Source organism: Lentilactobacillus fungorum (assembly GCF_016860605.1).
GTDB lineage: Bacteria > Bacillota > Bacilli > Lactobacillales > Lactobacillaceae > Lentilactobacillus > Lentilactobacillus fungorum.
The window spans coordinates 1-57,671 of the sequence record NZ_BNJR01000007.1; the positions used below are offsets into that span (position 1 = coordinate 1).

Consider the following 57,671-nt stretch of genomic DNA (forward strand, 5'->3'; position numbering starts at 1 on the left):
AAGTTTATATCACCTAAAAAAGTAGCTCTGGAGATAACTTCAGAGATATTTTTTTAGGTTGAAAAACAAGTAGCTATTGCTTATATAAATGACAAATAATACAATGACGGTGTAGTGGGTGATGAATATATATCTGATTTATTAACTTTTAATAAGTAACCGGGTCACTCAATCGGGGGAATGGCGCGGTCGCTGGATAATATTCAGACACGTTTGGCTACAGATTGATGGGGAATACTTAATCTAAAGGGGGAAGATTATTTATGCAAACAGATAATGTACTAGAACGCCATCGATATCGGGTTATCACATCTATTCTGACTGTGATAACTGGACTTATCATGGCGCTATTTTTTTTGAGTTCAACTGCCTCAGCAGATGATTCAGTTGGCAGCAGTCCATTTAAATTAACCACAAACATTAATCCAAACAGCACTTATAAAGGGGGCTGGGGGATTAATTTTGATCTGACAATGGTTTCAAATACCGGCGGTCAATTGCAGCAAGGCGATCAAGTCCAAATTTCCGTGCCAAAAGATGAAGCCGGCAATCCAGCCTTTGATCTTAATTCACTGCAACCGAACTTTGTATCTTCGGGTGATATCTTTAAAGTGACAGTTGATCGGACAACGGGTAACGATCATCCGGACTTGATTCATATCACGGCAACGAGGGATGTGCCATATGATCAATTAGCTAAAGCCGGATTTTCAATTTTCATTAAGACAACAGCAAAAACAGCAGCGGGGGTTGGCAAGGTTCAGACGTATTCGCCGGTCAAAGTTGATTTTATTCCAGTCAAAGGCAATCCAACCAATCACTTAAATGAATCCATTAACATTAAACCAGAGCTTAAGGGTGGAGCCACGCCTGATGGCCTCGGTAATCAGATTTTTGGTGGTTTTGGAGGATTGGCTTTTCCCCAAGGATTCAATCCGGTTGGCAATGATCGCTTTAATGCGAATTATTGGTGCCCAACTAACCCCGACGATGAGTTTCGTACTGCAAGCGAAAGCCTAGTTTACTCGTTTACGCAGCCGGCCACGGCATCTTGGGCTCAAATCACGTTGCCAACTGATCCAAAGAGAGTCCCCAAGACGTTGACGTGGAAGCTATCAACCGATGATCCGGTGGCGCATCTTGACTATCGGTTTTTATCACCAAAATCTTTGAGTGTCTACAAGGCGAACCCTGACGGCACGTTTAGTTTGCAGCCGGCAACGTTAACCGTTTCTCCAGATGAAAAACAAGTTACTTTTACGTTAAGCGGCCTGGCTGCTGGAGTGAGTTACAACATTCCATTTTCGGTTGGCACCTTTTCATCGACCAGTCGGCTTCAGGTAACGTCGCATATTGAAGCGAGTGAGGCGGAAGTGGCTCCCAATGTCGACAATGATGGGAATAAAATTGTCGAAATGAAGTACAACCACTCCGTTGATCCCGGGTACGTCCCGGACTTTAAACCGCGGCATTTGACAATGACGTTGGCCGACGCGAGAAAGATGCTCTATGATCAGCAGCAGCTAAAAGCCGACCAGGTGCTTTTGCCAAACTTTTACTCAGATCTCAAGGACATCAACAACCAACCGACAACCGACACGGTCCATTTTGGTTCCGGGTTTGATAAGACAACCCTTGATTATGATCAGCTTAAGAATAATCAGACTTATGAAATCCCACTTTACGCTGCCAATCAATATGGCGTGAGCGCCGTGAAGACAGCAACCTTAACGATTGCCGATAGTCCGCAAACCGCATTAGCCGGACAATTTATTGACGTCGATACTGGTAAGCAAGTTCAGGCTGATTTCACTTTAAGTCGGCCGGATAACGTTGATATTGGTGATATCAGCGATGTTCAAACTTTAATGACTGATCAGAAGGTTACCATACCAGCGGGCTACCATTATGCAACGGCTAGTGAATTAAAAGACAACCAAGCCCAGTCTGAAAGCATCAAATGGGGGTCAACGCCAGCACCCATTAAGGTGTATATCAAGAAAAATGTTAACTATGGGAAGCTAAATGGTGAAGTGATTGATGCCAGTACCAGCCAACAGATGGGGACAACCCAAGACTTAGGAACGGGAAACGCAAGTCAGCCAACGGTCATCATTAAGGCAGGGGATGATTGGATTACAGCAATCGCGCCAAGCAACCAATATACAGTTGACGGTTATACAATTGGCAAAAAAAGTGCTGCCAATCCCATTCGGCCATTAGTTGATCAAGCACAAATCCCCTATCCAACCAGCGATACGACACCAGTGACTGAAACGGTTTACGTGTATGTCACTAAGAAAACACCAGTTGTCCATTATGGTTCATTGAATGCGAAGGTTGTCGATGATCAAGGAATAATTCTTGCGACCACCAATTTTGGTCAAGGATCGGACACTAAAAAAGAGCTGACCATTAACAAAGCCGACCAGTGGATTCAGACGATAGCTGCAAAAGGCTATACCGTAAGTGGCTGGACAGCTGGCCAGAAGAGTGATGCCAACCCGCTGCAAACAACTTGGCCAGCTAAGGTTGCCTACCCAACTGATGGCACTACCCGAACAATTTATGTTTATGTGTCAAAGAAAGCCACGCCAGCGCCTAACCCAACGCCTAACCCAACGCCAAATCCGACCCCTACTCCAACACCTACACCTGTGCCAACACCTAATCCGACACCGACGCCTTCTCCTACCCCAACGCCAACCGCGCCAACGACGACTACAACCGAACAGCCGGCTGAACCGGCGGGAACGGCTAAAATTGGTGAGGCAGTCTATGCTTTGAAGAAAATCTATATGTATCAGCACAATACGTTCAAGGTGAAGGAACGCAAAGCTCACTATGTTAGTAAGCCTCGCGTTTACCGACCAATGTTTGTGGTTACTGGTTACGCGCACTCTAAGAACGGTCACTTGCGTTATAAAGTTCGCGATGTTAACCACCTAACTAAGAACAAAAACAAGCGCGGCTATATCACTGCGCAGTGGGCATATATCCGCCCAGTTTATTATCATAGTCAACACCAGACGTTGACGGTGATTAATCCCCGCGGTGTAAATGCTTATAAACGGGTCAACTTGACAGGTGAGGTTAAACATTACAAGCAAGGGACAATTCTCCACGTGACAAAGTTTGTCCATCATAACCTAACGACCCGTTATGTTCTTAATAACGAAAACTATATTACCGGAAACCGCAAACTTATCAAGATGGGCCGGCACAAACAGGTTCGGTACGTGACAGTCAAGAAGACGCTTAATCGTTATCGAACGGTTAACTTAACGCGCCGCAACAAGGTCCATATTAAAAAGGGCACTAATCTGAAAGTTAGCAATTTTGATTACAGCCACGCTAACAGTGTTACCAAGCATGGTGCCTTGAGATACCATGTAAGTGGCGGTTATATCACTGGCAATTCAAAATTCGTAAAAGTTGATTACTAAATTAATATTAAAAATCATAAACCCATAATCGCCAAGATCGCCATTAACAAATATGGTGATTAATGTGCAATGCGAGTTTGTGAAAAATAATTAATAACAACTCAATGAATAGTTTAAAGACGCATCTTGAATGAGTTGACGGAGTGCGTTAATATCAATTTGTACCGGTATAACAGTGATTATAATAAGTAAGTACTGATTTGGAACTATAAGTTAAGGGGCTTGTGGTTACTTGATCGACTAACATGACCAACTTGTGAGAATCGCTGTTATTTCGGAAAATTGAATAGGGGGAGATACACAATGGGGAAGACTTTGCACAAAATTTATCATTTTGCTGCTGAGCATTTTCGGCTGCTTGCGATTGTAGCTGTTTTGCTTTGTTCGTTTGCTCAAGCGGCTGTTGTTTCACAAAGTGCCAGTGCCGATAGTCTTGATAGTCAAATAACTGGTTTGACTGCTAATGACGCACAAGAAAACGGCGCGACGGTCTCAACCACGGATTCACAAAAGTGGTATGCAGGACCGGTTCACAATTTGACTTATAATTTTAAGATTAATGACAACGTGACGGTTAAGGACGGGGATACCGCGACCGTTACGTTACCGACGGGGGCCGTTTTTAGGACACCTGAGAAGTTTGATATTAAAGCATCCAATACCCAAGAAACCGTTGGTCAATTTACGGCCGACCCAAATACAACAACCGGTCAGGTAACGTTTAGCAACGCTGCTTACTGGGCTAAATATCATACTGACCGAAATGGGACCCTTCAATTCTCGGTTACCGGGACGCGGGCATTTACACCAAGTTATGGCGTCAATGTCTACTTAGCCAAGAATGGCTGGGCTAAGAATGAATCTGTTCGGAGTAACGGGACACTATCACAAGTGACTTGGCAAATCCTGGTTAATCCAAATAATCACAAGTTAAATAACGTTAAAGTTCAAGATAAACTCGGCAATACCAGTGCTCAAAGCATTGATCCAAGTTCAATTTACGTGACGGATAATGCCACCGGTCAAAAATTGCCGGCTACTCAATATACCGTTACGCCAAGCGCTACTGGGTTTGACTTTCAATGGAATGGGTCATTGGACAAAGCCATCAATATTATGTTGACAACGAATATCTCTGATGACAATGCTTATAGTCAATTTGGCCAAGAACTTGACTTACCGAACACGGCTTCGATCAATGCTACGGATGTGACCAATTCAACTACTGGTACGCCAGTGACGACTTCAAACACAAAGACCGTTGTTTTGACAATGGGCAAGGGTTCGGCTTCTGGTAATTATGTTGATCAAAAGACCAATGTGACCGTTAAGAAGGTTTGGAAAGACGTTCCTTGTTACGTCACTACCCCAGCAACTTCAGCTAAGCTTTATGCCGATGGGGTTGATACTGGCAAGACGGTTGACTTAAACGCCGACAACGCCTATACCGCTACGTTTAGTGGGCTGGAAAAGTTTGCCAAGGACGGTCATGCGATTAAGTACACGGTTAACGAAGCGAATGTTCCCAATCGTTATAAAACTGATCCGCAAGGCAACCCGCAAATTGCTCCGGATGCAAATGGCGTTGTTACATTAACTAACGTTTATCAATGGCAAAATACTTACACGTATGTCAACGTTGTGAAGCAGTGGCAAAATGTGCCGTTCTGGAAATGCAAACCATGTATTACAGTGACGTTGTATCGTGATGGCAATCCCTATCGCCACGCAATCTTAGATAACTGCAATGGGTTTCAAACAACCTTTGCTTATCTGCCGCAATATGATGCCCAAGGCAATGAATATCACTACACGGTTGCAGAAAAGCACGTTCCATGGAACTATGAAACAACCACCCCGGGTCAGCGAACACCGGTTAACCACACGGTTACACTCGTCAATGTTTACAAACATCACAGTCTCTTTCCGTGCTGGGACTTTTGAAATAAACTAAATATAAGCTATTAGTCTGGACTCATCAGGCTGGGAAAGGCTGGAAACAAGACTGTGAGTTTTGCTTCCAGCCTTCCTTAAATTAATGAGAAGCAAGATCTAAGAATAAATTGCTGGTTAATGGGGCGAAGAATTGCTTAGATACACGGGGAATGCTGGGAGATGGTTGCTTCTAAGCGCCTGGCTTCGCTCGCTGATTAGGACAGCTACGCAAAGCAGGGATCTGCGCGTAAGCACCTCTAACAAAAATCCCAAGCCCGGGGATTTTCGCTAGAGGAGCCTTACACTCCGATCCCTAAGCGCTTTGCTTCGCTCACTGATTTAGGACAGCTACGCCAGGCAGAAAGCTCCGTGTAAGCACCTCAGCCACAAATTCCAAGCCCGGAAATTTCCGTCTGAGGAGCCTTACACTCCGCTTTCTAACCGCTTTGCTCCGCTCACTGATTTAGGACAGCTGCGCAAAGCAGAAACTTCCGCATAAAACATCTTGGCCAAAAATCCAAGCCCGGGATTTCCGACCAAGATGCCTTATGCTCCAGTTTCTAACCGCTTTGCTTCGCTCACTAGGGGGAATTACATGCATTTTTTGACACTAATGTGGGTTTTTTTGTTCATTTCACTATTTTGTACTGGCGGGTTTAGTATTTTGAACCTGTTTAATATTTTTTGTTACAAAGATATCCACCGGCGATTTTCAGAACACAAGATTCGCCAGATTACGCATTTGTACATTATGGTTCCAGCGCTAAACGAAGTTAATGAAATTGTTGGCACCGTCAACCGACTGTTAACGGCGATCAAACCGCTGCCAGTCACGACAACGTTGGTTATCATTGATGATGGCTCGAATGACGGGACTCATGAAAAATTGTTGGCTTTCGAAGATAATCCCAGCGTTCACGTGTTGACCCGAAAATTTCCAAACGCCCAAAAAGGCAAAGGCGAGGCATTAAATGACGGTCTGGCGTGGATTGTGAAGCACGCCGTTGATTTTAAAAATGTGGTGGTCGGAGTCATTGACAGTGATTCTCAGCCCAATGCGCAAATTTTAATGGATGTCTATAATGGGTTTACGCATTCGAAGTATGACCTATTGCAAACGGGGATTGCAATTAATAACATTCATAACTTCTTGACATTGATGCAGGAATTTGAATTTGGCGTCCCCAACTTATTGCAACAAGTTATCCGCATGGGCTGGGGAAGTGCGATTGCCTCTGGTAACGGCCAGTTTATGACTTTGGAAATGGCGAATACCATCAGGTGGAATAATTCACTGTTAGACGACTTGGAGTTTAGCATCAATGGCCTGTTACACGGCTTCGTTGGGGGATTTTTAGCCAATACATTTATGCCTCAAGAAGGGGTTTTAAAGTATCGGCCATTGGTCAAGCAACGGGTTCGCTGGTGCCATGGCGGCATGCAATGTTTGTTTAGATATGGTAAACAGGTCTTTTGGTCCAAGCAAATCTCACCACAATTAAAAACTGACCTGCTCGTTTTCATGATTTTACCGTTTTTCTCGATCCTGTTTACAATTAGTTCATTTATGGCAACGATCGTGCTAGTCGTTCATTTGGTGATGTGGCCACAAGGCACCATCATCGCTGCTTTCACAGTTATTTCAATTGGAACCGTGATTACGGCGTTGATGATTTTCGCTGCCGATCATCTGGGAAATGCTCAGATTAAAGCGTTGAGTATCAAACAAGTCCTGATGATGGCGATTGGCAACTTGATTTATTCCTGGTTAATGGCACCAGTGGCCTTTATTGCCTTGTTTAGGTTGGTGACGCGCAAAAATGATTGGTCCAAAACGGCCCACGATCAGTCAACGGTTTACACGTCACGGCGCAAACCGGCCCAAACTGCTATTTATGAATCATCTTATCAACACGCTTATCAGCCAAGAACGGCGAAAGATCGGGTGATGAAATGATGAAAATGAAACAGCCGGGCTTTCTCAAATTAACTTATTTTTTAGTGACCGGTGCGGCAATTTTAGCAATCATTTGGTTGATGGCGGCGACCATTACGGGATATTTTCGAATTTTTTATAAATCCTTTGCGCCCAACACCGATGGCCTGATCACTTGGACAATGCTGGCAATGATTTGCTTGATGATTCTATGGCAGCTTGCCGGGTTCTTCGCGAAACGCTTTACCGGCTGGTTGGTTGCCTTTATTGGCTTGATGTCAATTCCAAAGATTGTGCTGATATTAGTCTTTAAACTTCACCCAATCTCTGATATGTACAGCTACAATGTTTTGGCTGCTTCTAGGGCTAACGGGGATTCATGGCACTGGATGTATCACGTTGGGGTTCTAGATTTAGATAGTATCTTTCCCCATGTCTTACATATTGCGAACCTTTATAACTATTTATTTAAGATATTTGCCAACTCACCGAAAGTGATTCAGTTTTTTAACGTTGTGGTAAGTGCATTGACAGCAATTTTGGTTATGAACATTGTCAGTTATTTCTTTAATCGTCATGTTGGCATGTTTGCCGCAATGGTCTTTTTCTTCACGCCAACGTGGTATCTTTTTACAACGTTAATCGGCGCAGAACCTACTTGGGTATTTTTACTGTTTTTGAGTTTATGGCTACTTAAGCGATTGGTTAATTATCGTTCATTTTCGGATTGGCATTTCTGGGTAACGGTTGGCCTGATTGCTGTGGTTTTAGACGCTGCGCAAAGCATTCGACCGCTTTCGATGGCTTTTGGAATTGGTTATAGTTTGTTTGTCTGGTTTAGATTTAAAGAAGCTCCTTCAACCAAGACAAATGAGATGACCGGCGAACGTGAACGACGAGCGGCTTTTTGGGTGCCAAGGATTGGCATTTTGGTGGTCGCGATGGCTTTCTTTGGCTTGAACCAACTGCAGCCAAGAATTGACAGACTGTACTTTGGGGTTCCAATTGCAAAAGCAACTGTTGGTGAAGCCTATACGCTGGCAGTGGGAACCAATCCGAAGACGGGTGGCATCTACTCTGATCAAATCGCGGCCAATTTGGAGAAATATAATCATAATCAGAAATTATCAATGGCTGAGCGCTTTGACGGGTTTAATCAGGTGTTGACGACGCAATTAGCGGACAATGTTCATTATTTGACTAAGCGAAAAGCTTGGGGAAAGTTCTTATATCAAAAGACCGAAATTTTGATGAGACCGGAATATGGGCAAGTCTCATTTTACGAAAATACTCGAAAAAAGTTTAGCCAGATGGATGTCATGCCCCGATCAGTAATTACTTCCTCAACCAACATTTCGACGGGCTGGGAAGTTGCCATGATGGTTTTGGTTCTGTTAAGCCTTTTGACGCAATTAATCCCCAAAGAAGATAGTTTAAGCGCCGCCCGTGAGCAAAACGGTATTTTGATTAATGAAATCATTCTGATTGGCATGACCTTGATTTTTCTAGCTGTAGAAGTTCAAAGTCGTTACCAAATTGCTTTTTACCTGCCATGGGTAGCGTTAAGCAGTATTGGGATGCGCTATATGATGCCGTCACTTAGCTACCAACCGGAAAAAGAAGTAAGCGCCGCTGGTGATTCTGAAAAATACGATTAAATTAAAGCAAAATAAAACGGCTTCCTCAATGAACTAGCTTTCAAAACTGAGAGCTGGCTCATAATGGAAGGCGTTTTTTGATTAGCAATTAAGCTGACTACAGCACCTTTTTTTCTGTATACTTCTGTTCCAAATTATTAAAGTCATAATCCTTTAATCCCTGGATATCGGCTTTTCCATTAAAGAAGGCGGTGTAACTTCTTGCTAACATGAGGTTTAATTGACTGTTTTCCCCAAACTGAACCATAATCACCGGGATATTAGCTTCGTGAGCGGACCCAATTTCAAAAACGGTACCGGAATCAGGTTCAGTAAGGCCGTCTTCAAGTTGATAGTCCAAGATGGCAACCACGACGTCAGCTTTGTGAACTTGGCGCATATCGGATGCAAAAACAGCGTCCTGCCATTTGAAACTGCCAAAAGGCTCCTGTTCGAATTGATGTTCTTGTGGGTTGAAAATGGCGTCATTATCAATCGTTGGGTTCTGCTTTAATAACGCAATAACTTGGTCAATCCGGTCTTTTTGACCATCGCTAAAAAATGGGGAAGCTAAATAAACTTTATTTTGATAGGTTGCCATACTGAAATCACTCCTTATATTTACCATTATTGTACACGAAAGCCGAACAAAATTGTTAATAATCGTCAGAAAATTCTGAATTTACAGCTACTTTGAGTCGTAACTTGCAGGAATTGAGCGATGTTGATGCCCATTAAGCCGTTTTAGGTTAAAATGATGAAAGGATCATGCAATCACCACTCACGAAATGGTGAGCAGACGCGACACAATAAACGGGGAGGCATTCAGATGGACTCAAATCAAATCCAACCACGACTTGGCAATACGGGATTTATTATTTTCTTAGCACTGTTGAGCGCCTTTGTGCCCCTGTCAACGGATCTGTATTTGCCGGCGCTGCCAGAAATGACACACTTTTTTGCTGTCCCAGAAATTATCATGAATTTGACTTTGATCTTATTTTTTATTTTCTATAGCATTGCAACGCTTTTTTGGGGGCCATTGAGTGACCGTTACGGGCGGCGGCCAATTTTGCTGGTCGGCTTGACGATCTACCTCATTGCCAGCATTCTGTGTGGGCTTGCTGATAGTGCCACGCAGATTATTATATTTCGGATTTTACAGGCCTGTGGCGGTGGGGTGGCAACAACGGTTGCAACCGCCGTTATCAAAGATGTTTTCGTTGGCAGAAAACAAGAAACTACTTTGGCGGTTGTTCAGTCAATGGTCGTGATTTCACCGGCAGTGGCGCCAGTAATTGGTTCATTGCTATTGACGTTTATTTCTTGGCGGGGCATTTTCTTTGCTCAAGCACTGTTGGGGTTAACGGTTGTATTGGGGGCACTGATTTTTAAGGAAACCCACCAGCCGGAACACGCCACTGTCAGCCTTTTAAGGTCATTTGGGCGGCTGGGGGTTTTGTTGAAGGCGCCGGGATTTTCAGCTTTGTTGATGGTATTTTCAACAATGTCGATCATTTCGCTGGGGTTCATTTCGTCATCGTCATATATTTTTCAAAACACGTTTCACTTAAGCAGTGAACTCTTCAGTCTGTTTTTCGCTTTTAACGCGATTGGGATGCTTTTAGGGCCGCTGATCTACATTCCGCTCTCGAAATATGTCGATCGATTTGTGATTATTTATAGTTGTTTTTTGATAACCATCGTGAGCGGTATTCTAGTATTAGTCTTTGGCGTTGGCGGACCAATTTTATTTGCCATCACTGAATTTCCCGCCACCCTTGCCAGCAGCGCAATCCGGCCGCCGGGAACGTATTTGGTTTTAAAACAGCAGGAAAACGATAATGGATCAGCTTCTTCGCTATATAGTGCTGGTGGGACCATCATGGGCAGTATTGGCATGGTAGTCGTCTCGCTAGCGGAGGCTTACCCCGTCCAGGCAATTGCGCTAATCAATGTGGTCATTGGCGCTATCTGCTGGTTAGGCCTTTGGCTGTCGTTAAAGGGCTTTAAGCGTCAAATTAAAGTATGATGATTGAATCAAATCAGAGTGTGGGGGCAAAATGATAAGAAAAGTAGGCGTGTTAAGTGGCGCCTTGGCTGCAATTGGCGGCTAATATACTTGGTGAGGCTGATCTCAGCCGTCAATATAATAAAGAACCGGTTAGCAGTTGAGATGAATAAGCTGCTAACCGGTTCTTGTTGAAATTATTTTGTTTTAGCTTCGATGATTAATCATTTTTATGTTCCGCTGCTCGATCAATCGTTGAAGTTGAATGCCTAATTCCGTATGCAAAGTAGATCAGCATCCCAAATACAAACCAACCGATGGCATAGGTTTTGGCTTGAATATCCAATCCCATGAAAATTGCAAAGGACCCTAAGAAGCCAAGGCCGGGTAGAATTGGATAAAACGGCATCTTGAAGCTAGGTTCGGGGATATCTTTACCCTCACGCGGCCGCAGTGCGTAAATGCCGATTGAAACAAACATAAAAGCGATTAAAGTTCCCGCAGAAATTAGTTGAGCCAAGAAAGTAAACGGGAAAAACGCGCCTAAAATAATGCCGATAATCGTTAAGACGATGAGCGCTCGGTTGGGAAGATTATGATCTAATTTGCCCAGCCATTTAGGCAAGAGCCCATCCCGGCCAAATGAGTAGACTAACCGCGATCCTGCCAACATCATCCCAATCAAAGCAGTGAACATCCCAACGACGGCAACAGATTGGACAACGGTTGCGACGATGGCGTGGCCGCTACGACGCAACGCGTACCCAACAGGTTCAGCATTATTGGCATAATCAGAGTAGTGGAACATACCGACTAGCACCAATGCAACGGAAACAAAGAGAATCACCGCGATCACTAAAGAGCCTAGAATACCACGAGGCATGGTTTTTTGTGGATTCTTAGCTTCGGCCGAATTGGCGGCGATTGAATCAAAGCCAATGTAGGCTAAGAAAATTTCAGAGACCCCAGCGTAGATTCCTTGCCAGCCGCCAAACGCAGAACCATCCGGATTAGGGTGGTACTTAGGGATGAATGGCGAGTAGTTCGACATCTTGATGGCGGTTGCCCCAACGAAGATAAAAACCAGAATCGCAATTACTTTAAGAACCACCAATGTATTTTCGACCCGAGTTGTTTGTGAGGCACCACGGGAGAGCAAGATCGTCACAAGAATAATTGCGACGATGGCGACGACATCCATTAAGCCGCCGTTATTGCCAGTCGAGGCGTGGGCCAGGCTCTTAGGTAAATTCCAACCGATTGTTGAGATTAACCCTTGGAAATTAGCGGAAAGCCCGGACGCCACAAAGGCCACGGCAATAAAATATTCAGCCAACAGCGCCCAGCCGGCAATCCAACCCCAAAATTCACCAAAAATGACGTTAATCCAAGAATAAGCTGAGCCGGCAAATGGCATTGCGGCAGCCATTTCGGCGTAGGCAAAAGCGACTAGGCCGGCCACAATTGCCGCGGTTAAACAGGAAAGCGCAACTGCTGGACCAGCGTGTTGGGCAGCCACGACGCCGGGTAGGGTAAAGATAGAAGCCGAAACAATTGTTCCAACACCTAAAGCGAGGAAGTCCTTGGTCGTCAGGCTCCGGATCAGATGAGAATCCTTGTCTTGGTAGACAAGTGGATCTTCTTTGCGGAACATTTTTTCGGTTAAACTGCTCATTTAATACCACTCCAATTTACATAAATAAATGCTCAAAATAACTTCTAACGATAACTTCACAATATAACGGACTGAATAAATGATAACTGCAAACTGTCTAATTAGTAATTACGAAAACGATCGCGGTTTTTTCCTCGATCGAATCAGTTAATGCTTGATAATTGAGAATATGATGGGAAAGTTATTGTAGACGTTGCGAGTAGTTTACCTCAAATTTGATGAGATTGTCAACAAACACCTCTAATCGTAATTTAATCTTATTGGTTTTTGTAAGTTATTTTTTGCCGCAAACATCAGATATTAAGTTGCCGAATAAGCAATTAGTCATTATAATAAACATTGTGTATCTGCGAACGCAATTGTTCGCGAATTAAATTCCTATTTGGGGGCGACATCATGGAACTAACGATTAAAGAGTTAGCGGACGAACTATCGGTTTCTAAAACCGCAATCAGAAAACATATGGATGACAAGTTCCGGTCTACATATACGGTTAAAAAGGGTAACAAGATTCTGATTAAAGATGAAGGAATCCAAATTTTAAAGGGTCAGTTCAAGAACCAACCCAACGGTGCAAACGGAACCCAGAAATCAGAAAAAGAAACTGAAAACAAACTTTCCGTTAGCGCCACTCAGGATCAGAGTGCCTTGCTGGCTGAACAGCTGGAAGACCAACGAAAACAAATCGAAGAAAAAGACAAGCAGATTGCGGAACTCCACCAATTATTAGATCAGTCTCAACGGCTGCAATTAGACGTGCAGAATAAGCTCAAACAGTTAGAAAACAAGAGCGCAAACTCACCGCAAACCAAAACAATTGAAGAAGCACCGGCCGAAGACCAAGTTAAGGATCCAATTCCTGATAATTATCAACCGACTTCTGCGAATGGTGACCGGTATGAATCAACTGGCCGCAAAAAACACTGGTGGCAATTTGGCCGCTAAACGCCATTTTTATATATTTAATAAATTATTGCTATATTCAACGGCTGACGTTTCTTGCGTCGGCTTTTTATTTGGCGGCAAAGCCCCAATTATTTTGGCACCCAGTTAAACAAGATACTTGCCCTTCTTAATGTTTACGCTTACAATTGCGCTAGTAAGACGATTAGGACAGCTATTTGCGGCTGCAGGAAGCTCCTTGGTCAAGAATGCTTGCATTAAGGCTCCTTGGCTAATCGACCCACCCCTTGGCGGCCGTGGAGCAGCTAGCCTACTTGGCGATCCCTAACCGCTTTGCTTCACTCACTTTTAAGGAGGGCAAGATCACAATGAAGGCATATGGATATGAACAGCACGGGGCGCCAGATGTTTTTCAAGAATACGAAGTGGCCGACCCGACGCCAGCCACTAATCAATTATTAGTGCGCACGATTGCGATTGGTCTCAATAATCGTGAACGGGCTGAGCGGGCCGGAATGGGCCAGCTGGGATCACCGTTGATCCCTGGCCGTGACGTCGTTGGCGAAGTAGCTAAGGTTGGCGCCAATGCGAGTGCGTTTGCTGTGGGTGAGCTGGTCATGACTCACACCGAGCAAGGATACGCAGAGTACGTCTTAGCTGATTTGGATGCAACGGTTCAAGTTCCAGATGGCATTACGCCAACCCGGGCAGCCGGATTGATTACCCCTGGGTTAACGGCGTACAAGGCCGTTAAATATTTTGCGGATGTTAAGTCAGGTGAAACAGTGATCATCAAAGGCGCGTCGGGCGGCGTTGGCTCCTTAGCGGTCCAAATTGCTACTGATCTTGGCGCAAACGTGATTGGTATTGCTTCCAGTCATAATGAGGACTTCGTCAAATCAATTGGGGCTACTCGGTTTGTTGCTTATGATCAAAGTGATCCGGCAACTGTTTTGGCGGATCAAGGTGATGTGGTGATTAACAGTGCAATGAATGGAGCCGGCACTGATGATGACGTGCGGATGGTTAAACCGAATGGGACGATTGCCAGTGTTGCCCATAATTCGCCGATGACAACTAAGCCAATCAAGTTTGTCCACATTCACCCGACCAATGCAATGACGGATCGTGAGGCGCTTCAAGCAGTTGTCGATTTAATGCGGGACGGTAAGCTGACGGTTAATATCGGCTATACCTTACCGTTTTCTCGGGATGGCTTTGTCAAGGGCCATCAATTATTGGAGGAAAAACATGATGGTCGCGTGATCATTGTCAAATAATGATGTTAAAAAATATCGGCAGCGGACCGTTCAATTGGTCCACTGCCGATTTTAAGTTATAAGCAGGTAGGTCACGACTGAATCCAGACAGTTATTTTGGGATTGTTAATCAAAGTGCCGCCATTCTCGATCGAGCAACGCCCTGGCGACAAACAAACCAAGTGGCAAAAACATGATAATTAAGGCAGCTTTGGTTAGCCACAGAGCACCAATGCTAATTTGGTTAATACCGATGTTATAAACTGCTCGATAAATATAAAGGCCAGGCACCATAATCACAATGGACGGCACCGTCAAGGAGATTCTTGGGTAGCCGTTAAACCGGTTAACGACCGAAGCAATTAATCCAGCCAATAAAGCCGCTAAAAAAGCAGCGGCGGCTGGCGGCAACGTTGTGAGATCGACCAATTCAAGTCGTAGCGTGTTAGCGATGGCGCCGATTCCCCCGGCCACCATGGCCATGCGGGTTGTACTATTAAACATGATGGAGAAGCCGAAAACACCACAAAAGCTGGCGGGCAGCCGCAGCAGCATTAATACCAGTGGCGATAAGCCCAGCGGCAGGAAATTAGCTGGCTGAAAATGAAAAATCAATGCGATCAGCCAACCAACCAAAGCGGCGATTAAAGTAATCATGATTGCGTAAGCCAGCCGTTCCAAGCCTGAACGCATATCCAACTTGGAAAGATCCAAGATACTGGTAATGAACGGAAAGCCGGGGATGACAAACAGCATCGCCCCGATGTAGCCGGCTTCATGCTGTGCTAAAACTTGAAAGTTGGCTTCAAATATTTTAAAGGCAATCATGTAAGCCAAGCCAGCAATGGCAACGGCAATCGCAATACTGGCAAAGGTGGTGGTGCGATGTTTGCCCATTAGGCTGCGGGTAAAGTTGCCAATTCCAGCGCCAATGAAGGAACAAATCATCTCGGGAATGCCACCGCCAAGCAAAAAAATAAAGCCACAACAGGCTAAAGCGGCTGCCAGCCCTGAAATCACCGGCGAATACTGACTCGGCTTTTGCTCAATTTTGTCAATTTGATTATGAATTGTTCGGATAGTCGTCGTTGAAAAATCATTGGCAAAGTTGGCGACGAAACCTTCCATGATGTTGAGCTTATCAGTGTTAACCCCCGTATTTGGTAATGATAATACTTGCGAGTAGCTGTGACCCTCGGTAAAGCAGGTAAATTGAATAGACGTTAAGCCAATATCAGCTGAACAAGTCACGCCAAGCACGCGAGCGACGGTATTCATTGCGTCACGTACTCGCCAAGCACCAGTACCACAAGATAGCATAATGATACCGACACGCCCGACAACGGATGCTTTTTCACTTAGCGGGGCATTTTTTGCCGGCATTTTTTCTTGGCTGATAAACGTATTCCAAGGGATGGTCATATGATGGTTTTGAGATAAACGAAATTTAGCTGGTGTATCGGATTGGCTATTTGCCATGAGGTCCTCCAAGATAAGTCGAATTCTAATATTAGCAATAGTTGCATTATAGCTGTGACAGGGGGTTGCATTCAAGTTGGAAAGGGGTTACAGGGAGAAGAAAGTTAAAGCTGACTTTTTAGCATTACTTCAAAGAAGCCCACATTATAATGTTAGTACGTTATAACGCACTAACAAATGGGAGGCTTTTTAAATGGAAACCGTCAAAAAAATTATTAAAGTTGGCAACTCTAATGCGGTTGTTATTCCCGCAAATATGTTAAAGAAACTCCATCTCACGACTGGCGATGAGATTGTCATTCACGAACAAGATGATACACTCAAGATAACTAAGTCTAAGCTCCCGGAGTCATTTCAAGATGCTTTAACGGAGGCACTTGATAAGTACCATGATGCTTTAGAGGATCTGCGTAAGGGAGACGAGTAGTGAAGTTATTAAATGCTGACAAGATGATTGCAATTAACGTTGCGATTATGAGTGAGAACCGTCAAAAAACATTTATTAGGAATTTAAAGGGACTTAAATCAATCGTAGCTCTCCCTAAACAATCGGTATTTGGCCATCAGATGGATGAAACTTTAGCTGAGCAGATTGGGATGATGTTTATTAAAATCATTAACCTTCATCCCTTCGAAGATGGCAATAAGCGAACTGCCGTCATTGCCGCCCAGATCATCTCCAGACTCAATCATATGGAGCTAACGTTTACTAACCAACAAATTCGTGATCTTGCGCTGTTGGTTGCTAAAACCGATGACCCATATTTGAATTATCAGGATGTTTTTACCCAGTTTGAACGACATTTACAATTACTTGCAAAATAACCCCTGATGTCTTTTAAAGCACCAGGGGTTATTTTTTACAAACCAGTAGTTGAGTTCTTGTCAACACTAATTTAGATTAGCCAGTCTCATCTAAAAGCGATCGTTGTCTAAAAAAGTGGATGTTATTCAAAAATACCGTTACTTTCATAAGATTACTAACGTACATTCGCGACACTTACTCAATCGACACCAGTTGCACATTACTTGCGCCATCAACCTGTTTAATCGCGTTGAGCAAACTATCAACAGTGCCGCTAAAGTGGCTGAGGTCAAGTGAAATGACGATGCTGGCGACGTTGTGGATCGGAATATTTTGGTTGATTGTCAGTACGCTGGCGCTGGAGTCCGAAATAGTTCTGAGCACTTCCGATAAGATGCCCCGCTTGTTTTCCAGCATTAACGAAATCACGGCCTTGCGATCCATTAAAGTATCTTCTGGCAAAAAGACCAGATCCTTGTACTTATAATAAGTTCCTCGACTGATACCGACGATTTTAACGGCTTCGCTGACTTGGTGAACCTTACCGCTTTCCAGTAATTGGCGGGCTTGGATAACCTTGTCAAACGATTCCGGTAAAATTGAGCTATCAACGATGTAATACTTTTCCACGTTCACTTACCTCACTTGTCACGCCGGTTGCGGCTACCGTTAATTTTCGAATTTTCCAGCTTGGAAAGGCGGCTTGGGCGTTGTTAATGACTTCATTTTCGGCTGCTTCATCGGCAAGAATGGCCATCAAAGTTGAGCCGCTACCACTAATATACATCGTACCACCGACTCGTTCACAGATAGCTTTGGCAGCATCATAATCTGGAATTAATTTGGCCCGGTACGGTTCGTGCATCCGGTCGTCGCAAGCCTCGTGAATCATGTGCATATCGCCTAGTTCAAGGGCTTTGGTCATTGCCGCACAGTGAGACACTTGATGAATGGCGTCGGCGTAAGACAATGTCTTGGGCAATACTTTGCGGGCCTCGTGCGTGCTGACTTCATAATCTGGGATTAATGCGACGAAATGTAACTCTGGGTTAACATCATACTTGATCACTTGTGGTTCATGATGGTCATCCATAAAGGAAACACAGAGGCCGCCGAGGATTGCCGGGGTGACGTTATCTGGATGTCCTTCCATTTGAGTAGCTAAGCTGAGCAGTTGATCTTTTGATATGCCATCGCTAAACCAAACGCTGGCTGCTTTTAGACCAGCGACAACGCAGACTGATGAACTGCCAAGGCCGCGGGCAACCGGGATATCGCCGGTAATTGTAATTTTGACATTTGGTACCGGCTTATCAAGAAAGTTGCAGCCCTTGACAAAGGCCTGGTAAACCAAGTTGTCTTCGGTTTGAAATTCAGCTGGGCAGCCGCTGATTTCCAATTTGGTAGTACTTGGTTCAAACGTAATGGTTGAGTAGTAAGAAACTGCCAAGCCAAGACAGTCAAAGCCAACGCCAACGTTAGCACTAGTTGCTGGCACTTTGATCTTGATCATAGAATACCTCCTCGATTTTTGCCTGAACATAGTCACTCATTTGGTCTTTTTCAATAACTGACTCGTGTCTGACTGGCAGATCCCAGACTTCCCTGAGGTTATCGGGAATCTGAACGTGGGTTTTAGCTTCAAGATCCTTCATAACTTGCAAGGGATCAGCAGCCGTCTCGGGCAAGATGGCATCAGCGACGGCGTTGACAAACTTATACGGGCTGGCAGTGCTTAGTAGGATCATGGGGGTTTGACTGTCAATTTGTTGATAATCACGCATAACTTTGTAACCGGCGGCCGTATGGGGATCCATCAGATAACCAGTCTTTTGATAAACGGCTTTGATGCCCGCTTCGATCTCGTCATCGGTACTATACCCACAATAAAAGTCGGCTTGAATGCGGGCTAACACGTCCTTGGAGACTTCGTATTTACCGCTGTCTTCCAAGTCATCCATCAGTTGTTTAACGTAAGCCGAGTCTTCGCCACTCTTATAATACAAAAGCCGTTCAAAATTACTTGAAACTTGAATATCCATACTAGGGGCAACGGTCTGGAAGAACGGCCGGTTACGGTCATAAACGCCATGTTTGAAGAAATTAGCCAGTACGTTGTTTTCGTTACAAGCGACTACGAATTTATCGACTGGCAAGCCTAATAGTTTAGCATAATAACCAGCTAAAACGTCGCCGAAGTTGCCGGTTGGAACCGTAAAGTTCACTTTGTCGCCGGTTTTAATCGTACCATTATTAACGAGTTGCTTGTAAGCATCAAAGTAATAAACCACTTGCGGGATGAGCCGGCCAATATTGATTGAGTTTGCACTGGAGAGGTTGACGTCTTCGCCAATCGCGTTTTTAAGGGCTTGGTCATTAAAGATTCGCTTGACGTTGGTTTGAGCGTCATCAAAGTTGCCTTTGATCGCGGCCACTTTGGTGTTATGGCCACCAGTAGTTACCATCTGGAGTTTTTGAATTGGGCTAACACCACCATCTGGATAAAAGACAATGATTCCCATATGATGGAGATCTTTGAACCCTTCCAAGGCAGCCTTGCCGGTATCGCCGCTAGTTGCGGTTAATATCATGATTTTATGGTCGGCAACTAAAACGTGTTTCATTAATTGAGGTAATAATTGTAAGCCAACGTCTTTAAAGGCGCTGGTAGGCCCGTGAAAAAGCTCTAGGACGTGAAAGTCGTCAACGGCGACGACTGGCGTAATTTGATCGGAGTCAAAGCTGTGACGATATGCATTATCAACACTTTCGCTGATTTCTTCTGCTGAAAAGTCAGGCAATAACTTTGCCAAAACGGCCCGGGCAATGTCTGTATAACTTAACGTGATTAATTTGGCCAAGTCAACTTGAGTATCGCCGAGGTTTGGATAAACAAACAACCCCTTATCATCTGAGAAGCCTTTTTCAATGGCAGCTTTTGCCGAGATGTGAACGGAATTATCTCTGGTACTCGTATAATTTTTAGTCATTTGCGTTTACTCCTTGCATTTCTGTGATTACTATGATAATCTGTTTTCATTAGAAAAACAAGTGTTTATTATTTATGAACACGAATTTATTAGGACGGCTGCGTTAGGCAGAGACCTGGCGTCGCTCAACTTATCTGGGAGGTTTTAACTGTGAACATCGCAATTTTGGGGTTTGGTACGGTTGGTACCGGTGTTTATAAAATTATCAAGAAAGCGAATCGCCAGACCCAAAACCTCCATGTGAAGCATATTTTAATTCGAAAAAATAAAAAACCGGATTTACCGGAAATGACCGACGACATTGAAGCAATCTTAAATGATAAAGAAGTTGATATTGTTGTAGAGGTCATCGGCGGCATCGAACCGGCTCATCAGTATATTATCTCGGCTTTGAAGCACAAGAAGCATGTGATTACTGCCAATAAAGCCGTCATCGCCCAGTATATGGATGAATTTACCAAGGTTTCCCGCGAAAATGGCGTCAAGTTTTACTTTGAATCAAGTGTAGGCGGTGGTATTCCATGGATCCAAGGCTTGGAGCGGGCCTTAAGAGTTGATGACGTCAATAAGATTCAAGGGATTTTCAATGGGACGTCAAACTTTATTTTGGATCAGATGCATCGCAGCGGTGAGCCGTTTAACGACGTATTAATGCAGGCTCAGCAACTAGGCTACGCGGAAGCAGATCCTTCTGCTGACATTGACGGTTTGGACGTTGCCAACAAGTTGTGTATCAGCGTCGATATTGCCTATGACCTGTTTATCAAGCCAAACAAGGATCTGCCAATCTTTGGCATTCGCAACATCACTGAAGATGACATGGCTTACTTTGATCAGCTGGGGTTAACCGTCAAATTGATGGGAATTAGCCATCAGCGTGGCAATGAATTTGATTACGTGGTTGAACCAACACTGTACTATGGCGATACATTGGAGGCTCACACAAAGGATAATTACAATTTGATTTCTTTACACGGTCAAACCATTGGGAACTTGAAGTTTATGGGCCAAGGCGCCGGTCAACTGCCGACTGCTAATGCGGTTATTCAAGATATTTTAGATATTTTCCAAAACAAGGAACATTTAAAGCGGGAATTTAAGAGCCCCTTCAAATATCGATCGGATTTGACCAAACATGATTACATTGTTCGATCAGAAATTGATTGTTCAGAGCTCTTTAAGCGGTTTAGCCCATCGATTCGCGGCGATTACTTAGTTGTTAACGAAGTTCCAGTTGGTGAAATGCATCGGTTAATGAAACAAGTGCTTCAAAAAGATGAAACAGCGTTTATGGCAAGCTTACCAGAAAAACGGGGAGGTGCAGTAAAATGAAAGTTGCAAAATTTGGTGGGAGTTCGGTTGCTGATGCAGCCCAGTTCAAAAAAGTGCGTTCAATTGTAGAAGCCAGCGCGGATAGAAGAATCGTAGTGGTCAGCGCGGCTGGTAAGAGTAGCGAAGAGTCGATTAAGGTGACGGATTTGTTGATGGCCGTTGAAAAGTTAAGGGATGCCGGCGAGGATTATCAGCCGACCTTTAACCACATCGAACGGCGGTTTATCGGCATTCGTGATGCTTTGGGGCTCAATGTCGCTATCGAAAATGATCTGCAAAAAATCGAACGATTAATTCCAACCTGCACCTATGATTATTTGGTATCTCGTGGTGAATTTCTGACGGCAAAATTAATGGCCGACTTCTTAGGCTTTCAATTCCTTGATGCCGCCCGCTTCTTGGTGTATGACGGTCACACAGTTAATTATGGCGAATCAATTAACCGCCTGCGCGACTTTTTGTCGGCTAACTCACGGATAGTTGTCCCCGGTTTTTATGGCGTTGATGAGGCCGGTGAGATTCACGTGATGGCTCGGGGCGGTGGTGACGTTTCCGGCGCGATTATGGCAAATTTGGTTGACGCCGATTTGTATGAGAATTGGACAGACGTTTCTGGCATTAAGATGGCCGATCCGCGAATTGTTGATCATTCCCGCCGAATTAGCGAATTAACTTATGATGAGCTGCAGGAATTATCGTACATGGGCGTGAGTGTTTTTCAAGAAGAAGCAATCAAACCGGTTGCTGAACGTCAAATCCCAATTGCCATTTTGAATACGAATCATCCAGAAGAAGATGGCACGCTGGTTGAAGGAACGGTTCGCCGAGATCCCAACCAACTTGTGACCGGTGTCGCCGGTAAAAAAGACTATGTCATTATTTCAATTCAAAAATATCAGTTAAATAAGCGGTTTGACGTGATGGCAAAGGTCTTTTCTGAAATTCAGGCTTTCAATGTGCCGTTTGAATACGTTTCGTCCGGTACGGATTCGTTTAGTTTCTTGGCTAAGCGTAGTCAATTAGCTGGCAAATTAGGCGCAATTTTGGCAGCTCTTAAAAAGTGCGGGCTGGATCGGGTCAAGCTAGAAAAAGATATCGCGTTGGTTGCCGCGGTTTCCCATGAGTTGGGCAGCCGGCCAGCCAACGCGGGGAAAATTTTAGATCTCCTAAATGACAGTCAAATCAAGGTACACTTGGTCATCCAAGAAGGCAGCGATATCAAAGTCGTGTTCGGCGTGGCCAATGAAGATTATGAAAAAACCATCAAGAAGATTTATCGGGATGTTAATTTGAAGGCAAAAAAGCTTAGAATGGCGATTTAATATCGCGGCTAACCGTTTCTTCAAGCTAAACGGCTAGTCGCTCCTCCTCCAATAACCATTAAGTGAATAATTGCCACCCCCGTTTAGCGTTGAATGTCCACTCATTCAACGCTATTTTTTTGCCCTCACCTTGAAAAAAGCGGCAGTCAATGCCCTTTAACCGGGACTTAGAGCGTCTAAAAATTAGCGGCCAAAATTTCCCGTATTTTTTTGCCCCCATGATATGATGCTTTTGGAAATGGTAGACATGTAATGATGGGTATAACAAGTAAGACATTGAATTACTTGATTTGGGGAGGAGTTTGTTAATCATGAATAAATTGTCTAAAACGCGCGAAGAAAAGGTACATTACAAGATGTACAAAGCGGGGAAACATTGGTTATTCGCGGGCTTGGCAACGATCAGTTTGGGGATTGGATTAGGTTTGTCAGATGGCAATGCCAAGGCGAATACTGCCGATACGATTTCCGCTACAGAAGCAGTGACAGCCAACGGGGGTTCGGCTGCCGACCAGGGTTCAGATGCCCAAAGCCAAGCGGTAAGCTCAACCAGCACAAGTTCAACACAACCGGATAAGATGTCGGCTAGTTCGGCCGATTCCAATGTAGCGGTTAGCTCACCGGATGAGGCAAAAGAGGCGACTTCAACAGCTGTTCAGCCAGAGTCGGCTCAGTCTAAGCCGGAACCAACCGCTACTTTGTCGACGGCCGCTACAACGCAAGCCAAATCAACGGGTGCGTTGACGGCTTCTAGCCAATCGGCATCAATGACAAGTCAGGCACCAGCTCAATCTACCGCTGTGCCCTCAGCTACTGCCGATTCAAAAGCCGCTGCTACGCCTCACTCAATTAGCAGTTCTGAAAAGCAATCCCAAGCTGCTCAGTTAACAACCAGTGATGCCCCAACTGCTAAAGGGGCTGTCGCCGCCCAACCGGCAGAACAGACAACTGATACCGCGACGGCCGCTAAAGAAACCAGTCAGCCAGAAGATCAAAAAGCTGAAAAACCAACTTCAACGGCCAAGGTTGACCAGAAAACGGCAGCGCAACCCACTCAAGTCAGCGACAAAGTTAACGCGGCGATGGCTGATGAATTAGTTAATCAAAACGCGGATCAGGTTGATCAGCAGGCCGATTTGGATATGGATCAATTGGCCACAAAGGGCACGACTGCCAAAGTGTCGGCAAAGCTACAGCCGAAACTTGCCGGCACCGCCATGAATAAGATGATGTTTGCCGCTGCAGCTCCCGTGGAGATTGTAAAATCCGGCAACTGGGGGACCAGCAAGTGGGAGTTTGACTCAACCGGCACGCTGACAATCCATCAGGGCCAACTGTCTTCGGTAACTAATACGAATAATCCGTTAAAAGATTTTGCAGCAGATATTAAGAAAATCATGATTGATACCGGCACCACGGCGCCAGTTGATTCATCGTATTTATTTTCCCAACCAGATGGCAGTGGATTGCCTAACGTTACTTATATTCAAGGCGAAAATTTGATTACTAAAAACACGACTAACTTTGCCCGAATGTTTCAAAATGATCAGCGCTTAGTTTCGGTAGACGTCAGCAAATGGGACGTCCGCAAAGCTGTCATGCCAACGAGCTACCCTGATGATCAGCATCTTGGTGCCATGTACCAGATGTTTGACGGCGCTAGCAGCTTGACGTCACTGGACCTTACCGGCTGGGATACTTTTTCATTTAAAACCGCCGGTGCCTTTGGCTGGACAGCGATGCAGGAAATGTTAAGGGGAACGACCAATCTTTGGAAAATAACGGTTGGGCCTAAAACATTCTTAGCTTCAAACAAGGACTTGGCCGGCAGTAACGCGATCCCCGATGCCCCTGGGAAGTATCAACAAATCGTCGACCCGTTGACTAATTTGTTATACGGGAGTACCAATGCCCAATGGCAATTAGTTGGTACTGGGACGGACCATCATCCACAAGGGCCGATGATGACAGCGACGGCGCTTCAAGACAAAATTAATGACGGTGACTATACCCAACCAATTACTTTTGTCTGGGCGCAAACCCAACTCGAAGCGGCCACGGTTAATTTCATTCGATCATTAGATGGCGTCAAATTATCAAGCGCTTCAACCACAGGACCAGTTGGCACGCAATTAGCGTTAACTCAGCTGAATACAAGCTCTGGGGTAGAAAAAGGCAGTCGGCTCGGCAGTCCTTTTGTAACTGCTAATCTGCCAAAGGGTTATCACTTAACACCAGATATTCGAACAAGTGACAAGCAACCTACCGCGCTCACCTATGGAACGGATAAAACGATTAACGTGTACGTGGAATCTGACGTTCCTTATTACAAAGCAGTAACCGTTAATAAGTATGAAATGGACGACAATGGCCAGCCAACTAATATTACTCTGGGAGCTTTTGATATTTTTGCGTTTGCTGGGGATGTGATCACGATAAAGTACAATGATCCAAGATGGTCGACAGCCAGCTTCGGTTTTGAAGTGATCCCCCAAGCGGATGTTGTCTACACGGTTCCGGGGACTCAAACTCCTAGCAAACCGGTGCCCCTTTATTTCAAGAAGATTGATGTTTCAACGATTACGGTTAATTACGTCAACACCAAAACTGGCGAAACAATCGGTACTAGCAAGCCCATCGGCAAGCGGTATGACACAATTGACTTAACCGCTAATAGTGATCGCTTAGCTATCCCTGTTGGCTACCATTATTCAACAACGCCGACTGAATTAGGCGGGCGAACTCAACCAACCAGTTTGGATTTGGAACCGACGCTGCAAACCGCAACCGTCTACGTGTCACCAAATGAAATTAAAACGACGGATACCGGCGCCATCACGGTTCACTATTATTTGGCCGACTCCACGACTAAAGTGCAAGCAGATCGTAAGGTTGGCGGTTTTGTCGGCGAGACGGTAACAATTTCCGCCCAAGACGCCGACCAAACCGTTGCAGGGTACACCCTGGTACCAAATCAGCCAGCCAAGAGCGTCACGTTGGATGGCCAACCAAAAGAAGCTACTTTCTACTATACGGCCAATGATCAAAAAAACATCACGATTACCTATCTTGACGGCGATTCCGGCAATTCAATCGGCACCAGTCAACCTGACGGGCGCACCGGTGAAACCCTTCAATTGGGTTCTGATAGCGCTAAAGTGGTTATCCCAGCCGGCTACTACTACGCAACTGCTGGTGAGTTAACGGGTGATCAAAAGCAGCCGAGTGACCTGACTTGGACGACGACACCGCAAACGACCAACGTTTACGTGATTGGCAATCCGGTTAAAGCTGGCGATCCCAACGCCGTGACGGTGCATTATTATCTGGAAAACACAACTCAATCCGTTAAGGCCGATGACTCACTTGGCGGCAAAATTGGTGGCCAAGTAACGGTTAATCCGGCAACAATTGCCGGTTATCGTCTCGTTGATGGTCAAACGGCTAAGGCGGTGACCTTGACTGCTGAAAACGACCAGACCGTGACTTTCTTTTATCAAGCCGATGAACAAAAAACAATTACGGTGAGTTACGTTGATACCAATACGAACAAGGAAATTGGTAACAGTGTCCCAACTGGCCACACCAATGAAAAGCTTGATTTGGGTTCAACGAGTGACCAGATTAGTATCCCGGCTGGCTACCACTACGCCACGCCAGCCGAATTACAGGCCGGCCAAACCCAGCCAACGGCTTTAACTTGGACGACCGATCAGCAGGCCACCAAAGTTTACGTGGTGGGCAATGAGGTTAAACCGGGCGACCAAAATGCCGTAACAGTTCATTATTATTTAGCAAATACGACCCAGTCACTCAAGGCGGATGAATCAGTTGGTGGTGTCGTTGGCATCCCGGTCACCATCGATCCAGCAGAAATTAAGGGTTACACGGGAATTGCCGGCCAAGCGGCTAAAACCCTCACGTTGGCCGCGGCAGCGGGTCAAATCGTAACGTTCTATTACACTGCAGATGATCAAAACAACATTACCGTTAGCTACGTTGATCCAAAGACGGGTGACCAAATTGGTGACAACCAAACGCCAGCTGGCCATACCGGTGAGAAACTTGATTTAGGCAAAGGCAGTCAACAAATGACAATCCCAGCAGGGTACCACTATGCCACGCCGGAAGAATTACCTCAAGGCACTCAGCAGCCAACGGCTTTAACTTGGACGACTAATCAACAGGCCACCAAAGTCTACGTTGTCGGGAACCCTGTTAAATCAGGTGATGTCAATGCCGTGACGGTTCACTACTATTTGGATCAAACGACCACGTCATTAAAGGCGGATGACTCAGTTGGCGGCATCGTGGGCGAGTCAGTGACGGTGAGCCCAGCAGAAATCAAGGGTTATACCTTGGTAGCCGGCCAAACGGCGCAAACGGTCAAGTTGGACGCGCAAAATGGTCAAACCCGCACATTCTATTATCAAGCTGACGCGCAAACCAACATCACAGTCATTTATGTTGATCCAAATGGTAACCAACAGGTGGGCAACCCGCAAAAACCAGCCGGCCATACTGGCGAAGAACTTGATTTAGGCAAAGATAGCCAACAACTCACCATCCCAGCCGGCTACCATTACGCAACCCCAGCCGAATTACCAAGTGGCGTTGGCCAGCCAGAAAATCCTAAGTGGACCACTGCGGATCAGACCACTCAAGTTTACGTGATTGGTAATGAAGTCAAGCCAACTGATCCGAATGCGATTACGGTTCACTACTACGTTGAAAACACCACGAAGGCTTTGAAAGCCGATGACTTGTTTGGCGGCCAAATTGGCACTCCGGTAACGGTGAGCCCAGCAGAAATCAAGGGTTATACCTTAGTAGCCGGCCAAACGGCGCAAACGATCATGCTAGACGTACAAAAAGGCCAGTCAGTGAGCTTTTATTACCGGGCTGATGCCCAAAGCAATATCACCATTCACTACGTTGATACAGATACGGGCAAATCCATTGGCACTAGTAACCCAGCTGGTCACACTGATGGGAAATTAGACTTGAGTGCCGCTGGCAGCCAATTAGAGGTTCCAGCCGGCTATCACTACGCAACCCCAGCAGAACTAAAAGAATCACAAACCCAGCCAACGGCTTTAACTTGGACGACTGATCAGCAGGATACCAACGTTTATATTACTGGCAACGTCGTTGAATCAGGTGACACGAATGCCATCACGGTTCACCATTATTTGGCAAACACGACCACGCCGCTTGCAACAGACGACTCACTTGGCGGCAAGGTGGGTGGCCAAGTAACGATAAGCCCGGCAACGATCAAGGGGTATACGTTAGTTGACGGCCAAAAAGCCCAAATGGTGACTCTAAAGGCAACCGCTGGTCAAACGGTGACGTTCTACTATCAAGCTGACGTCCAAACGAATATCACGGTCACCCTTGTGGATACCAACACGAGCACGAAAGTTGGCGATGGGCAAAAACCAGCCGGCCATACTGGCGAAACCTTGGATCTCGGCACTGACAGTAAGCAAATCAACATTCCGGCGGGTTATCATTACGCAACGCCAGCCGAGTTACCAGCAGGGACTAACCAGCCCGGTGAACTCACATGGACCACAACAGATCAAGCGACAACGGTTTACGTCATTGGTAATAAAGTTGAGTCCGGCGACGTTAACGCCGTCACCGTTCACCATTATTTGGTAAATACAACGACTTCATTGAAAGCCGATGAGTCATTGGGTGGCCGAGTAGGTGGTGAAGTGACTGCCAGCCCGGCAAACATTGCAGGGTATACGGCGATTGCTGGTCAAGCAGCAAAAATATTGACCCTTGATGCCAAAACTGGCCAAACGGTCGTCTTTTACTACCAAGCAAATGACCAGAACAATATCATGGTCAGCTACGTTGATACGGCAACTGGCAAAGAAGTTACTACTAGCGTGCCAACTGGCCATACCGGCGAAAAACTGGATTTGGGCAAAGACAGCGCTCAACTGGATATGCCAGCCGGCTACCATTATGCGACGCCAGAAGAACTTCAAGGCGACCAAAAGCAGCCAGAACAGTTAACTTGGACAACTGATCAGCAGGCTGCCAAAGTCTATGTGGTTGGCGATCCGGTAAAATCTGGTGATGTTAACGCGATAACGGTTCACTATTATTTGAACGGCACAACCAAAGCCCTCAAAGCCGATGACTCAATCGGCGGCGTGGTTGGCAGTCCGGTTACGATCAGCCCAGCTGTTATTAACGGCTACACCTTAGTAAATGGCCAAACAGCCCAGACGCTGACCTTAAAAGTTCAGGACGGCCAAACAGTCACCTTCTATTACACTGCGGATAGCCAGTCTAACATCACCGTCACTTATGTTGATCCAAAGACGGGTCAGCAAATTGGCAATTTGCAAACGCCAACGGGCCATACTGGTGAAACCCTTGATTTAGGCAACGGCAGCGACAAACTGGATATGCCAGCCGGCTACCATTACGCGACGCCAGAAGAATTAAAGGATGGCAAGCAGCAACCAAGTGATTTGACTTGGACAACCGACCAACAAACGACTCAGGTTTATGTCGTTGGTAATGAGGTTCACGCCGGCGATACCAATGCAGTGACGGTTCACTATTATTTGGCTGGAACGACTAAGGCGCTCAAAGCTGATGAGTCCTTTGGCGGAATTGTGGGCGATTCAGTAACGATTAGCCCAGCAGCGATCAAAGGTTACACATTGACTGCTGGTCAAGGCGCGCAGAAATTAGTGTTAGACGCGGCGAAGGGCCAAGTCGTCACGTTCTACTACGATGCTGATGAGCAAAATAACATCACGATTCATTATGTTGACACGGACACGGGCAAGGCGATTGGGACCAGTACCCCAACTGGGCATACGGATGAACAATTGGATCTAAGTACGGATGGTGGCCAATTAGCCGTACCGGCCGGCTATCACTATGCGACGCCGACTGAATTAATAACGTCACAAAAGCAACCATCAGGTTTAACTTGGACAACCGATCGGCAAGACACGACGGTTTATATTACGGGTAACGACGTCAAGCCAGGCGACGTGAACGCCATTACCGTTCATCACTATTTGGAAAACACCACCACGGCGCTGCAAGCCGATCAATCGCTTGGTGGCAAGGTTGGCGGTGAAGTGGTGGTTAGCCCGGCAACCATTAGCGGCTACGAATTAGTTGCTGGCCAAGCTGCCAGAACAGTAACCTTGGCAGCAGAAAACGGCCAAACGGTGACGTTCTACTATCGGGCAGTGGGCCAAAATAACATTACCGTTAGTTATGTGGATGTCGCTACTGGCAGTGAAATTGGGAGCAACCAACCAGCGGGACATACCGGCGAGAAGCTGGATTTAGGTGCTGATAGCTCGCAAATTACAATTCCAGCTGGCTATCATTACGCAACCCCAACGGAGTTAAAGGCTGGTAGTCAACAACCAAGTGACCTGACTTGGACGACAGCTGAACAAACGGCCAACGTTTATGTGGTTGGCAACGACGTTCATTCCGGTGATGCTAACGCTGTAATGGTGCATTACTATGCAGAAGGCACGACTAAAGGGCTCAAAGCTGACGATTCGATTGGCGGCGTGGTTGGCAGCCCAGTGACGATTAACCCAGCAGTGATTAACGGCTACAAGCTGATTGATGGTCAGTCGGCTCAGACAGTCATCCTCGACGTGGTTAAGGGGCAAACCGTCACGTACCGTTATCAAGCAGAAGCCCAAAAGACAATTACGGTGAACTATCTGGATCCAGTGACTGGCAATCAAATTGGCGATAGTCAAACACCAAGTGGGCATACGGGCGAAAAACTCAATGTTGGCAAGGATAGCGATCAGCTTACGATACCGGCTGGTTATCACTACGCAACACCGGCAGAATTGCCCGTTGGTATTCAACAACCGGACAATCCAACTTGGACGCCAGATCAGCAAACCACTAACGTGTATGTTGTTGGCAACGATGTAAAACCAGGAGACGTCAACGCGGTCACCGTTCACTATTATTTGGCGGGGACTACCAAAGCCCTTAAGGCCGATGAGTCATTTGGCGGCAAAGTTGGTAGCCCAACAACAATTAACCCAGCAGTGATTGACGGCTACACGGTCGTTGGCGACCAGGCGGCTAAGAAGATAATCCTTGATGCTCAAACAGGCCAAGTGCTTACCTTCTACTACACCGCCAACCCGCAACATAACATCACCGTTAAATTAGTTGATTTAACGACGGGAAATGAAATTGGTGGCAGCCAAAAACCAGCTGGTCATACCGGCGAAAAATTAGATCTGGATTCTGATAGCCAACAAATTGAGATGCCAGCGGGATACCATTACGCCACCTCTAACGAATTAACGGCTGGCAAGCAACAGCCGGATGATTTAACTTGGACGACGGCTGATCAAGAAACTCAGGTGTATATCGTCGGCAATGATGTGAAACCGGCCGATGCCAATGCGGTTGTTGTTCATCATTACTTGGCAGGGACTACCCAGTCCCTGAAAGAAGATGACGTGTATGGCGGCAAGGTAGGTTCACCCGTAACCGTGAAACCGGCTAAGTTAGTGGGCTATACGCTAGTGGCCGGTCAACAAGCCCAAACAGTGACGTTACAGGATAAGGTTGGCCATCAGTTAACCTTCTATTACCAATCTGACCAACAAAACAATATCACGGTGACCTATATTGATCCTCAAACCGGCGACGTCATTGGGGATAGCCAAACGCCAGCCGGCCATACCGGCGAAAGCTTGGATCTGGGTTCTGATAGTCAACAAATTGAGATTCCAGCTGGTTATCACTACGCCACCCCAGAAGAACTGAAGGATGGCCAAAAGCAACCAGATGATTTAACTTGGAAAATGACGGCTCAAGTAACTCAGATCTACGTTGTCGGCAATCAGGTTAACCCAAACGATGCCAATGCAGTAGTCGTTCATTACTACGAAAAGGGCACTACCACTCCGGTTAAACCAGACAGTCATATCGGCGGCGTGGTTGGGCAAACCGTGACGGTTGACCCTAACAATCTGTCGGTGCCAGGATACACTTTGGTAGCAGGGCAAACACCGCAAAGCTGGCAATTAACGGCTAAGGACGGTCATGAATTCGTCTTCTATTACACGAAAAATTCAGGACCAACTGGTCAAGTAACGGCAACGACATCCCGACCAGTTAAGGATGTCGAGATCACAAGTAGTGTCCAGACTGCACCAACGCAGGAAACGGCTCAACGCAAACCGGCCACCCAACAGAAGGTGAAGAAGGGGCAGGCGGTTTATGCGGTAAAGAAGATTTATCTGTACAAGGATAAGAACTTTACGAAGAAGGGGCGGATTGCCGTTTATGCTGGCAAACACCGGACTCAGCGGCCAATGTTTGTGGTGATCGGTTATGATTATTCCAAGAACGGTAACCTGCGTTATAAGGTGCGCGATGTGAACCACTTAAGCAAGACAAATAATTTGGTGGGCTACATCACGGCACGGTGGGCATATGTTCGCCCGGTTTATTACCAAGGTCGTCATAAGACGCTAACGGTTATCAACCCACGCGGGGTCACTGCTTATAAGAATAAGGACTTGACTGGTAAAGTTAAGAATTACAAGCAAGGGACTGTGCTTCATGTGAAACAAATTGTTCACCATAACTTAACGACCCGATACGTTCTGGAGAATGGCCAGTACATTACCGGAAACCGAAAACTTGTGATGATGGGCAACCACAAACTACCTCGTTACCTTAAAGCCAAGCACACAATCAATCGTTACCAAGATGCGAACTTAAGCAAGCAAACCAATAAGCGTCTCTATAAGGGCACCAAGGTCAAAATCCAAGCTTACGATTATTCGCGGGCGAATGATGTTACCAAGACCGGTACGTTGAGATATCAAATTGCTGGCGGTTATGTAACCGGAAACTCGAAGCTTGTGAAGGCATACGACTAGGTGTGACTAACTAATTAGCCAAAAAGGCAGCGACTGCATCAATTAAGATGTGGTTGCTGCCTTTTTGCTGCAATTAAGTTAAGCATCCAGATTATCAGTCACTTGTTTAATCAACTCAGTTATCGCCATTAAAAGTGGGACTTGCAGGTCTTCGTCGCGGGTTAAGAGGTAAAAGTCGCGAATGAATGCGCTGCCCAGCGTTTCTACTTGAACGTTTTCCGGCACGTCTTTTGAAGATAATAAGGCTTGGCCGACGCCAGTTGAGACGATCCGCCGAATTAAACCGCTATTGTTCACATGGATGAGCCGAATGGGGTGGATGTCGGCTTCCCTAAAGTATTGCTCTGTGTAATAACCAATCCCGGAGCCGGCCTCGCGAGTGATCCACGTCCCAGTTGGCGTGCCAGCCTTAACCAGTTGGTCTTTGCCAATTGACAGCCGTTTAACGTGTTCAGTCACCAAGGGCTTTTCAATAATCCCCAAGTCAATTTTGTAGTCCTCTAGTAGGGTCAAGACGCCTTCAGAATTAGAAACCGTTACGTCGTAATGAACGTCAGGTTGCCTTTGATTTAATTGGTTAGCGATCCTTGCAAACAAAATTCGTGAGACAGTTTGGGAAATCCCGAAGCGTACGTGAGCTTTCTTACTGGCTTGCAGGTCGGTAATTTCGGTATTAATATCGTGCCAGTCGTCTAAGATCTTGGCACTGCGTTTGTACAAAATATCTGCCGCTGGGGTGGGGACGCTTTCCCGGCGGCTTTTGCGTTCAAATAGTTCAGTATTCAATTGGGCTTCTAATTGCTTGATCTGATTAGAAACGGTTGGCTGGGTAATGAACAGCTGCTGAGCTGCCAGCGAAAAGCTATGAGTTCGGTATACCACCATGAAAGTTTCTAAAAATTTAAACATCTAACCACCGCCTATAAATTTATTCTATAATAAATATAGATATTATCAATTTTATTTATTGTAGCATAACCAGTATAATCAGTAAAAGTAAATGAAGCAAAGCGGTTAGAAGTTAGCGGTTCAATCTCATTTTCCAAGAATCCTCGGGTTCGTTATTTTGGGCGAGATTACACGTAGACCCCGCTTGACAAAGTTGTCCGAAGGAAGAGGGAGACCATATGAGAGAATTTTTAGAAAAATTACCTTTACCGATTTGTGGTTTAATATTAGGCATTGCATCGTTAGGAAACTTATTTAAGGCAATCGGCTTTTCAACTGCCGGCAATTGCTGGGGGATTTTAGCGCTGGTGTTAATGCTGTTGGTGATTGCCAAAATCGGGGTTCATTTCAAGCGTAGTTTGATGGATCTAAACGACCCAGTGATCGCATCAGTCGCCCCCACCTTTACGATGTCTTTGATGATTATCAGCACGTTTTTAAAGGCATGGGGGTTGTCAGTAATCGCTTTGACTATTTGGACCGCTGCCGTTATTTTACAATTTGTGATTATGGGATATTTTGTTTACCGCCATTTATTACGGCCGTCGGTTCAGTTGGATCACGTATATCCGAGTTGGTTTGTCACTTTCGTTGGGATTGGTGTCATTCCAGTGACTGCTAATAACTTTATTCCGGCAATTGGGATGCCAGTTCTTTGGCTGTCACTCGGGCTATATGCCATTTTATTGCCGATCGTTTGCATTCGGCTCTTACGTCGGGAATTCATGTTTGAAGCTACCCTGCCATTATTAACGATTATGGCAGCTCCAGCCTCACTTTGTTTGACTGGCTATTTGAGCATGACCACAACGCCTTCGTGGTCATTTTCACTGGTCATGGTGTTGCTGGCCCAAAGCCTGTACTGGGGCACCTTAGCGAAGATTGTAAAATATGTGCGCTTGTCATTTTACCCAAGCTTTGGCGCCTTTACTTTCCCGCTGGTGATTTCGGCGACGGCTTTGAACCTTTTCCATCACAGCTTTAACTTGACTGGCGGCATTAGCGTGGCTGTCGGGATAATTGTTGACGTTGAAATCACGCTGGCGACGTTGATGGTCGCATTCGTTGTGATTCGCTATGGTAAGTTCTTAGTTGGCTTGGCCATGAATGCTTTTCAAAGTAAAAAAATCGTTCCCTCAGAAGATGAGACAATGAATAAATAGCAAAAAGAAGGCTCCCAATTACTTGATACCCTGAGTAATCGGGAGCCCTTTTTAGTTGTGAACTAGTGGTTAAATGCATCCAAGTAGGTTACCGTTCCAGTTACCCCCTTTAGGCCATCTGGAACCAATTCTTTCACCATGTAAGTTTCATCGGGAACCGGGAATGGTGGTTTGATCCCCGCCTTACTTGCCAGATGATAGCCAAAACGTGGATAATAATCCGGCCAGCCGAGGACACTGATGAACTTGTACCCAAGCTTAATCGCCCGGCTCTCTAATTCGTTAATAATGGCCGTGCCAATACCAGATTTCTGGAAGGCCGGCTGAACGGCTAAGGGTGCCAAACAAAGTCCAAGTGATGAAGTAGTAGGGCCAATCACGTGGATTTCACTGAGAAGACCATAGCCCACAATTTGGTTATGGTTATCGGCAACTACTTCTAATTTCTTCTGATAGGTTGGGTCCGCTCGAATCTTACCAACCAAGGCAGCTTCATTTCGGTAGCCATTAGCAGTTTTGGAAAATGTTGTTCGGAGAAGATCATCAACCGCTGAATAGTCTTCTTGACGAATAGTTCTAATTAACATCATGATTATTCCCACCTTTGCATTACAATTCTATTATTAAACATTTTCTTAGGAATTAGCAACTATTTCATTTTAAAAACGGAAACTGAAGTTTGTGAACCGGAAACTGTTTTTCTGATGATGCTTGCACAAAGGGAATCAGCCGCTGATAGCTGGTTAAAATGGATAACTTTAAGACTTGATAAAATGGCATTTTGATAAAATCTTCTAATTAAATTTTAAAAAAGTGTTGACAGAACCCTGATGGATGTTTTACACTTCATTCAACATTTAAATCCGACTAAATGATTTGCGTCAGCGGAGTCGCGTTGTAGCCCTACTAAGAGAGTACCGGTTCGGTGGGAAGGTATTAGGACTACAAAGGCAAAAGGCTGAAGCAGGTAGGTTCACTTTTCGAGGTGAAATGGTAGCACCCATTAACGTGCAGCCCCTAAGAATGATGCTTGTGGGCTTTGAGGGATTACTTAAAAGAGCAATCCGAATAAAGGTGGTACCGCGTTGAACTTAACGTCCTTTGGTTTTTATAACCAAAGGGCGTTTTTTTAGTTGGATTTAAACGTGAACGGAGCAAAGCGAACAGAAGCCGTCGACAAGTTTCTGTTTTGCGGAGCATCCCAATTAATCATAAAAAGGAGTGGTCATTATGAAGTACGGCATTATTGGCGCAGGCGCAATGGGAGTTAGGTATGGAGTGATGTTACAAGAAAATGCCGGAGTCGACGTTGACTTCGTAGAGACCTGGGAACCCAATATTAATAAGATTCGTGAACAAGGCGGTGTGTCGGTTGCCCGTGATCATCAAAATCGCCGGGTTGTGCCCATCAATATTTATCGGCCAGAAGAATACCAGGGTCACCCAGACGTTTGGATTGTCTTTAAGAAGCAAATGCAGTTAGCCGACGAATTAGACCGCGACGAATCTGCCAGGATTTTTCATGATGATCAGTATGTCTTTTCAGCTATGAACGGCATGGGGCACTTTGAAAAGATCGCCAAGTATTTCCCTAAAGACCACATTATTTGTGGAACGGCGATGATTGCAACCCGAATGGACGGACCGGCCGACGTTGACTTCATGGGGGCCGAGGGTGACGAAGTGATGCACATGGCCCGCTATACCAATGAACGGCCGGATGCCACTACCCAAGCTGTCTTTGATGACTTTACCAAAGCAAAGTTAGGACCGGTCTTTGCCGATGATTGGAAAGGCATGTGCATGTCCAAGGTGGTCTTTAACGCCGTTACCAACACACTATGTACGATGTTTGAGATGCAGATGGGCCAATTTATCGAGTACCCAGGTGTTCGTGAGATGTCGCGGCAATTATTCGATGAAGCTTACGACGCTTGTGAACGGGCCGGGATTTACTTAATTCCAACCCGCCAAGAGCAAGTTGATTCCGTTATCACCGTCAGCAAGGAATACAAATATCATTACCCATCTATGTATCAGGACTTCTCAAAGGGCCGGCCAACCGAAGTTGACTACATTAATGGCTATATTGCCAAAATTGGCCGTGAACACGATTATATTTGTCGAACCCATGAATTTGTGGTTCATGAAGTCCACATGGCAGAAATGATGCGGAAGTATCATCAACCGCAGGAGAATGTGGCTGATACCAATGCGGAGAAGGTTCGCGTTTAAGTAAAATTTGTCGTTAAGAAAGTTGAATGAGTAACCAAATAAAGAACAGATAAGGGGATGGTACCCGCATTCTTAGTTAACTTGTTTTTATACATCTACTTTCACATAAGCAACATAATCCGGGATGTGCCCGGGCACATATTAATCACCCATTGAACGACTAGCATCATCATATTGGCTTAATAGTGATTGGAACTCGTTATTTCAAGTCTATTAAACCGAAGAGCGTAGGGCTTGCATTGTTAATGTAAACCGCTGCGTTCTTTTTAGTTGTGAGCTATTCTGTTATGATTTTTATCAGTAATATAGTTATGTTAGCTGAGTTAAGTGAGGGTGACGGGTGCTTTGATGGACGACATAATTGAATTTATCATTACGTTTTTTTCTGACGACATAACCGGATTTTGGTCGAACAAAGAAAGGTCGAAATTGCTTCGGTTCACAACGCTATTACCAGTTTATTGTCTGGGGGTATTGTTTGCTTGGATAACTGCGGTACTTTTATCTGTGCGAGCATGGTGGCTACTAGCGTTTTCACTATTTTTTGCGGGGTGTTTCTTTTATTTGGCGCTTAAGTACACTTTTCGGGTGTTTAAAAAGTGAAGAGAAGGGGTTAAGAGAGTGAATAAAAAACTTTTGAGGAAGTTTATTGATCTAAATGATACTCATATTTTTTAAGAAGATCTGCAAACTTGTTAACTGTCGGGTCATTGTCGTATAGCTGTCGTGTTGCTATTTTGCAAAATGTGCTATCTTTTAGATGAATCATAAGTGCACAAGTGATTTAAATTCATTTGAAGGGAGCATTCGAAACGGCAACCAATTAAGCCAGCTGACAGACCGCTTCGAAGAAAATTAACTATGACTAAAACAAGAATTGCAAGTTTACGAAAACAGCGTGGTTGGACTCAAGAGCATTTAGCCGAGGAAAGTCAAGTTAATACGCGGACTATTCAGCGATTGGAGGCGGGAGAAGACGCCAGCTTAGAGACCTTGAATCTAATTGCTAATGCATTAAACGTTCAAATCAATGATCTATTTGAGACATTACCAGACTCAGATAAAGGTCAAGAAATTATGGCGTTTGATAAAAATAAGGCAGAGCAAACGCGCAAATGGGAAGCAACGCGAAAACTCTATCGTACCTGTATTGTCATTGGCTTTATCATTTTAATGCTACTGTTGGCAACGGCACTTTCCTCAACGGGTAATGACATGATATTAGATATTGGTGGGATTGTTTGGTTAATTATATGGCCAATTGGATTTGGCATTATTAAGCTCATTGAAGTCAATTGGTTAGAACCGCAACTTTCCCAGAAATACCCGTTAGCTGAAAACTTGAACTTGGCCTATGTACAGCAGAAAAAAGGTAGTCCTGTTACGGCGACCAAGAAGCACACTGTGATATGGGTTATCGGTGGCGTCATTTTAGGAATTTTGATTGTCTGGGCAGTTTTCAATCTTGTTTTGTTTAAAAGATTCGGGATTTGAGTGATGAAGGTTATTCATATGTTAGTTGGTAGGTAACCATATTAATGGTGATGTTTCAGAAGAAATTTGATAGTGTGTCCAGTTAGGAACCAATTGATTTGGCTTTTAGCTGGATTTTATTAATTGATAGTTATTTTTTCTATGTGTACTAAAATTTCATTGCAATCCCCCCCGGGGTCAATGGTAGGATATATAAGTATCAATTTATTCAAATCTTAGGGGGAAAACGCATTGGATTCTACCGCAACTGTCAATCAAGATCAGGCACGAAAGCATCCATTTTTAGCAATCACGATTGTGGCGCTGATGACCTTCATGGGCGTCCTAACGGAAACCTCAATGAACGTGACGTTTCCAACGCTGATGAAGCAATTTAATATTTCCCTGGCAACCGTGCAGTGGGTCACGACCGGTTATTTATTAATGGTGGCGCTGTTAACGATTACGTCTGCATTTTTAAAACGGCGGTTTACCAATAAACAGCTTTTTGTTTCGGCAGCTTGTTTATTTATTGCCGGTGATGTCATGTGTGGTTTAGCGACAACTTACTGGGTCTTGCTAGTTGGCCGAATCATTCAAGCCGGTTGTGTTGGACTCTCTGGGCCGCTGATGAACAATATCATTTTAGACGTGGTACCGCCGCATAAACTTGGGACTTACATGGGGATGGCAAACTTGATTGTCCTTGTCGCCCCAGCACTTGGCCCCACGTTTGGCGGAGCAGTGGTTGCCTTTGCCAGCTGGCGGATGATCTTTTGGATCACGGTGCCGCTTACGTTGATTCTATTGGTCTTAGGGATGTTGATTATCAAACAGTACGCTCCAACCCAGCACTATGAATTTGACTGGCTGCGGTTTGGCCTGCTGGCGGTTGGCCTTGTCAGCCTCCTAATGGGCTTTAATGTGATGGGCCAACCACACAGCTGGGGTAAATTCGTGGCGTACCTAGTCTTGAGTATTGCGATGTTTAGCTTGTTTGGCTGGCGTTCTAAATACAGCCACAAGGCGCTGTTTAAGTTGGCGGTTTTTAAACGGCCCGCATTTTTATTTAGTTTTCTACCATACATTCTCCTGCAGTATTCAAACATTGGGATTAATTTCATGCTGCCGAGTTACGTGCAAATGGTCAACGGGGCCAGCTCATTTATTGGTGGGTTAATTTTGCTGCCGGGAAGTGTGTTGAATGGTCTGGGACAGCCAATCTATGGTTGGATGCTGGATCACTTGGGCGGCAAGATCCCACTATACCTTGGCAACACGTTATTTTTAATCCCACTGATTTTATTTACGATATTTGGGCAACACATTAGTATTTTGAATATTGTCATTTTATATACAATCTTTGCTGCTGGGCGCTCGATGGCCTTTGGTAACAGTATGGCGTATGGGCTAAAGAAGTTAGGCAAAACGGAACGCAACGATGCTAACGCCATTTATGGAACGGGGAATATGGTCGCTGGATCGTTGGGAACAACCATTATTGCAACACTGATGACGTCACTTACCTTACCTCACTTTTCGGTGGCTCAAAATGTTGCTGCTGGCAGTCAGTTAGCTTTTGGAATGCTGGGGTTAATTGGCATTCTCAACTTTTGGTTATTCAAAAAATTATTTCAAAATTCATAAACAATCGCAAACTTCAAGTGAAAACTTGAACCCGCGATACCATGGCGTCCTTGCTAGATCGGGATTATGAATGAAAACTTCATCTAGGAGAGGACTTTTCACATTATTTAAGAAAAGTGCTTGACATTCTCAGATTGACCCGCTAGAATTCAAAGCAATGACAACGAGATATGCAAAAAACGATGCGTAGAAGAGTAGTTTTCATGAAGACTTGAAGAGAGCCTCAATTTGGTGTGATGGGGCAGTTAACATGTTAACGAAAGTAGTCTACAAGTTGTAACGATGATTTTCAATGTAGTCGTTACTGGGAATGCGCCCATTACCGCAATGGAGTATCACTTAGGCTAAGCCGGCTTGGCCTAGGTCGTACTTTTCGAGCTAATTATTGTGAGATAATTAGGAATAAAGGTGGTAACACGTGCAAACGTCCTTAGCTGTTGTAACTAACAGCTAAGGACGTTTTTTCGTTGTCAATCAAATATCAAAGTCATTCAAATCACTGATTCATGTAGGAGGAAATGCGATATGGATAAAAAAATTTATCTCACGCGTAAACAATATATTATTACCGCCTCGCTATTATTCGGGATGTTCTTCGGGGCCGGGAACTTGATTTTTCCAATTCACTTAGGGCAAATGGCCGGCCAAAACTGGTTGCCTGCCGCAATTGGCTTCTTAGTGTCTGCAATTTGTTTGCCATTACTATCAATTTTGTCAATTAGCATGACCGAAAGTAGCAGTATGTATGATTTGGCGTTACCGTCCGGTAAACTGTTCGCCCTAGCATTCTTAATCCTGACCCATGCTTCTCTAGGACTGTTGATTGCTTCTCCACGGACGGCGACCGTTACCTTTTCAATGGGAATTCAGCCCTTCATTCCTAAGTCTTGGACACAAATGAGTCTGTTGATTTTCTCACTGCTCTTCTTCGGGGCGACGCTGTTACTGGCTTATAACCAGAACAACATTACCAGAAACGTTGGGAAAATTTTAAACCCAATTTTGGTTTTACTCCTCGCCTTTTTGTTCTTCGTTGCGTTCTTCTTAAAGGGTGCCGACATGCGCAGTATGTCATTTCTACCCGCAGCTGGCAAAGGGACTGGCTCATTAATTAATGGGTTTCTGCAAGGCTATAACACGATGGATGCCCTCGCCGGCTTAGGATTCGGGGTTACTGTCGTTACGGCACTTAAATTATTTGGCCAAAAGGATAATCGCCAGCGTTCCAAATCAGTTGCCTGGATTGGCGCGCTGACCATGGGATTTGAAGCTTTGATTTACATCTTCCTAATTGCGTTAGGTGCATCAAGCTTGGGCTACACCAAGTTAAGTGCCAATGGAGGAACGGCCTTTACAACCATTATGCAACATTATACCGGCATGGCCGGGGCTTCGATCTTGGCTGCCTTAACGCTAATTGCCTGCTTAACCACGTCGATTGGCTTGATTACATCGCTTTCCCAAGACTGGGGTCGACGGTTCCCAAAGATCGGCTACCACCGCTTCTTGATCTTTGCGACCTTGGTATCGTTCTCCATCGCTAACTTTGGTTTGGATCAAATTATTTTGTACTCATCACCATTACTAAGCTTCCTTTACCCACTGGCCATTGCCCTGATCATCTTAGGCATTATGCGTCCATTGATTGGCCGTCGGCAGATGATCTACAAAACGACCATTGCGTTCACGATGATTCCGGCCATTTTGGATTTGATCCACAACTTACCACCTATTTTTGCCAACACGGCTCTGATTTCAGCTATCAATACTTGGGCTGGCAACCACATCCCATTGTATAGCATTGGCTTGGACTTCTTCCCGTTCATGTTAATTGGGTTGCTAGGGAGTTGGGCAATTTCTAAGTTCACCAAGGAATCTCTGCCGGAATCTGAGAGTTCGACTAATAACAATTAGAGCGGCAAGGGTAACTTAATATAAGCGTTTGTTTGACATAAAGTTCCTTAATAACGGCTGAATAGCCACACATAGAAAATAAAAAGACTAATGGAGTCTGACAGAAGCATTCTGTGGTAACTTCATTGGTCTTTTTTTAACCCTTCTAAACGTTAGAAGTGGTTTTCTTTTTCAAGGTGATTTCCTCGATTATATGATTTTAGAATTCGTCGGCATGATCCGAATCATCCACATACTCTAAAATATCGCCAGGCTGGCATTTCAATACTTTACAAATCCGTGAGAGGGTCGCAAAGCGGATGCCCTTTGCCTTACCGGTTTTTAGGATCGACAGGTTAGCCGGGGTAATGCCGATTTCTGCTGCCAGCATTTTAGAAGTAATGTGCCGATCTAGGAGAACCTTATCAATGTTGACTTTAATCACAATTGCGCGCCCTCCTAAACAATTTTGTTGGAATCGTCTTGGAGCTGGATGCCATATTTAAACATGATGTAGATGGCGTAAACTGCGAACCACATTAACAGGCTGATAGCGCCACTGGAGTCCCCCAAGCTGATATTAAGATCGAAGAGTGAACCAAATAGGCTTAAAACAATGATGGCGCCATAGCCCCAAAGAATGCACCGAATGTAGTTGAGGGTGCTCGTCTCAAAGAAGATGTTATTCCTGACATTTTGAATGAGTTTAGATACTGCCCAGGCAATGACAACGAGCATGGCAAGCAAGAATAGAATTAAAAGAATTGCCAGCCAAAATCCCCAAGGGTTGTTAAGATTGCCTATGCCAGTCGGCGAGTCTTTAAGAATACTGATTCTGGCTGAAGGGTTGACTAAAAAAACAATCCCGGCAATTAAAAAGATAACCGTTAAGGTACAGAAACCAACGACTAGTGATGCTAGAATGATGACGCTAATGACGTAAATGATGGTTAAGAATGAATTGGCGCGTTTATTTGTCACAAAGTTCACTTTCCTTTCGGTATTATTGTATCGCGGAAATAAATTATTACAATACAATAATTAATTATTCTTTTACAGAAAGTTAGATCAAAAAATCCCCAACTAGGTTTAAAAATTAGTTGGGGGTGAATTATTGAATTAGGATGAGGATTTGTTGGGGGAGTAACTACATGCTTCATTCGTTTCTCCTTAAAGTTCTCAGGTTTAAAATCCGTTAGTTTGCGGTTTTTGAATTGCGTTTCAAAAACAAATGCCAATAACGTTGATATAATGCCAGCAAATCAGGAGCCGCTAGCGTTTTAAACACACGAAGGGTTTCCGCCACTAATTGTTGGCCTTGTTGGTGATTTCCTTGAAGATAAGTTTGCAGTCCTTTTAGAAAGTGGAGTTCGCTTTTTTCGTATAAGTACTGCTGATTATGGATGCTTTTGTAAGCTAAAGCAATGAGTTGAGATAGTCGTGGTTCTTCGCCTGCTAAAGCCATTAATAAGGCGGCCCGTAGAATAATGTACAAGAAATCTGCTTGGTGGTTCCAGTTGACGTCAACGGTTTCCGAACCATTTTTGACCATTTGATTTGTGAGAATGAAAATCTGATCATTCGAGAAGCTGGATAGGGTTGCCATGAATAATCTGAGCTCATAATGGGTCCAGGATTCGATTGTAAACAAATAATCATAGACAAATTGGCGTTGTTTCGCCGTTAGCGACTGGCTGGAATCAGCAAAGCGGGCTTTAATTTTGAGGTAATCCAAATAATCGTGCGGGTCACTTGTTGATTTGTATTGATGAAGGGCCGCGGCCAAATTTGCTGAAGTTTGCGATCGTTCCACTTGATTCAAGTAATCTTTGGTTTCCTCGTAATGGAATTTAGGGAGGTGGCCATGGTGGCGATTATCCAAATAAATGAATTCCTCAACCGAGACATTAATGTTAGCCAGCAACGCAATCAATTTATGAAATGAAATATTGGAATGTCCGTGTTCAAACCGGGATAGAAATGAATTAGAAACGACATCAGCAGCGGCAGTTGACAGACTAATGCCCTTTCTTGTCCTTAGGTAATTAAACGTGTGGCCATAACTGTTCATTGGTGCCTCCTGTGAACTATATGCAACTTTTGATTTTGATTATAGCTGAAATGCTATACTAATGCCATGTTTAGGACAGTTCTGCCAGGAAGAAACTGGCGGGGTTCACTTTGTGAGGACAGCTGCGCCAAGCAGGGATCTGCGCGTAAGCACCTTTACGAAAAATCCCAAGCCCGGGGATTTCTCGCAAAGGTGCCTTACGCTCCGATCCCTAAGCGCTTTGCTCCGCTCACTATTAGGACAGCTATGCCAGGCAGAAACCTCCGGATAAGCACCTCTGACAAAAATTCCAAGCCCGGGAATTCCTGCCAGAGGAGACTTATCCTCCGGTTTCTAAGCGCTTTGCTCCGCTCACTTTTTTAGGACAGCTGCGCAAAGCAGAAACTTCCGCATAAAACATCTTGGCCAAAAATCCAAGCCCGGGATTTCCGGCCAAGATGCCTTATGCTCCAGTTTCTAAGCGCTTTGCTCCGCTCACTTTTTTTAGGAGGCAAAAAGGAAAATGCAAATTGTCGCAATTAACGGTAGTACCCGGGCCCCCAATAATTCTGGGGTCATGGTTCACGCCTTACTAAGGGGCCTTTCCTATAAGCAAATCCAGTTAGCGGATTATCAAGTTAATGAGATTATTGACCAACGACACGAAAAAGGGCCTTGGCAATCAGCCAACGATGATTATCCCCAGTTGATTGGGCAATTAACGGCGGCTGACTGGCTTATTTTTGCCACCCCGGTTTATTGGTACGGGGTTTCTGGCTTATTAAAGACGTTCATGGATCGCTGGTCGGAAAGTTTGGCGACTGATGAAGCTTTCAAATCAAAGCTGGCGGCTAAGCGAGTTATTTTACTAATTGCTGGAAGTGATGAACCAAAAAGAAAAGCCAAGCCAATTATCTCAGAGTTCAACTATGTTTGTGACTTTTTAGACTGGCAGTTAGTTGCCAAGGATACCGGAGCGGTGACCAGACTTGGTGAGTTAAATCAGCGGCTACAAACGCTCAACTAAAATGAGGTGATAGTTTGAAAGCTTTATATTTTAACGAATTTGGCGATAGTTCGGTTTTACAGTATGGCGAGGTTGCCGATCCGCAAATTTCCAATGATGACTTATTGGTTAAAACAACCTATATTGGCTTAAACTTCGCTGATATTTATCGCCGACGCGGCAATTATCAGATCAAAGAGCATCACCCGTATATCAATGGTTACGAAGCCGCAGGCGTTGTGGTGAAAGTTGGGGCCCAAACTAGCGGCTGGCAAATTGGCGATCAGGTCTTATTTGTCGACGTTCCTTTAGCAAACGCTGAATTGGTTGCTGTGCCAAGTCAAAATGCCATCAAGCTGCCCCGTGATATTCCTGTTAAGCTCGCGGCAACAATCGGTCTGCAAGGCTTAACGGCAGATTTTTTGGCGCATGATTTGATAAGTGGGAAAAAAGGCGACAAGGCTTTTATTCATGGTATCAGCGGTGGTGTTGACCAGCTATTGTCCCAGATATTAACGGCGGATGGTTTCAAAGTTTTCGGCTCCGTTTCAACCAGTGATAAACAAAAAATTGCGATCAACCAAGGCGCCAGTGCAGTTTATTTAAGAAAGCCGGGTTGGTATGAAGGCTTGACGTCAACGTTTGATGTTGTGTTTGATGGGGTTGGCAGTACGGTGCCGTTAAGCTTGAAGTTGGCTAAACGGAAAGGAAAGTTGGTTTTCTATGGCATGGCGGGTGGTAATCCGCCCAAGATTGACTTACGGGATGTGTTGGGAAAATCGCAAGTAATTACGACGGGCGATCTCTGGGATTATTTAACAAGTGCAGAGGAGCGGCAACGGCGAAGTGCCCGATTGTTTGACTATGTTAATCGGGGATTGTTGACAGTCACAGAACCGATAATTTTCCCTTTGTCCCATGGGAAAGAAGCCTATGACTATCTTGAGTCCGGCGAGAGTATTGGGAAGATTCTCTTCGTGCCGGATGGCAATTAAGCTATTTATTTAGGTAAAAACGTCTTTTCGTAGGATCTATTAATCCTGATACAAATAAAGCTGAAGCCGATAGCTTTGCGTGGCTACCCTCCCAAAACAATGAAGAGTCACTCCAGGCAATAATAAAGCCTATAAAAAATGCTTTCCAGTCAGGCCGGCGTTAAAATCGTCAAGATATAGAACCCCAAGAGAACGAGCTCTAATACCAGCCAAAGCAAAAATCCTAGTGGGTGGTTGGGGTTGATCGTAATCCCAAGTCCCATTGATTTTGGCACAAACAGATCCGTTACGTCTCCTTGATAAAGTGATTTGAGCTTTAGATAACTTACTGGCATTAAAAGGAGAACAAAAGTCATCACCCAAATGCCGATAAACTTACTCTCTTGGGCAGTTGTGGCAAACGGCGTAAATAAAACTGGCAGCAAAGTCAACCCCAGTAAGATTAGCATTGCCCGGTTTAACCATTTGCCATCCTTTTTCTGATTAATCAATTGATAATCCTTTTTAACTTGGTTCATGTAACGCTCGTCGCCTTTGAGCATGTAGTCGAGAGAAAGTTTGTAAAGTTTACTAATCGCGACTAGGGTTGGAATATCTGGGTAACTTTTGCCGGTCTCCCAGTTAGAAACGGTTTGGCGGCGAACGTGGAGCTGGCTGGCAACGTTACTTTGAGTCAGTCCCAATTCGGTTCTTCGTTGTTTTAGAATGTTAGCTAGCATCATATCGGCCCTTTCAGTGGCGCATTAATTAAAAATAGTATGACGTAGAACGGGTTGCTAGACAAGCAATTATTCATTGCTGAGCTAAACGGGTTACCGCTAACTCGCAAACTCCTCGATTGCAGTTTGCGTTTCTGAATTATCATTTGGGCCGGCGGGCGCTTAAGTTAGGCTTGCGGTTGTTATTCATGTCTAAGTGAGTTGACATGGCGCTTTTTTGCTTCAATATCAACTGGTTTGGCGGAAATAATTTTCTCACTCGTGTATGATGCTAGTAAGGAGTTGAGGAAATGGTCATCGGAAATAAAATCAAAACTTATCGACAAGTTCGTGGGTTTTCTCAAGAAGAATTAGCAAAGAAAGTTTATGTTTCAAGACAAACCGTTTCCAATTGGGAGACCAACAAACGCTATCCCGATATTCAAAATATTTTATTACTTAGCGTCCTTTTTGATGTTTCTGTCGATGAACTGGTTAAAGGGGATTTGGAAGCTATGAAGGAAAAACTGTCTAATAGAAAAGTAAACGCGGCAATGTCCGTGTATACCTATATGATGCTGATTGCGACGCTGTTGGGGGCAATTTCAATGGGATTGGTCGTTTATTTTGAAAACGAACCGATCGTTATTTTGATTCCGATTATTTGTTTTTCGGTTATGTTTTTCAGTTCAATTAAGATCGAGCGATTAAAGAATCGCCAGGATCTCAAAACCTTTGCAGAAATTATGGCCTTTACGGAAGGAAAGGACGTTGAGGCCCAACGAAAGAAACGGAATCGATCACACGATGCAATGGAAAAAGCCATGATTGTTGGTGGCTTTGCAGGAATCGTCTTGGTGATGACGCTCATATCCGTTTTGGTGTTTGCAGTCCTTAAATAAATCGCTCTTTAGTTTGTGATTATACAAAATGCCCTAATGGGTTTGCTTAATTGCAAACGCGATTAGGGCATTTTGATGATTCAAGGTCGTTTCTAATCGAGGATAACTAAATACTCAAGAAGTCCTTTTGCTTAAATTCAGGATTTGGATAGTGGTAGAAGCCTTCTCCAGATTCCATCCCCAGCTTGCCTTCGTCGAGTAACTTCTTTAGCGCATCTGCCAGTGGCTGGGTGTTGGCTTCTGGATGGGCTTGGGCTTCTGCTAAGGTGATGTTGTAAGCCGTTCGGATGCCGACAACGTCCAAAATTGCAAATGGCCCCATCGGTGCACCGGTTGCTGCCATCCATGTTCGATCAATCATTTGCGGATCGGCAACGCCCTTAACCCAGAGGTCTTCACCAGCGCTTAGCAGCGGAATCAGCAGTGAGTTTAGAATGTAGCCAGGCTGTTCTTTCTTTAATTGAATTGGAATCATGCCAATGTTGCGAGCAAAGTCAACAATTTCTTGGTAAATGGCGGGATCAGTTTTTGGTGAACCCATAATTTCGGCGGTATTGTTCAGCCAAACTTGGTTGGCAAAGTGCATGTTTAAGAACTGGGCTGGCCGGCCGGTGTCTTCCATGAACATACTTGGAACTAACGTGGACGAGTTACTAGTGAAAATCGCTTCTTTAGGCGCGAACTTAGCAATCTTTTGGTAGAAGTCCTTCTTGATGTCGGGACGTTCTGGAATCGCCTCAATTACTAAGTCAGCATTAGCCACGGCTTTTTCCAAGTCCCAACTATAACTGATATTGGCAAGGCCTTGTTCGAATTCAGCATCGGTGGCGGCAATATCATTTTTATACGCGTGCCGCAGCCCCTTGATTCGTTCTTTGGCGGTATTAATCGCGTCTTCGTTAATATCATACACAGTAACACTAAAGCCTTTAAAGGCGGCTTGAAAAGCAATTTGGCTACCTAAGACCCCACTACCTGCAACGGTTACGTTTTTTATTGTCATTGTGTCTCCCCCTTAGAATATTGAAAACGGTTACGTATATATACATACTCATTATAAAATAGGTGTCGTTAAAAGCAATTAAAGTGAATGTTAATAATAGTGGTTGACTGAGATAAGCGGGATTAAGTGGAATCGTGGTGCGCAACTGCTGGTTGCATCCCCACGCACTAATGATTCGCGTGCATTTTCAAAGCAGTTAAGTAATAATAAACTTTAGAGATCAAGGAGATGATTATGGTGATTTTAGGACAGCGAATCAAAGAAGAACGTGAAAAAAATGATTGGACTCAAGATCAGTTGGCAGAAACCCTGCATGTGAGTCGCCAAGCAGTTTCAAAATGGGAAAACGGGACGGCTTATCCTGACATTGATCGGTTGATTCAACTGAGTGATTTGTTCAATATCACGTTGGACAGTTTGATTAAGGGCGACCAAGACTTACAGCGAAAGATTGTCATTGGCAGTGACAATCATTCCCAGACAAATCTCTGGGACTTTATGAACGCCAAGGGCTGGGTGATGCTGTTTTTGATTGTATGTGTGATTTGTTGGGCGTTTGTTAAGATTAACCCCTAATTAGTATAGCTCATTTTGAATTCTTGTGAAAATGGTTACATAACGGTAAATGCCAAAGGAGATCTTTATCTTGAATCAGCCAATATTAGCAGTTCACCAATTGAATAAATCATTTGGTGCAAAACAGGTATTACATGATATCTCATTTGCTTGTCAACGTGGTCACGTCATTGGTTTGGTTGGTGCCAATGGTGCTGGGAAAACCACCCTCATGAAGGCAATTCTAGGTCTGACAACCGCAACTGGGCAAATAAGTATCGATGGGCAATCCACTTCGTTTGACCACCACGAAGTGTTACATGAAGTCGGCGCGTTGATTGAGTATCCTAGTATTTATCCCTTTATGAGTGGCCGGGATCATTTAAAGTTATTTGCTAAGGGGCCTCGACGTCATCAGCGCATTGAGCAAACGATCGCTGAGTTGCACTTGGCTAAGTACATTGATCGGCCAGCGAAGGGATATTCGCTGGGGATGAAACAGAAGTTGGGGATTGCCTTAGCGATCCTCAATGACCCTAAGTTGGTTATCTTAGATGAGCCAATGAACGGGTTAGATCCTCAAGCCAATAAAGAGTTACGGGAGCTGATTATCAGCAAGCGCCAAGCTGGAACAACGTTTTTAATTTCGAGTCATATCCTTGGTGAGCTGCAACGAATTGCTGATGATTTGTTGATCATTGACCATGGCAAAATTGTCAAACAAACCACGATGGCCGATTTATTGGCGGCCAGCTCCCATCAATTGATTCTTTCAACCAGTAACGATGTAAAGGCCCGCAAAGTCTTAACGAAAGCCGGCTATCAGCTAACCGAAGATCCCAAGCCCACCATTCAAGTTGGGGCTGAAACCAAACTGGAACCCATTTTGGATGTCCTCAGCCAGCAACAAGTTACTGTCTTGGATGTCCAACATCACGACGCCGATTTGGAAGATTCAGTTTTGAAGCTGTTGGATCACAATCAACTTCAAAAGGAGGGATAGATTTGAGAACGTTATTATGGCAGGAAGCCTTTAAATTGTTGAAGAAAAAGAGTACCTATTGGGTCACGATCTTTCTGATTATTAGCGGCCTGGGGCAGGCGTTTTTAGAAAAGTTGTATCCTCACAATAAGGTTCTAACCGCACCAATGGCCTTTTCTTCCAGCTTTGGGGCGACTACTTGGTTAATCTTCATCATGATTGCGGCTTGTGCAACCGTCCTATCAATGGAATTTCAGTATGGCACCGTTAAGGAAATCATTTATCAACAATATTCCCGGAGTACTATTTTAATTAGTAAGTGGCTGGTGATGTTGGGTTATTCGATCTATCTGTATGTTATGACCGGTGCGGTGGCGCTTCTAGGAAAAGTACTATTCGTGAACGACCAGTTTTCGCTGACCGCGATTGATCCCTATTCGAATCACTTAACGTTTTTGCAACAATGGTTGGCATCGATGAGTAGTAGTTTTATGACGCTCTGGTTAGTTTTAAGTGTTGTTTTCTTATTTGCAACGCTGTTTAGATCAGCAACAATGGCTGTAACAGCTGGGATTGTTGCCTTCTTTGCTTTTAATGCAGTCAGCGTCTTAATGTTCAAGTTAATCACGAAGTTTAACTGGGTTAAATGGAATCCATTTAACTTCTTGAATTTCTCTAACCAAATCACTGATCCTGCTAGGCACACCTTAACGCAACTATCAGATACTCAATTATTGATTGGCAGTTTGGGCTACACGGCACTTTTCCTGGCAATTGGGTTGTTTTCGTTTCGAAAGCAGAGTGTGTAGTTAATCATCCTATTAAAGGAGCCAATTAGTTGCTTTTACCCTTTATTCGGCTTATATTGACTCCCAATAAGGGGTGATAATCATGTTTAACTGGGAAACGTTTGAGCCTGCCGAATACAGTCGCGATGAGAAGCTAAGCTTTGTGGATTTGACTAAGCGCAGCTACGTGACCGCTGAGGGGGATGCCAATGACCATTCCGCAGATCCTAACTTTTTAAGGTTAGCTACTGCTGCCGCCCAGATTGCTAAGACGATTAGCGGTGGACCCGCCAATGGGATTCCCGTTTCTGGATTTAAGGATTACGTGCCGTATCCAGTTCAAGCAGTTTGGACCGCTCAAGGGAACAATGAACATTTTAAAATTTGGATTAAACAGCCATTATTTATTGATGAGGCTGATTTTGCCGCCGCGATGACCCAAACTGATTTTGATCACTTTGATGAAGATGAAATCCACTTTGAACATTTAGCGGAAGGCATCGAGATCCAAACGGTTAACCGGGGACCATTAACGGCGGACGCACCGGCATTGCAGACACTGACTGAAGCAATTAAGGTAAATGGCTACAAGCGACTGCACGATGACCAGCACCGCGAAGTGTATATCGACGGGTTGCCGCTGGATGAGGATAAAGTCGTGTTGGTTAGGCTGACAATTGATCCGAATGGTCAAGAGTTGCCGGGATTGGTTCATAACTAAAGTGAGCGGAGCAAAACGGTTAGAGACTGGAGCCTAAGGGACTTTCGACTGAAACCTTGGGCTTGGGTTTTTGTCGGAAGTCCCTTAGGTGCAAGTCTCTGTTTTGCGGAGCTGTCCTAATCTGTGTTGCCAAGAACAAATGCAAAAGAAGGTACTATTCAAAAAGGCTCATACGACCTATAAAAAAATAGGTCGTATGGGCCTTTTTGACTGCTAACGAAGCCGATGCTTGATTATCCAAAACGGCGTAGCGATTAACACACCACCCACTAACGGGATGAGCGTGTAAACAATGGCGGCTAGACTATTTTGGCCTTCGTAAAGAACAAAATAAATGATTGCTAATAATGAAACGATCAAGCCGCAAATGGGAACTGTGAGGGTGGCATCATTGAGTAATCTTTTTTTATAATCATTCATTGTGAGCATCTCCCCATGAACCTAATCCATTTAGAAATAAAGCCTAGTCTTTAACAATTTCAGAATAGCACCAATTTCATTCAGTAGCCAGTTGACTAGCTCATTAATTTTAGGAATTCAAAGTCCCCAGTAAGCCCCAAATAATAATTATTTCAGCTATAATTCGCATTTTTAAATCAACTGTGTTATTGTGTATTAGTAAGATATAACACTAGGGAGGTGGCACAATGAAATTCGATGATAAGATTCCCATTTATTATCAAATCAAGAACTACATTTATCGCCAGATTATTACAGGCAAATTAGTTCCTGGCGAAAAGATTCCGGCGGTGCGGCAGTTAGCTGTTGACCTGACCGTTAATGTGAATACGGTCCAGCGGGCGTTAGGTGAATTAATTTCAGAAGGAATTCTTGAATCACGACGGGGGTTGGGAAATTTTGTGACGGAAGATCAGGCCATCATTGATCAAATGAAGCATCGATTAATTATTCAACAGCTTCACGAGATGTATATGAATTTGCATAATTTAAACGTAACTGATGACGAAATCGTTCAGTATTTGCGCCAATATATTGAGGATCGGAGGAAACATCAAGATGAACAATACAGTTGAAATCGAGGGCTTGAGTTATAACAAGAACTACAAGCACATTTTAGAAAACGTTAATTTGAAGATTGAAGCCGGCAAAACGGTCGGCTTGCTGGGAGAGAACGGGGCTGGTAAAACGACGTTGATGCGATTGATTGCCGGCCTAGCTAAAGGCGCCAAGGGATCCATTATGGTAGCTGGCAAGCAAGCCGTTGCCGATAAAAAAGCTAACGTGAGCTTTAGTGAACAGCTGGATGGCTTTAGTTCTAGCACTAGAATTGAAAAGATCATCAGCTTTTACGAGGACGTGTACCCAGATTTCTCGACCGAACGTTATAACCAGATTGCCGGTTTCTTGCAAATCGATGAGGGACAGCGGCTGTCGGAGCTTTCTAAAGGGATGAAGGAAAAACTCGTGATTGGCCTGACACTCTCTCGCGATACCAAGGTTTATTTGTTAGATGAGCCGTTCGGTGGTATTGACAGTATGAGCCGCAAAAAAATCATTCAAAGCATCATTCAGTGGAAAGCTCCAGACGCGATTATTTTGGTTTCCGATCACTATGTTTCTGAAATTGCCAGCATCTTAGATGAAGTTGTGATTATTAAGGATAAGACGATTTATACCAAAAAGAGCACTGAAGAGATTCGCTCTCAGTACGCGGAAGGCATTGAACAGTACTATGAAAGCATATATGAAGGGAATGACATGAATGACTAGTTTTTCGAGCATTACCAAAGCACTATCGCGACCAAAGCTTTCGATTATTAATCGAATTGTGATCGTTGACGCACTTGCAATTATTATTACGATTTTGTTCCAAGTATATAAGGGAACTCTTAGTGGCATGGACCCAGTAGCGATTACATTAACCTATTCCATTTTTGCCTATTTAGTAGCTTTTGTGCTCCTAGCCAGAAACGTCGAACATACGTACACTAGCAGCTCGTATCGATTAATCCCTGCGAGTGATACCAAGCTATATTCGGCAAGTTTATTGTCAGCGTTAGTGGCCATGGTGTACATGGGATTGGCTCAAGTTGGCTTGGCCTTGATTACCTCTGCGCTGGATTTTCCAGAAATTGCTGGCGCAGCTCGGCAAATGTTTTCGGACATTTACCAGAGTTCTGATAAAACTAGCTTTGGCCTGAATATCTTTGTCATCATTACTGGATCCATCTTATTGCTGATTGCGTTAGCCCTATTCTGTTGGGCAACAATTAGCTTGATTCATCTGATTGGTAATGCGCTAACGAATTTTTTGCCGGATTCAAGGCAAAAGTTCTTCCGGTTTGTCCTTTACGTAGTCGTGATCGTGGTATTCCTATACGTCTTTACGTATGTCGTTGGAATGGTAAATGGCATCCTTCATAATTTCAAAGGGGTTTTGGATTATTCATCCAACGCCTATCTTCAAATCTACTTTGGCAGTATTTACCTATTTGCATTCGCATTGGTTGAATCGATGGGGAATGTGTATTTGCTGAAGAACTGGGTGGAAACTGAAAACTAGTGAATCGATTGAAGGGTATTTGCAATTATATGGGGAATTTCCTCTTTCAATCGTTTAAATTAAAAACGATCATTCAAAGGGGATGCGTGATTTCCCTTTGAATGATCGCTTTTTGGAGGGAGGCTGACTTTCCGTTCTATGGCTAAAAGTGATGAGCACTAAAATCGAATAAGTGCAAACTAATCAGGTTATCGGCAGAAATTCAATGCTGATCTTGCAATGAGCTGCTTGGGCAATCTCACCCAAGAGTTTAGTTGAGGTGTTCATAGAGCCATTTTCAATCCGAGCAATTGTTGATTGTGGCTTGTGAACTAATGAAGCAAATTCTCTCTGCGACATATTTAGACTGTCACGCAAATCACGAACCTTAACGGCAACGTCTAGGTTAATATTATATTGTTCAGCTGAACGAGCAAATGCTGGATCTCGCTGGCTTCGTTTAGCAGCATAGTCATCAATTTTGCTCATGGTTATGGCTCCTTTCAAATTGTTCACGACGACGTTTACCTCGCTCAATTTCTCTCGTAGGAGTTTTCTTGGTAAATCCATGGGTAATCACATACCGATTTGATTCCCAATGAAAGTAAACAGCGGATATTAGAGGATTGTTTGGAGCGAATTTCAAATCGATTAATTCCTATCTTTTTGACCCACTTTTGTCGTTGGGCAATTCTTAATCCATTAATTTCGATGTTATGGATAGTTGCATACAATTTAGCAGTAGCTTTAGATTGTAATTGATCCAGAAAAGCTTCAAACTCACCCAATTATAATATTCAATTCCAACTTTTTCATATCGTAATGATGGCGTACTCGCTATCAAAATGCAAGAAAATTGAATCAAGTGTCGTATGGATTTGTTCTAACTTATATAAGCGTTGTAAGCTATAAGTTCCCAGTTTTCAAATATAAGGTTTCCGATTAATCAGAAAACCATCTATAAACGTTGATAGATCAGTAATGCTCTAAAGGAAAGCTTGATAGATTAAATTTCAAGACATATGTTTAGGGGGATCAAGATGAACGACAGTCATTTTGTTCAAAAGCTTAAGAAAACAAGAAGTGATTTGGGGATTACCCAGCAACAATTAGCTGACCAGCTTCACGTTTCCAGAAAGACGGTATCTGGCTGGGAGACCGGCCGTAATCGGCCAGACATTGATATGCTTAGGCGAATGGCCGCGATCTATCATATCTCGCTAGATGAGTTGGTATCTGATGCGAAGGTGCCTGAACATCAAATAATCACCAAAAGGGCCTCAAGCTCATCAGTTAATCGGATAACGAGCACTTTACTTAATATTATTTTGGCCATTCTTTTAATTGAGCGGTTCACCCAAGACACAACCCATTATAATGTTTTCATTTTGATTGACTGGGTATTTGTCTTTGGTGTGATATTGAGACTGGCCGGCAGTCGGTGGGGGCTGAAAGTGATTCACTCTGTCCATTCACCGGTGTTTTTAATTGGTTATTCGCTGTTTATTGCGGTGCTGCTTTATAGTGCGCTTACCAACTTATTTACGATGGGGTTTGTGTTTCAGTTTGTACTCCTAGTCGTCGGCTTGGTGGGGGTCATCAATTTATTGATTATCGGTCGGGACGTCATCAGCCGGCATAAATTGTAAGGATCGCCAGTCCGCAGATCATACTTGGTTTCTTCAGTTAACTGATGCTTGAATTGTAGAATTTAGGATCAGATACTCAATGATCATGGGGATGATTTTATGCTTAAAGTTAGTCATATCAATACCTTTATTAATAGAAAGAAGATTATCAAAGACGTTTCCTTTCAAGTGAATTCTGGGTCAATTGTCGGGTTGATCGGACCAAATGGCGCCGGGAAAACGACGATTATGAAAACAATTCTAGGACTCACTAAGTTCACCGGGAATATCTCGGTGGAAGATAAAACCGTTACCGAGAATAACCACGCCGCTTTAACCAGAGTGGGCGCGTTGATTGAACATCCAGCCATCTATCCATTTTTAACCGGACTGGAAAATTTGAAATTGTATTCTTTGGACGAAGCCGATATGAATAACATTGTTTCAATGCTCAAGATGGATGCTTATATCAATACCAAGTCGAAGGGGTATTCAATGGGGATGAAGCAAAAGTTGGGCATCGCAATTGCCTTGCTTAACAAGCCCCAACTGGTTATTTTAGATGAACCGATGAATGGCCTCGATATTGAAGCCACTATTTTAATTCGCAAGATTATCAAGCAATATGCAGCTCAGGGATCGGCGTTTCTAATTTCGAGCCACGTCCTCGGTGAACTGCAAAAAGTGATGACTAACGTTTTACTGATTACCGAGGGTAAAATTATTGTCGATGAACCAATCGATGAATTTAACCGGGTCAGCCGGCAGCAGTACCACTTGTTAACTGAAGATATGCCAACGACTGAGAAGTTGTTCGCTGAAAATCAAATTCCAGTTACCAAATCAGATGACTATCTGGTAATTCCTCGCAAGCTTTCGGATCAAGTTCAAGAGCTGCTCTACTCTCACCACATTCGCTTAGTGGAGCTGTCGCCTCAGGGATTGAATTTCGAGCAAACGGTTGTTAGTTTGCTTCAGCAGCAAAGAAGGCAAAGCCATGAAAAATAGTCTAAAGCAGGAATTTTATAAGTTCAGGCACCAACGAATTCCGTTATACGGTGCCGTTGCTCTGGTGGTTTTGATGCTGTATGCAGCGGTATCATCGACTGGCGTTAATCGGATGATCATTGCTCAGGGCTTTGGTGCCGGCCAGTGGATCACAATCATTATGATTACCGTTGCCTCAACGTTTGTGGCAATGGAGTATCAGAACCGCACGATTATGACGTTGTTTTATAAGAGCTCCAATAAATCAGCAATTTACTTTGCCAAATTGATTGTGATGTTGATTTATGGTGTCTTAATGCTTATCTTTGGCATGTTTTTAACAGTTATCTTGAAAGCTGTCATGGTTGGCGGCAAATATCGTTGGGGAGAGCCTTATGGGCAGCACCGGTTATGGATTGATTTGCTTCTCAATACAACGGGCACCTTGATTTATCTGATCTTTATCATTGCCGTCGCCTTTCTCCTGATTGTATTGATTCGGGTAAATGCAGCTGTTGTGGGCATTGGCTTAGTGATTATTTTTATGGGAGCTGATTTCTCTTCGCTCGTCATGAGTGCTTTGCCGCATTTTGGCGCAATCATCAAATGGAATCCGCTAAATATGGTTTTTGTGATTAATCAGTTGGCAAATTCCAGTTATGAGAAATTTTCCAACCTCAGTTTGCCGCAAATTATAACTGGTAACTTGATTTATGCGGTGATCTTTATTGCCATTGGTGACGCTCTGTTCAAGAGCAGGCGGGTTTAGCTGAGGAAGGTGAGCAGCATGAAGAAGAGTTTATATCGAGAATTTTATAAATTTGGGCATAAGAAA

At 44.3% G+C, this 57,671-nt stretch carries 46 protein-coding genes, 1 pseudogene and 1 other annotated feature (1 of these 48 running past the window's edge); of the genes and pseudogenes, 31 read left to right on the forward strand and 16 right to left on the reverse strand.

The features are described 5' to 3' along the window. The first annotated feature begins 263 nt into the window (after window positions 1-263). The 4 genes from YK48G_RS02925 (at window position 264) to YK48G_RS02940 (ending at window position 8,975) form a co-directional block, all read left to right on the forward strand. A complete protein-coding gene (locus YK48G_RS02925) occupies window positions 264-3,446 on the forward strand; it encodes a DUF5776 domain-containing protein (protein ID WP_203629222.1) in 3,183 nt (1,060 codons plus the stop codon). 303 nt (window positions 3,447-3,749) lie between these two features. Then, a complete protein-coding gene (locus YK48G_RS02930; protein ID WP_203629223.1) occupies window positions 3,750-5,390 on the forward strand; it encodes a Cna B-type domain-containing protein in 1,641 nt (546 codons plus the stop codon). Between the two features lie 586 nt (window positions 5,391-5,976). Next, window positions 5,977-7,338 carry a glycosyltransferase family 2 protein gene (locus tag YK48G_RS02935; protein WP_203629224.1) on the forward strand — a complete coding sequence of 454 codons (1,362 nt, stop codon included), beginning with the start codon at window positions 5,977-5,979 and terminating at the stop codon, window positions 7,336-7,338. Continuing rightward, the gene (locus tag YK48G_RS02940; protein ID WP_232365259.1) at window positions 7,335-8,975 is read left to right on the forward strand and encodes a glycosyltransferase family 39 protein; all 1,641 of its coding nucleotides are present in this window, start codon (window positions 7,335-7,337) and stop codon (window positions 8,973-8,975) included. The genes YK48G_RS02935 and YK48G_RS02940 overlap by 4 nt, the downstream gene beginning before the upstream one ends. 97 nt (window positions 8,976-9,072) lie before the next feature. On the opposite strand, the gene YK48G_RS02945 is transcribed toward YK48G_RS02940, so the two are convergent. After that, window positions 9,073-9,555, reverse strand: a complete 483-nt coding sequence (locus YK48G_RS02945; protein ID WP_203629225.1) for a nucleoside 2-deoxyribosyltransferase — start codon at window positions 9,553-9,555, stop codon at window positions 9,073-9,075. A gap of 228 nt (window positions 9,556-9,783) precedes the next feature. Here YK48G_RS02945 and YK48G_RS02950 point away from each other — a divergent pair, with 228 nt between their 5' ends. Continuing rightward, window positions 9,784-10,986: a multidrug effflux MFS transporter gene (locus YK48G_RS02950; RefSeq protein WP_203629226.1), complete on the forward strand. Its 1,203-nt coding sequence runs from the start codon at window positions 9,784-9,786 to the stop codon at window positions 10,984-10,986. Window positions 10,987-11,185: 199 nt separating this feature from the next. On the opposite strand, the gene YK48G_RS02955 is transcribed toward YK48G_RS02950, so the two are convergent. After that, window positions 11,186-12,640 (reverse strand): APC family permease, encoded by a 1,455-nt coding sequence (locus YK48G_RS02955; protein WP_203629227.1) that lies wholly within the window; start codon window positions 12,638-12,640, stop codon window positions 11,186-11,188. 396 nt (window positions 12,641-13,036) lie between these two features. On the opposite strand from YK48G_RS02955, the gene YK48G_RS02960 reads away from it, so the two are divergent. Beyond that, window positions 13,037-13,585: a helix-turn-helix domain-containing protein gene (locus YK48G_RS02960; protein WP_203629228.1), complete on the forward strand. Its 549-nt coding sequence runs from the start codon at window positions 13,037-13,039 to the stop codon at window positions 13,583-13,585. A 326-nt stretch (window positions 13,586-13,911) separates the two neighbouring features. Next, complete coding sequence (locus tag YK48G_RS02965; RefSeq protein WP_203629229.1) at window positions 13,912-14,823, forward strand: NADP-dependent oxidoreductase; 912 nt, start codon at window positions 13,912-13,914, stop codon at window positions 14,821-14,823. 105 nt (window positions 14,824-14,928) lie between these two features. Here the strand turns inward: YK48G_RS02965 and YK48G_RS02970 are convergent, their stop codons facing one another. After that, window positions 14,929-16,281: a threonine/serine exporter family protein gene (locus YK48G_RS02970; protein WP_203629230.1), complete on the reverse strand. Its 1,353-nt coding sequence runs from the start codon at window positions 16,279-16,281 to the stop codon at window positions 14,929-14,931. 193 nt (window positions 16,282-16,474) lie between these two features. Between YK48G_RS02970 and YK48G_RS02975 the strand changes: the two genes are divergently transcribed. Further along, the gene (locus tag YK48G_RS02975; RefSeq protein WP_203629231.1) at window positions 16,475-16,708 is read left to right on the forward strand and encodes an AbrB/MazE/SpoVT family DNA-binding domain-containing protein; all 234 of its coding nucleotides are present in this window, start codon (window positions 16,475-16,477) and stop codon (window positions 16,706-16,708) included. Continuing rightward, window positions 16,708-17,106 (forward strand): type II toxin-antitoxin system death-on-curing family toxin, encoded by a 399-nt coding sequence (locus tag YK48G_RS02980; protein WP_203629232.1) that lies wholly within the window; start codon window positions 16,708-16,710, stop codon window positions 17,104-17,106. Before YK48G_RS02975 ends, YK48G_RS02980 begins: the two co-directional genes overlap by 1 nt. A gap of 175 nt (window positions 17,107-17,281) precedes the next feature. Here YK48G_RS02980 and YK48G_RS02985 read toward each other — a convergent pair whose 3' ends face one another. Genes YK48G_RS02985 through thrC form a run of 3 tightly spaced genes read right to left on the reverse strand, consistent with a single transcriptional unit; the run spans window position 17,282 to window position 20,076 of the window. After that, a complete protein-coding gene (locus YK48G_RS02985) occupies window positions 17,282-17,716 on the reverse strand; it encodes an ACT domain-containing protein (protein WP_203629233.1) in 435 nt (144 codons plus the stop codon). Further along, window positions 17,694-18,599: a homoserine kinase gene (thrB, locus tag YK48G_RS02990; RefSeq protein ID WP_203629234.1), complete on the reverse strand. Its 906-nt coding sequence runs from the start codon at window positions 18,597-18,599 to the stop codon at window positions 17,694-17,696. Before thrB ends, YK48G_RS02985 begins: the two co-directional genes overlap by 23 nt. Then, window positions 18,571-20,076: a threonine synthase gene (gene thrC / locus YK48G_RS02995; protein WP_203629235.1), complete on the reverse strand. Its 1,506-nt coding sequence runs from the start codon at window positions 20,074-20,076 to the stop codon at window positions 18,571-18,573. Before thrC ends, thrB begins: the two co-directional genes overlap by 29 nt. Window positions 20,077-20,226: 150 nt before the next feature. Here thrC and YK48G_RS03000 point away from each other — a divergent pair, with 150 nt between their 5' ends. From YK48G_RS03000 to YK48G_RS03010, 3 genes are all read left to right on the forward strand, one after another. Beyond that, a complete protein-coding gene (locus tag YK48G_RS03000; protein WP_203629236.1) occupies window positions 20,227-21,408 on the forward strand; it encodes a homoserine dehydrogenase in 1,182 nt (393 codons plus the stop codon). After that, window positions 21,405-22,730, forward strand: a complete 1,326-nt coding sequence (locus YK48G_RS03005) for an aspartate kinase (RefSeq protein ID WP_203629237.1) — start codon at window positions 21,405-21,407, stop codon at window positions 22,728-22,730. Before YK48G_RS03000 ends, YK48G_RS03005 begins: the two co-directional genes overlap by 4 nt. Before the next feature lie 311 nt (window positions 22,731-23,041). Then, on the forward strand, window positions 23,042-32,659 hold the full coding sequence (locus tag YK48G_RS03010; protein ID WP_203629238.1) for a MucBP domain-containing protein: 9,618 nt from the start codon (window positions 23,042-23,044) through the stop codon (window positions 32,657-32,659). Window positions 32,660-32,737: 78 nt separating this feature from the next. Here the strand turns inward: YK48G_RS03010 and YK48G_RS03015 are convergent, their stop codons facing one another. Then, a complete protein-coding gene (locus YK48G_RS03015) occupies window positions 32,738-33,568 on the reverse strand; it encodes a LysR family transcriptional regulator (protein ID WP_203629239.1) in 831 nt (276 codons plus the stop codon). 218 nt (window positions 33,569-33,786) lie between these two features. Here YK48G_RS03015 and YK48G_RS03020 point away from each other — a divergent pair, with 218 nt between their 5' ends. After that, the gene (locus YK48G_RS03020) at window positions 33,787-34,770 is read left to right on the forward strand and encodes a TDT family transporter (protein ID WP_203629240.1); all 984 of its coding nucleotides are present in this window, start codon (window positions 33,787-33,789) and stop codon (window positions 34,768-34,770) included. Between the two features lie 62 nt (window positions 34,771-34,832). Here the strand turns inward: YK48G_RS03020 and YK48G_RS03025 are convergent, their stop codons facing one another. Beyond that, window positions 34,833-35,357, reverse strand: coding sequence for a GNAT family N-acetyltransferase (locus tag YK48G_RS03025; RefSeq protein WP_203629437.1), 525 nt, complete (start codon window positions 35,355-35,357; stop codon window positions 34,833-34,835). A gap of 643 nt (window positions 35,358-36,000) precedes the next feature. Here YK48G_RS03025 and YK48G_RS03030 point away from each other — a divergent pair. From YK48G_RS03030 to brnQ, 4 genes are all read left to right on the forward strand, one after another. Next, window positions 36,001-37,005: a ketopantoate reductase family protein gene (locus YK48G_RS03030; protein WP_203629241.1), complete on the forward strand. Its 1,005-nt coding sequence runs from the start codon at window positions 36,001-36,003 to the stop codon at window positions 37,003-37,005. A gap of 861 nt (window positions 37,006-37,866) precedes the next feature. Then, the gene (locus YK48G_RS03035) at window positions 37,867-38,499 is read left to right on the forward strand and encodes a helix-turn-helix domain-containing protein (RefSeq protein WP_203629242.1); all 633 of its coding nucleotides are present in this window, start codon (window positions 37,867-37,869) and stop codon (window positions 38,497-38,499) included. Between the two features lie 306 nt (window positions 38,500-38,805). Beyond that, window positions 38,806-40,125, forward strand: coding sequence for an MFS transporter (locus YK48G_RS03040; protein WP_203629438.1), 1,320 nt, complete (start codon window positions 38,806-38,808; stop codon window positions 40,123-40,125). Window positions 40,126-40,298: 173 nt separating this feature from the next. Further along, window positions 40,299-40,560 (forward strand) — a binding site (T-box leader). Between the two features lie 90 nt (window positions 40,561-40,650). Further along, window positions 40,651-42,039 carry a branched-chain amino acid transport system II carrier protein gene (brnQ, locus tag YK48G_RS03045; protein WP_203629243.1) on the forward strand — a complete coding sequence of 463 codons (1,389 nt, stop codon included), beginning with the start codon at window positions 40,651-40,653 and terminating at the stop codon, window positions 42,037-42,039. A gap of 199 nt (window positions 42,040-42,238) precedes the next feature. On the opposite strand, the gene YK48G_RS03050 is transcribed toward brnQ, so the two are convergent. From YK48G_RS03050 to YK48G_RS03060, 3 genes are all read right to left on the reverse strand, one after another. Then, the gene (locus tag YK48G_RS03050) at window positions 42,239-42,463 is read right to left on the reverse strand and encodes a helix-turn-helix domain-containing protein (protein WP_203629244.1); all 225 of its coding nucleotides are present in this window, start codon (window positions 42,461-42,463) and stop codon (window positions 42,239-42,241) included. 14 nt (window positions 42,464-42,477) lie between these two features. Beyond that, window positions 42,478-42,999, reverse strand: a complete 522-nt coding sequence (locus YK48G_RS03055; protein WP_232365260.1) for a hypothetical protein — start codon at window positions 42,997-42,999, stop codon at window positions 42,478-42,480. Window positions 43,000-43,213: 214 nt separating this feature from the next. Continuing rightward, entirely contained in the window at window positions 43,214-44,089 is an 876-nt protein-coding gene (locus tag YK48G_RS03060) for an Rgg/GadR/MutR family transcriptional regulator (RefSeq protein ID WP_203629245.1), read from the reverse strand. A gap of 502 nt (window positions 44,090-44,591) precedes the next feature. Here YK48G_RS03060 and YK48G_RS03065 point away from each other — a divergent pair. Further along, window positions 44,592-45,095 carry a flavodoxin family protein gene (locus YK48G_RS03065; protein ID WP_203629246.1) on the forward strand — a complete coding sequence of 168 codons (504 nt, stop codon included), beginning with the start codon at window positions 44,592-44,594 and terminating at the stop codon, window positions 45,093-45,095. A gap of 14 nt (window positions 45,096-45,109) precedes the next feature. Further along, the gene (locus YK48G_RS03070; RefSeq protein ID WP_203629247.1) at window positions 45,110-46,069 is read left to right on the forward strand and encodes an alcohol dehydrogenase catalytic domain-containing protein; all 960 of its coding nucleotides are present in this window, start codon (window positions 45,110-45,112) and stop codon (window positions 46,067-46,069) included. 149 nt (window positions 46,070-46,218) lie between these two features. On the opposite strand, the gene YK48G_RS03075 is transcribed toward YK48G_RS03070, so the two are convergent. Next, window positions 46,219-46,791, reverse strand: a complete 573-nt coding sequence (locus YK48G_RS03075) for a helix-turn-helix transcriptional regulator (RefSeq protein WP_203629248.1) — start codon at window positions 46,789-46,791, stop codon at window positions 46,219-46,221. Window positions 46,792-47,078: 287 nt separating this feature from the next. On the opposite strand from YK48G_RS03075, the gene YK48G_RS03080 reads away from it, so the two are divergent. Then, window positions 47,079-47,669 carry a helix-turn-helix domain-containing protein gene (locus YK48G_RS03080; RefSeq protein WP_203629249.1) on the forward strand — a complete coding sequence of 197 codons (591 nt, stop codon included), beginning with the start codon at window positions 47,079-47,081 and terminating at the stop codon, window positions 47,667-47,669. A 106-nt stretch (window positions 47,670-47,775) separates the two neighbouring features. Here the strand turns inward: YK48G_RS03080 and YK48G_RS03085 are convergent, their stop codons facing one another. Next, the gene (locus tag YK48G_RS03085) at window positions 47,776-48,672 is read right to left on the reverse strand and encodes a 3-hydroxyacyl-CoA dehydrogenase (RefSeq protein ID WP_203629250.1); all 897 of its coding nucleotides are present in this window, start codon (window positions 48,670-48,672) and stop codon (window positions 47,776-47,778) included. Between the two features lie 237 nt (window positions 48,673-48,909). On the opposite strand from YK48G_RS03085, the gene YK48G_RS03090 reads away from it, so the two are divergent. From YK48G_RS03090 to YK48G_RS03105, 4 genes are all read left to right on the forward strand, one after another. Further along, complete coding sequence (locus YK48G_RS03090) at window positions 48,910-49,248, forward strand: helix-turn-helix domain-containing protein (protein WP_203629440.1); 339 nt, start codon at window positions 48,910-48,912, stop codon at window positions 49,246-49,248. Window positions 49,249-49,330: 82 nt separating this feature from the next. Further along, window positions 49,331-50,230 (forward strand): ABC transporter ATP-binding protein, encoded by a 900-nt coding sequence (locus YK48G_RS03095; protein WP_203629441.1) that lies wholly within the window; start codon window positions 49,331-49,333, stop codon window positions 50,228-50,230. Window positions 50,231-50,232: 2 nt separating this feature from the next. Beyond that, window positions 50,233-51,018 (forward strand): ABC transporter permease, encoded by a 786-nt coding sequence (locus tag YK48G_RS03100; RefSeq protein ID WP_203629251.1) that lies wholly within the window; start codon window positions 50,233-50,235, stop codon window positions 51,016-51,018. Window positions 51,019-51,100: 82 nt separating this feature from the next. After that, on the forward strand, window positions 51,101-51,718 hold the full coding sequence (locus YK48G_RS03105; RefSeq protein WP_203629252.1) for a hypothetical protein: 618 nt from the start codon (window positions 51,101-51,103) through the stop codon (window positions 51,716-51,718). A gap of 213 nt (window positions 51,719-51,931) precedes the next feature. Here YK48G_RS03105 and YK48G_RS03110 read toward each other — a convergent pair whose 3' ends face one another. After that, window positions 51,932-52,138, reverse strand: coding sequence for a hypothetical protein (locus YK48G_RS03110; protein ID WP_203629253.1), 207 nt, complete (start codon window positions 52,136-52,138; stop codon window positions 51,932-51,934). 227 nt (window positions 52,139-52,365) lie between these two features. On the opposite strand from YK48G_RS03110, the gene YK48G_RS03115 reads away from it, so the two are divergent. The 3 genes from YK48G_RS03115 to YK48G_RS03125 are packed head-to-tail and all read left to right on the forward strand — an operon-like array spanning window position 52,366 to window position 54,242. Further along, window positions 52,366-52,752, forward strand: a complete 387-nt coding sequence (locus YK48G_RS03115) for a GntR family transcriptional regulator (RefSeq protein ID WP_203629254.1) — start codon at window positions 52,366-52,368, stop codon at window positions 52,750-52,752. Then, window positions 52,736-53,449: an ABC transporter ATP-binding protein gene (locus YK48G_RS03120; protein WP_203629255.1), complete on the forward strand. Its 714-nt coding sequence runs from the start codon at window positions 52,736-52,738 to the stop codon at window positions 53,447-53,449. Before YK48G_RS03115 ends, YK48G_RS03120 begins: the two co-directional genes overlap by 17 nt. After that, the gene (locus tag YK48G_RS03125) at window positions 53,442-54,242 is read left to right on the forward strand and encodes an ABC transporter permease (RefSeq protein WP_203629256.1); all 801 of its coding nucleotides are present in this window, start codon (window positions 53,442-53,444) and stop codon (window positions 54,240-54,242) included. Before YK48G_RS03120 ends, YK48G_RS03125 begins: the two co-directional genes overlap by 8 nt. Window positions 54,243-54,425: 183 nt before the next feature. On the opposite strand, the gene YK48G_RS03130 is transcribed toward YK48G_RS03125, so the two are convergent. Continuing rightward, complete coding sequence (locus YK48G_RS03130; protein WP_203629257.1) at window positions 54,426-54,710, reverse strand: helix-turn-helix transcriptional regulator; 285 nt, start codon at window positions 54,708-54,710, stop codon at window positions 54,426-54,428. Further along, a pseudogene (locus tag YK48G_RS13640) lies at window positions 54,697-55,023 on the reverse strand (type II toxin-antitoxin system RelE/ParE family toxin). Before YK48G_RS13640 ends, YK48G_RS03130 begins: the two are co-directional and overlap by 14 nt. Window positions 55,024-55,261: 238 nt before the next feature. Here YK48G_RS13640 and YK48G_RS03135 point away from each other — a divergent pair. The 4 genes from YK48G_RS03135 to YK48G_RS03150 form a co-directional block, all read left to right on the forward strand. Beyond that, window positions 55,262-55,870 (forward strand): helix-turn-helix domain-containing protein, encoded by a 609-nt coding sequence (locus YK48G_RS03135; RefSeq protein WP_232365262.1) that lies wholly within the window; start codon window positions 55,262-55,264, stop codon window positions 55,868-55,870. Window positions 55,871-55,969: 99 nt separating this feature from the next. After that, on the forward strand, window positions 55,970-56,857 hold the full coding sequence (locus YK48G_RS03140; protein ID WP_203629259.1) for an ABC transporter ATP-binding protein: 888 nt from the start codon (window positions 55,970-55,972) through the stop codon (window positions 56,855-56,857). After that, window positions 56,847-57,605: a DUF2705 family protein gene (locus YK48G_RS03145; RefSeq protein WP_203629260.1), complete on the forward strand. Its 759-nt coding sequence runs from the start codon at window positions 56,847-56,849 to the stop codon at window positions 57,603-57,605. Before YK48G_RS03140 ends, YK48G_RS03145 begins: the two co-directional genes overlap by 11 nt. An 18-nt stretch (window positions 57,606-57,623) precedes the next feature. Further along, window positions 57,624-57,671, forward strand: the 5' portion of a protein-coding gene (locus tag YK48G_RS03150) for an ABC-2 transporter permease (RefSeq protein ID WP_203629261.1). The gene runs 705 nt beyond the window's last position; only the first 48 of its 753 coding nucleotides appear in the window; the start codon lies at window positions 57,624-57,626; its stop codon lies beyond the right edge, outside the window.

What these genes read in the sequence shown, in the direction of transcription:
- YK48G_RS02925 (WP_203629222.1), top strand. Translation starts at nt 264, where the DNA reads ATGCAAACAGATAATGTACTAGAACGCCATCGATATCGGGTTATCACA.
- YK48G_RS02930 (WP_203629223.1), top strand. Translation starts at nt 3,750, where the DNA reads ATGGGGAAGACTTTGCACAAAATTTATCATTTTGCTGCTGAGCATTTT.
- YK48G_RS02935 (WP_203629224.1), top strand. Translation starts at nt 5,977, where the DNA reads ATGCATTTTTTGACACTAATGTGGGTTTTTTTGTTCATTTCACTATTT.
- YK48G_RS02940 (WP_232365259.1), top strand. Translation starts at nt 7,335, where the DNA reads ATGATGAAAATGAAACAGCCGGGCTTTCTCAAATTAACTTATTTTTTA.
- YK48G_RS02945 (WP_203629225.1), bottom strand. Translation starts at nt 9,555, where the DNA reads ATGGCAACCTATCAAAATAAAGTTTATTTAGCTTCCCCATTTTTTAGC.
- YK48G_RS02950 (WP_203629226.1), top strand. Translation starts at nt 9,784, where the DNA reads ATGGACTCAAATCAAATCCAACCACGACTTGGCAATACGGGATTTATT.
- YK48G_RS02955 (WP_203629227.1), bottom strand. Translation starts at nt 12,640, where the DNA reads ATGAGCAGTTTAACCGAAAAAATGTTCCGCAAAGAAGATCCACTTGTC.
- YK48G_RS02960 (WP_203629228.1), top strand. Translation starts at nt 13,037, where the DNA reads ATGGAACTAACGATTAAAGAGTTAGCGGACGAACTATCGGTTTCTAAA.
- YK48G_RS02965 (WP_203629229.1), top strand. Translation starts at nt 13,912, where the DNA reads ATGAAGGCATATGGATATGAACAGCACGGGGCGCCAGATGTTTTTCAA.
- YK48G_RS02970 (WP_203629230.1), bottom strand. Translation starts at nt 16,281, where the DNA reads ATGGCAAATAGCCAATCCGATACACCAGCTAAATTTCGTTTATCTCAA.
- YK48G_RS02975 (WP_203629231.1), top strand. Translation starts at nt 16,475, where the DNA reads ATGGAAACCGTCAAAAAAATTATTAAAGTTGGCAACTCTAATGCGGTT.
- thrB (WP_203629234.1), bottom strand. Translation starts at nt 18,599, where the DNA reads ATGATCAAGATCAAAGTGCCAGCAACTAGTGCTAACGTTGGCGTTGGC.
- thrC (WP_203629235.1), bottom strand. Translation starts at nt 20,076, where the DNA reads ATGACTAAAAATTATACGAGTACCAGAGATAATTCCGTTCACATCTCG.
- YK48G_RS03005 (WP_203629237.1), top strand. Translation starts at nt 21,405, where the DNA reads ATGAAAGTTGCAAAATTTGGTGGGAGTTCGGTTGCTGATGCAGCCCAG.
- YK48G_RS03010 (WP_203629238.1), top strand. Translation starts at nt 23,042, where the DNA reads ATGAATAAATTGTCTAAAACGCGCGAAGAAAAGGTACATTACAAGATG.
- YK48G_RS03015 (WP_203629239.1), bottom strand. Translation starts at nt 33,568, where the DNA reads ATGTTTAAATTTTTAGAAACTTTCATGGTGGTATACCGAACTCATAGC.
- YK48G_RS03020 (WP_203629240.1), top strand. Translation starts at nt 33,787, where the DNA reads ATGAGAGAATTTTTAGAAAAATTACCTTTACCGATTTGTGGTTTAATA.
- YK48G_RS03025 (WP_203629437.1), bottom strand. Translation starts at nt 35,357, where the DNA reads ATGTTAATTAGAACTATTCGTCAAGAAGACTATTCAGCGGTTGATGAT.
- YK48G_RS03030 (WP_203629241.1), top strand. Translation starts at nt 36,001, where the DNA reads ATGAAGTACGGCATTATTGGCGCAGGCGCAATGGGAGTTAGGTATGGA.
- YK48G_RS03035 (WP_203629242.1), top strand. Translation starts at nt 37,867, where the DNA reads ATGACTAAAACAAGAATTGCAAGTTTACGAAAACAGCGTGGTTGGACT.
- YK48G_RS03040 (WP_203629438.1), top strand. Translation starts at nt 38,806, where the DNA reads ATGACCTTCATGGGCGTCCTAACGGAAACCTCAATGAACGTGACGTTT.
- brnQ (WP_203629243.1), top strand. Translation starts at nt 40,651, where the DNA reads ATGGATAAAAAAATTTATCTCACGCGTAAACAATATATTATTACCGCC.
- YK48G_RS03060 (WP_203629245.1), bottom strand. Translation starts at nt 44,089, where the DNA reads ATGAACAGTTATGGCCACACGTTTAATTACCTAAGGACAAGAAAGGGC.
- YK48G_RS03065 (WP_203629246.1), top strand. Translation starts at nt 44,592, where the DNA reads ATGCAAATTGTCGCAATTAACGGTAGTACCCGGGCCCCCAATAATTCT.
- YK48G_RS03075 (WP_203629248.1), bottom strand. Translation starts at nt 46,791, where the DNA reads ATGATGCTAGCTAACATTCTAAAACAACGAAGAACCGAATTGGGACTG.
- YK48G_RS03080 (WP_203629249.1), top strand. Translation starts at nt 47,079, where the DNA reads ATGGTCATCGGAAATAAAATCAAAACTTATCGACAAGTTCGTGGGTTT.
- YK48G_RS03085 (WP_203629250.1), bottom strand. Translation starts at nt 48,672, where the DNA reads ATGACAATAAAAAACGTAACCGTTGCAGGTAGTGGGGTCTTAGGTAGC.
- YK48G_RS03105 (WP_203629252.1), top strand. Translation starts at nt 51,101, where the DNA reads ATGTTTAACTGGGAAACGTTTGAGCCTGCCGAATACAGTCGCGATGAG.
- YK48G_RS03110 (WP_203629253.1), bottom strand. Translation starts at nt 52,138, where the DNA reads ATGAATGATTATAAAAAAAGATTACTCAATGATGCCACCCTCACAGTT.
- YK48G_RS03115 (WP_203629254.1), top strand. Translation starts at nt 52,366, where the DNA reads ATGAAATTCGATGATAAGATTCCCATTTATTATCAAATCAAGAACTAC.
- YK48G_RS03120 (WP_203629255.1), top strand. Translation starts at nt 52,736, where the DNA reads ATGAACAATACAGTTGAAATCGAGGGCTTGAGTTATAACAAGAACTAC.
- YK48G_RS03125 (WP_203629256.1), top strand. Translation starts at nt 53,442, where the DNA reads ATGACTAGTTTTTCGAGCATTACCAAAGCACTATCGCGACCAAAGCTT.
- YK48G_RS03130 (WP_203629257.1), bottom strand. Translation starts at nt 54,710, where the DNA reads ATGAGCAAAATTGATGACTATGCTGCTAAACGAAGCCAGCGAGATCCA.
- YK48G_RS03135 (WP_232365262.1), top strand. Translation starts at nt 55,262, where the DNA reads ATGAACGACAGTCATTTTGTTCAAAAGCTTAAGAAAACAAGAAGTGAT.
- YK48G_RS03140 (WP_203629259.1), top strand. Translation starts at nt 55,970, where the DNA reads ATGCTTAAAGTTAGTCATATCAATACCTTTATTAATAGAAAGAAGATT.
- YK48G_RS03145 (WP_203629260.1), top strand. Translation starts at nt 56,847, where the DNA reads ATGAAAAATAGTCTAAAGCAGGAATTTTATAAGTTCAGGCACCAACGA.